Raw genomic sequence first — 53,928 nt, forward strand, 5'->3', positions numbered from 1 at the left:
ACAGCACTCTATCGCGGCGTTTGCGGGCTTGTTCCATGGCCCAGGCCAATACGATTCTGTTTGGTGCGCGGCCAAGTTGGTCTTGCAACGCTTCTTCGATCAATTCGGCAGGCAGCAGACCCTGAGCGTTCAGGCGGCGCTCGGCCGTGCGCTTGGTATCGGCCTCGCCGCACGCTTTGAGGTGTTCATAGGCGAGATGGGTATCCCAGACCTGCTCGGCCTCGAGCCCTATAAAGGCACCTGCAGTGACTGTCGTAGTTTGTTTCATGCTAGGCCCTGGCAATAAAAAATTATGCAAAAAGAGTTAATGATCAAATCTAATAACAGGTATTTGCATTGTGCGACAGCATATATGTGTCGGAAGATGATGAGTGCTCGCTGGTGTATCGCAATGGCTTGGGTGCTTTTGGTTGATCGATCCTCATGATGGCGCCGAGGAATTCATCGCGCGCAATGGCGAGTTCACGGTCGACATCGCGCTCATCGATCAGGGCCGCAGTGTGCTGGGTGTGATGTACGCGCCTGCTATCGACTGCATGTGTTGGGCGGCCCCTGCCTAGTTGCATTCAGAGAGACAGCCAAAGATACGCAGCCGATTAAGGTCAGCGCGGCTGGGTCGGATGATGGTTGCCGCGTTGTCGCCAGCAAGAGCCATCTGAACGAAGAAACGCAGGCATTCATCGAGCGGCTTGGTTCGGTCAGCCTGATACAGGCTGGCAGCTCATTGAAATTTTGCCGGGTGGCGGAGGGAGTAGCTGATATCTATCCGCGCCCGGCACCTACCTGTGATTGGGACACTGCGGCCGCGCAGGCGGTGCTTGAAGGCGCAGGGGGCGTGGTGCTGGACCGGGAGGGAGGGCAATCCCCTGCGTTACGGCAAGCCTGATGTTCTGAACTCCTCTTTTGTGGATGCGCGCAGCGCCGTACTGATCCCTACGTGATTGATCGGACATATTCACTGGCAGGTGCGCTGACCGGTTTTGTCGTTGGCTTGACGGGGTTGGCAGTGGCGCCTTGATGACGCCAATCCTGCTGTTGGTATTTGAGGTGTCGCCAGCCACTGCAATTGCAACCGACTTGTGATTTGCCGCCATTGCCAAGCTGGTGGGCGCGCGTATTCATCATGCCAGCGGCCAGGTGGACTGGCAGGTAGCCAAGCGCTTGTGGTTGCAGCCTGCCCCTGGCCTTGGTCGTCGTAGTGATGGTGAGCCTGGGTGCGCAGGCGGCCAAGGTGGAATGGCTAAGCAAGGCAATTGGCATGGTGATTTTGATCACTGCCGTGGGAATTTTTGCGGCACCAAAGCTGATGGCATATGCCCGAAACCGCCGCGTCGGCCAGACGGAGCGCTTCAAGGCCGTGCAGCCTGTCCTGACCGTGTTTCAGGTGCGGTCCTGGGGCTTTGTGTGGCCTTCACCTCTGTTGGCGCTGGCGCGCTGGGCAGTGTGATGCTGTTATTTCTCTACCCGCTGCGCATGCAGGGCATGGGGTGTCAAATCCCTAGTCCAATCCTACCCTGGGCCGAATTTCTGGCACAAAAAAGGGCTACGCTTTCACGTAACCCTTTGATTTGTGTGGTGCCGGCACCAGGAGTCGAACCCGGGACCTACTGATTACAAGTCAGTTGCTCTACCAGCTGAGCTATACCGGCATGAAGGGGCGCCATTATAGCGGCAGGCGCACCGCTGTAAACCTACTCGGCCTGCCTTTTTTCCGCCAGGATCAACAGGTTGCGCGGAGTCAGCGAAGGCGGGCAGAAACTGCCCAGGCGGGTTCGATAGCCGTTCTCCTCGAGAAACAACGCGCGATCCAGCGCCAGCCAGCACTCCAGCGGGCGGCGGAACAGGGCGCGAAGCAGCTCCAGGTTGCGTACCTGGGCCAGGCATTCCCACGCAGAGCGTTCGAGGCGCTGCCAGTCGGGCTCGTAATCGAGATGCAGGCCCTTGAGCTCGCAGAGTTCGCGGCAGTAGTCGGCGAGCGGCTTGTTCAGCCAGGAAGGCGGCAGCGAGGGCGTCGGCAGGTATTCGTCCTGCTGGCGGATCTCGCGCTGCAGCAGGTCGAAGGCCAGGCGCCTGGCCATGGACTCGTCGCGCTGCCGGCGCACGCGGGCGCCGGCGGTAACGGTTTCCTGCATGGGTATGCGCAGGTCGTCCAGCGACAGGCGCAACGTCGAGCCGGCCGCGGCGGCGCTGAGCGGCTGGTAATGCTCGGCGGCGATCCGGTTGTAGCAGCAGGGCGCGAGGGCGATATGGCCGCACCCGGCGCTGCTGGCCAGATGCAGCAGGCGGATGTGCAGGTCGCCGCAGGCATGCAGGGCGACCGGCGCCTGGTCCGCACGCAGATGCGCGAGCACGTCGGCGGCCATCACGTCCTGACAATGATGGCTGACCGGCAACTGCAGGCGCGCGCTGAGGCGCTCGCCTGCCTCCACCAGTTTTGCGTCCCATTCCAGGCTGCATACCGGCTGGCCCTGGCTGGCCAGCAGGCAGCTGAGGTGACCTTTGCCGGCGCACCAGTCGAGCCAGCTCCGTGGCGCGCTGTCGAAGCCCAGGCGGCTGGCGAAGGCGTGGATCTGCTGCCATTTGCGGCCCGGCACGTCGACGTCGAGCCGGGATCGCGGGGTCAGCTGCGCAGCGGGAAACTCGCTCAGTTCGCTGAGCGCCGTCGAGCGTTCCGCCAGTGCCGGGAAAGGCGCGGGTGCCGGCAAGTGGTGTGGCTGGTTGTGCGCGGCTTCGGCGTCATCGAGGCTGCGCTGGCGCAACCAGGCGGAAAGCGCCGGATGCTGGTCTTCCCAGGGCAGCCGGCGTTCGGTGAAGGGTTTGGGGCGCCAGAGTGCCTGGTGCTCGACGAGGAAGGCATCGAGCGCCTGGAAGCGCTCGAGCAATGCGGCGCCGTCGAGCACGGCTGCGGGCCTGAATGCCATGGGTGCAGGGCTCAGCGGCCCTGGCAGGCGTCCACGCGCAGCCAGCGTTCGAGCAGCTTGAAGGCGTTGATCAGCACGAAGGTGATAACCAGGTAGTAGATCCCGGCGGTGAAGAAGCCTTCCACCGGCAGGTAGGTGCGGGCGTTCATGGTCCGCGCCACGCCGGTCAGTTCCAGCAGTGTGATGGTGCTGGCCAGCGCGCTGGCCTTGAGCATCAGGATCACTTCGTTGCTGTAGGCCGGCAGGCCGATGCGTACCGCGCGCGGCAGGATGATGTGCAGCATCGACTGCGCGCGCGACATGCCGAGTGCGCGGGCGGCTTCGATCTCCCCCGGCGGTACGGACTGAATCGCCCCGCGCAGGATTTCCGCGATGTAGGCGGCGGTGTGCATGGTCATGGTCAGCACCGCGCACCAGTAGGGATCGCGCAGGTACGGCCAGAGCGGGCTCTGGCGAACGGCGTCGAACTGCGCGGCGCCGTAGTAGACGAGGAACAGCTGGACCAGCAGCGGCGTGCCGCGGAAGAAGAAGATGTAGCTGAACGGAATCGCGCGCACGTACCAGTGCCGCGACGCGCGGGCGATGCCGATCGGCAAGGCAAGGATCAACCCGGCGATGACCGAGAAGGCGACTAGTTCGAGTGTCAGGATCGCGCCGTCGGTCAGGCGCGGCAGCCATTTGATGATGACTTCCCAGTTCATGCCGCGCTCCTGATGAAGCCGCGCGAGGCGCGTTTTTCGAGGAAGTACATGCCGATCATGGCGAGGATGGTCAGGCCCAGGTAGATGAAGGCCGCGACCATGTAGAACAGGAAGGGCTCCTTGCTGGACGTCACCGCGATCTGCGAGCGGCGCATGATTTCTTCCAGGCCGATCACCGAGACCAGCGCAGTGTCCTTCATCAGGATCATGAACAGGTTGCCCAGACCGGGCAGCGCGATGCGCCACATCTGCGGCAGGATCAGCCGCCAGAAGATGCGCGCCTTGCTCATGCCCAGGGCCAGGCCGGCTTCGCGGTGGCCCTTGGGAATGGCCAGGATGGCGCCGCGGAATACCTCGGTGGCGTACGAGCCGAAGCAGATGCCCAAGGCGATGGTGCCCGCGGCGAAGGCGCTCAGCTCGAGGTTGGGCCGGCCGAGCATTTCGCCTATGGCGTGCATCAGGCCGACGGTGCCGAAATAGATGAGGAAGACCCAGAGCAGTTCGGGAACGCCGCGAACCAGGGTCGAGTAGCTGCCGCCAAGCCATCGCAACGGCTTGTACGGGGAAGTCTTGGCGAGTGCGCCGAGCAGGCCGAGCACCAGTCCGAGGGACAGGGCGGACAGGGCCAGCTTGATGGTCATCAGCGTTCCAGCAGCCAGTGCCGGGCCGAATCCGTAAAGGTCGAAAGTCATCGCAAGGAACTATGCAAGGGAGCGTGGCAGAGGAGCGGCGCGGTGGAAACCGCGCCGTCCGGACCGATCAGTAGATGCTGAACGGGAAGTACTTGTCGTTGATCTTCTTGTAGGTGCCGTCGGCAACGATTTCCTTGAGCGCGGCGTTCAGCTTCTCGCGCAGCGGGTCGTTCTTGCGTACGGCCATGCCGATCTTGTCGTTGTCGAACACTGGGTCGCCCTTGAACTCGAAGTCCTTGCCAGCGGCGCTCTTCAGCCATTCCCAATTGACGAACTTGTCGGCCAGCACGCCATCGACACGGCCGGAAGCGAGGTCGAGGTAGGCGTTTTCCTGGGTGTCATAGAGTTTGACTTCGACGGTGTCGGCCATGTTGTCTTCGAGCCAGGTGCCGGCGATGGTCGCGCGCTGGGCGCCGATGACCTTGCCTTTCAGGCTGGCCTTGTCGGTTTTCAGGGTGCTGGCTTTCGGCGCGATGAATTGCAGCTTGTTGGTGTAGTAGGCGTCGGTGAAGTCGACGGCCTGCTTGCGTTCGTCGGTTATCGACATCGAAGCGGCGATGAAGTCGAATTTCTTCGAGTTCAGCGCGGGAATGATGCCGTCCCAGTCGGAAGTCACGACTTCGCACTCGGTCTTCATCTTCGCGCAGAGGGCCTGGGCGATGTCGATGTCGAAGCCGACCACCTGGCCGCTGGCGTCGATCAGGTTGAAGGGTGGGTAGGCACCCTCGGTTCCGATTTTCAGCTTGTCGGCAGCGATAGCGCTGGTGCCGAACGCCAGAGTGGCGGCAGCAGCCAGCAGCATCTTCTTGTAAGTCATCATGAGGGACGTAGCTCCGTTAGCGATTGCTGGACATGAATTGTTTACAGCGCGCCGATTGCGGGTTTTCGAAGACCTGCTGCGGCGATCCTTGCTCTTCGACCAGACCGTGGTGGAGGAAAACCACCTCGCTGGATACCTGGCGGGCGAAGCTCATCTCGTGGGTAACCAGCAGCATGGTCCGACCTTCTTCGGCCAGCGCGCGGATCACATTAAGCACTTCTTGTACCATCTCCGGATCGAGCGCCGAGGTCGGTTCATCGAAAAGAATCACCTTCGGCTGCATCGCCAGGGTGCGTGCGATGGCCGCGCGCTGCTGCTGACCGCCGGAAAGCTGATTGGGATAGACGTGGCGTTTGTCGCCGATGCCGACCTTCGCCAGCAGCGCCTCGGCCACCTCGACGGCTTCCGCCTTGCTCTGCCCGAGCACCCGGCGCGGCGCCTCGATGATGTTGTCCAGCACACTCATGTGCGGCCAGAGATTGAAGTTCTGGAAGACGAAGCCGATCTCGCTGCGGATGCGGTTGATCTGCTTGTTGTCGGCGGCCACCAGCTCGCCGCTCTTGCCTTCCTTGAGCTTCAGCTCTTCGCCGGCAACGATGATCTGGCCCTGGTGGGGGTTTTCCAGCAGGTTGATGCAGCGCAGGAAGGTCGATTTTCCGGAGCCGGACGAACCTAGGATCGAGATCACGTCCCCGTCGCGGGCGGTGAGGGAGATGCCCTTGAGCACCTCGAGGTCGCCGTAGCGTTTATGCAGATTGCGTACTTCAAGCGCGGGCGCGGCCTCGGCCATGGGGGGTCCTCTTCGTGGTCGGGTGCAAGCTAGCATGGGGTGAGATGACAGCCAAGCTTGCAACCTTTGATCCAATCTGGACGCTGTCGCGCTTGTCGCATCAATGAAGTTGACTGTCGCGATAAGCAAACATGCTGTCGCATTTTCAACGCCTTTCGCCTGCCGTTGGGCTCAAGTGGGCTGGGGCGGAAAGGCGCCGAACGACGCTGCGCCCTCTGGTGGTGCGCTACTTTTCGCCACGCTGCTGCATTTTGGGCGGGGGACGAGGTGAGTTCTTCCCATGGGTGGAGTCGCTCCGCCGTCGTCCGCCAGCGCGTCTGGTAGCGTTCAGAGATTCTCAGCTGTTTGGGTGTCGGCAGGCGTTTCGGCGCCAACTTCGGTCACGGCAAGGTCCTCGGACCTGAGGCTGGGGTTCTGCAGCACGGTCTCTGTAGCGGCCCAGGCCTCGTCGAGGCGTTTCGACGACTCGCCGATCGAGCGCTCGGCGACTGTCCGCGACGCGTACGGTACTTGCGTCAGGGCCCCGATCCCTGCCCGCCACGCCGAATAGTAGGGCCTCAGGGTCGACTGCAGGCTGCCGGAGACGGTTCGATAGTCCCGCTCGGCCTGGAGGGTCGCGAGCTCCACGCAGTCGCGGGTGCGGATGAGGGCGGCGGCCCCGGCGAACGGCATGCTGGAGGCATCGGCCCGCCACGAGCACTCGACCCAGGACTTGCGGGTCAGTTCGCGAAAGCTCTGCGCGTCACCCGCTTCCGCGAGCGCCGCGCATGAGCTGAAGCCAGCCACCATCAATGCCACACGCATGAAAACCTCCACGTTGCCTGTGATAGAGCCGTTCCCGCCGGTAGGGGTTTCCGTGACGTGAAGGGCGGCGCTCTTGGGGCGCCAATAATGGCACATTGGAAATGGGGAGTTCGCTTCGAAAGCGGGCGCGTTCATCGGATTTGCCCGAGGTCAAAATGCAGGCAATAAAAAACCGGCCCTGGGGCCGGTTCTTTAAGGTTTCAGTTGATTCAAGCACCACCTGAAACTGGAAGGTGGTGCCCAGGGACGGAATCGAACCGCCGACACGGGGATTTTCAATCCCCTGCTCTACCGACTGAGCTACCTGGGCAACGGGGCGCAATTAAACGGATTTGGCTTTGCCCTGTCAAGCGAGGTGAAGAAAAATATTTAATCAGAACGGGCGCTTACGTTTTCGCTCAGGCGCTGGGCGGCACGTAGCCTTCGGCCTGGGCGTAGTCCTCGCCGGAGAGGAACTTGTCCATCTCGGCCTGCAGGAACTTGCGATCCTCGACGTTCATCATGTTCAGCCGACGTTCGTTGATCAGCATGGTCTGGTGTGCCTGCCACTCGTCCCAGGCCTTCTTCGAGACGTTGTTGAACAGCTCTTCGCCCTTGGCTCCGGGGTACGGCGGACGGTCGAGGGCGGGCAGTTCCTGTTTGTATTTGCGGCAGATCACGGTGCGGGTCATGGGCTTTCTCCTGCGTTCAGCTCGTCGGCGGCGCGTTTCAGCAGTTTCTTGACCGGGGCGGCAAGGCCCAGGCGCGGCGGGGTGGCGAGGTTATACCAGAGCCAGTCGGCCTCGGCCACGGCGTGGGGCATGCTGCTGACTTCCACCAGCCAGGGTTCGATGGCCAGGCGGAAATGGCTGAAGGTGTGAGTCAGCCCGGGCAGCTCGCGGCGTTCGCCCAGCTGCAGGAAATGCCGCGCAGCGAGGGTTTCGAGCGCCTGCAGATTGTCCAGTTCGGGCAGGCTCCAGAGGCCACCCCAGAGGCCGCTGGCAGGGCGCCGGTAAAGCAGGATGGCGCCTTCGCGGTTGCTCAGCAGCGGCATCAGCGTGCGCTTCTGCGGCAGCTCCTTGCGCGGCTTCGGCGTCGGGAAGTCGGCCTCGCGGCCGAGCAGGTGCGCGCGGCAGCCGGCGCGCAGCGGGCAGAGCAGGCAACTCGGCTTGCTGCGCGTACAGAGCGTGGCGCCGAGGTCCATCATCGCCTGGGTGAAGTTGCCGACGCGTTGTTGCGGGGTGAAGCGCTCGGCGGCGCTCCACAGCTGGCGGGCGACTCTGGGTTCGCCGGGGTAACCGCTCTGCGCGGTGTAGCGCGCCAGTACCCGTTTGACGTTGCCGTCGAGGATCGGCGCGCGCAGGCCCATGCTCAGGCTGGCGATGGCGCCGGCGGTGGACAGGCCGATGCCGGGCAGTTCGGCCAGCGCGAGCACGTCACGCGGAAATTCGCCGCCATGCTGCTCGACGACGATCTTCGCCGTGCGGTGCAGATTACGCGCGCGGCTGTAGTAGCCCAGGCCGGTCCACAGGTGCAGCACTTCGTCCTCCGGCGCCTCGGCCAGTGCCTGCACGTTGGGCAGCGCCTGCATGAAGCGGCCGAAGTACTCCAGCACGGTGGCGACCTGGGTCTGCTGCAGCATGATCTCGGACACCCACACGCGGTAGGGCGTTATGCCCTGCTGCCAGGGCAGGTCCTTGCGCCCGTGGCGGTCGTACCAGTCGAGCACCGCCGCGGAGAACTGCTCGGGGCTCATCGCTTGAACAGCCCCTTGAGCGCGTCCTTGAGTTCCGGGCTTACCTTGTCGCCGAGCTTCTCCTCGATCTTCTGGTTGAGCTTGTCTCCGGCCAGTTGCGCGGCGACCTTGCCCATCCCGTCCTTGTCCAGACGGCAGGCCTTGGCGCCCAGTTCCAGTGGGCCTCGGCAGCGCAGCGGCCAGGCGATGTCGGCATAGCGCGCATTGACCTGACAGGCCGGGTCGGGCATTTCGCCCTTGTCGCCTTCGATGACGATGCCGACGCGGTAGTCCATGCCCAGCACGCGCAGGTCGAGGTCGCCGTCGCCGTTGACCCGCAGGCCGGGAATGCGCGCCTTGAGGTCCGGGTTGCTGGCCACGCCGTCGCGGAAGGTCAGGCTGCCCTGGAGCTGCTCGAACGGCGTGTTGCGCCCGCGCGGCTCGCTGGAGAGCGATTTGCGGTTGAGCGTGGCGATGGCCATGCACAGTTGCTGTTCAAGGTTGGCATCGACCAGTACGCCGTCGTTGAGGCTGAAGTTGGCAGTGCCGTTCAGTCCTTCGATCCAGGCCTTCTGACTGTTGCCGCGGGTGCGCAGGTCGGCGTTCAGGTCGAGCAGGCCCTGGATCGGCGTCGCCTCGCCCTTGCGCTGGAGAATCTTCTCCACCGGCACGCGGGCGATGTGGCTGGTCAGGGCGAGTTGCACTTCCGGCTGGCGCGCGTCGATCCGGCCCTTGGCGTCGAAACGGCCGTCGTGCAGGTCGCCGCGCAGTTCCTCGACGGCGAGCAGCCCGTCCTTGGCATTGCCCCGGAGCGAGGCATTGGCGATCGGCAGCTTGTCCAGGGTCAGCAGGCCTAGGTCGAGATCGACCTTCGCATCGAGTTTGCGCAACGGGTCGAGCGGCAGCGCCGGTTCGGCGCTCCAGGCCTGCTGCGACGGTTTCTCCGGCAGCTCGCTGGTACCGCGGCCGGCGGCGGCGATGCTGCCGTCGACTTCCGACTGGCGCGCGGCACTGGCGGCCTTGCTGTCCTTCGAAGTGGGCGGCAGGTAGCGGTCGAGGTCCAGGCGGTCGCCCTTGAGCTGCACCTGCAATGCCCGTTTGGCCAGGTCGGTCACGGCGATCGAACCGTTGAAGGTGCCGCCGTCGAGTTTCAGCGTGAGGTTGTCCAGCGTGATGCTGTTCTCGGTGGCAGTCAGGCGGGTGGCCAGCTCGGCTTTGCTCAGCGCGCCGGCATCGGCCATGGGCGGCAGTTGCTGGCCGATGCCTTCGAGGAATTCCCTGAGGTTGAACTCGGCGATGGACAGGCCGCCGCTGAGTTTGGGCTCGGATTCCAGATCGCGCACCTTGAGGTCTCCGATGCCGCGCAGGCCATTGGCGGTCAGCTTGAGGCTGTTCCATTCGGCGATCTGCGCGGCGAGGTCGGCGAGCAGTTCGCCCTGGGCGCTGAAGGCCAGGGTCTTGCCTTGCAGCGGCTCGCCGGACGCCTCGCCGGACAGGCGCGCGTTGCCCAGCTGGTAGCGCTTGAGTGCGCGGTCGAAGCGCAGGTCGGCCTGCAGTTCGGTGCGCGCGCGCATCACCGGCTGGTTGCTGCCGAAGAAGGCGCTGAGCGTTATCGGGATGTCGCTGCCTTCGCGAATCGCGCCGGTGCTCAGCTCGATGCTCTCGGCGTTGAACTCGCGACCGTTGCGCTCGTCGCGATAGGTGACGCGGGCGTCCTTCACGCTGAGGCTGTCGATGTCGAGTTTCAGCGGCTCGGCGGGTGCCTCGGCACGCTGCTCGGCGGCGTCGGAGGAGGGCGCGGAGGCCGTCGCTTCGCCGCTGGCCTGCGGCGCCGGGTGGCCGACCTGTTCCCAGTTGCCGTTGCCCTGGGCATCGCGTTTCAGGGTCAAATTGAGCCCTTCGACGCGGATGTCGCTCATCTGCACCTGTTTGCGCAGCAGTGGCAGCACGCGCACGGACAGCCCGAGCATGCGCAGGTCGGCGAACGGCTCGTTCGGCGTCGCGGCGCTGGCCAGCGTGGCCTCGTGGAGTTCGATGCCGAGCCAGGGGAACAGGCTCCAGCCGATGTCGCCGTTAAGGGTCAGCTCGAGGTTGGCCTTGTCGTGGGCGATCTTGCGGATCTCGTCCTTGTAGTCGTTCGGGTCGAACAGGTGGGTCAACGCGAAACCGAGGGCGACCAAGAGCAGCAGCAGTCCGAGGAAGACCAGACCCAGGATTTTGCCGAGGGCTTTCATGGACGAGTCCTTGTAGTCGGGGTGAAGAGGCGTGCGGCAAAACAGCCGCACGCATGGGGGGCCCGCAGTATAACGCGACCGTTCAGAGCGCTGCGGCGACCCGTTCGGCGATCGCCAGGCTGGCGGTCAGCCCCGGCGACTCGATGCCGAAGAGGTTCACCAGCCCCGGTTGGCCGTGTTGCGCGGGCGTCTGGATGACGAAGTCGGCGGCCGCCTCGCCGGGGCCGGAGAGTTTCGGCCGGATGCCGCTGTAGCCGGGATTCAGGCGGCTGGCGTCGAGACCAGGGAAGTAGCGGCCGATCGCCGTGGCGAAGGGTTCGCGCAGCGCTTCGTCGACCCCATAGTCGAGGGTGTCGAGATAGCGCACGTCCGGGCCGAAACGCAGCTGCCCGCCGAGGTCGAGAGTGGCGTGCACGCCGAGGCCGGCGGTGTTGGCTTCCGGCATCGGGTAGATCAGGTGCTGGAACGGCGAGCGTCCGGCGTAGGTGAAATAGCGCCCCTGGCACAGGTGCAGGGCCGGGATCTGCGCGGCGCCAAGGCCGTCGGTCTGAGCGGCGAGGTCCTGGGCGAACAGGCCGCCGGCGTTGACCACGCGCTGCGCCTTTATCTGGAACGGCTCGCCGCCGCTGACGCCGCTGGCGATCCAGCCGTCGCCGTCGTGGTGCAGGCTGTCGACGCGGGTGTCGAGCACCAGTTGCGCGTCATGCTGCTCCGCGGCGGTCAGCAAGGAGTGCATGTACAGGTGGCTGTCGATGATCCCGGTGCTCGGCGAGAGCAGCGCGGCGACGCCGCGTACCGCCGGCTCCATCTCCGCCAGCCGCGCCTGGCCGATCTCGCGCAGGTCGCCGACGCCACAGGCCTCGGCGTTCGCCGCGAGTTTCTCCAGCTTGGCGCGTTCGGTGTCCTCCACGGCGACCAGCAGCTTGCCGATCCGCCGGTGCGGTACGTCGCGCTCGGCGCACCAGGCGTACAGCCGTTCGCGGCCTTCCAGGCAGAGTTCGGCCTTCAGCGAGCCCGGTTCGTAGTAGATGCCGGCGTGGATCACTTCCGAATTGCGGCTGGAGGTGTGGCTGCCGATGAGCTTTTCGCGCTCGACGATGAGCACGCTTTGTTGCGGGCTGGCGAGACGGGCGGCGCAGGCCAGGCCGAGGGCGCCGGCGCCAATGATCAGGGTATCGATGCTATCCATGGCGTTCGCTGCATGAAGGGCTGTTCGGGTCGGTCGTCCGGTGAGGTCGCCGAGATTCGGTGAGGGCCGAGCGGTCGCAATCACGGATGATGGCGCGTTGCCCACCTGCATGCGTCTGCCTGGCGGGGCGAAAGTTCCAGTCGCGCTGGATTTTCCCAGTCGATGCGGTGAGTTGTCGCATGCGTCGTGGTAAATTCCGCGCGCTTGTTCCTGCCTTGCTTGCACATACAACTATAGGAATTACCCATGAGCAGTTCTCCCTTGCCGGTTGGCAAGGCCGGGCCTGCGTTTCTTTCCAAGGAACGTACCATCGCCCGTCCTGGCTTCAACCGCTGGCTGGTCCCGCCAGCTGCCCTCGCGATCCATCTCTGCATCGGTATGGCCTACGGCTTTTCGGTGTTCTGGTTGCCGCTGTCGAAGGCGGTAGGCATCGGTAGCGCCGTGGCCTGCGCTCCGGAAATGGGCTTCCTCGCCCAGGTCTTCGCCGCCGAATGCGACTGGAAGATTTCCATGCTCGGCTGGATCTACACGCTGTTCTTCATCTTCCTCGGCTGCTCCGCGGCGATCTGGGGCGGCTGGCTGGAACACGCGGGCCCGCGCAAGGCCGGCCTGGTTTCGGCGGTCTGCTGGTGTGGCGGCCTGCTGATTTCCGCCCTTGGCATCTACACGCACCAGATCTGGCTGATGTGGCTGGGCTCCGGGGTGATCGGCGGCATCGGCCTCGGTCTCGGCTACATCTCGCCGGTGTCGACGCTGATCAAGTGGTTCCCGGACAAGCGCGGCATGGCCACCGGCATGGCCATCATGGGCTTCGGCGGCGGCGCCATGGTCGGCGCGCCGCTGGCGGCCAACCTGATGGGCCACTTCGCCACCCCGACCAGCGTCGGCGTGTGGGAAAGCTTCGTCGCCATGGCCGCGATCTACTTCGTGTTCATGGTCGGCGGCGCGCTGTCGTACCGCGTTCCGCCCACCGGCTGGAAGCCCGAAGGCTGGACGCCGCCGGCGAAGAAAAGCGAAAACGCGATGATCACCCACGGCCACGTGCACGTCAGCGTCGCCTGGAAGACCCCGCAGTTCTGGCTGGTCTGGGCCGTCCTCTGCCTCAACGTCTCGGCCGGTATCGGCATCCTCGGCATGGCTTCGCCGCTGCTGCAGGAAGTCTTCGGCGGACGCCTGCTGGGTGTTGACGGCAGCTTCGGCGACCTCGACGCCGGGCAACTGGCGCAGATCGCCGCGATCGCCGCCGGCTTCACCGGCTTGCTCAGCCTGTTCAACATCGGCGGGCGCTTCTTCTGGGCGTCGATTTCCGATCACCTGGGGCGCAAGGCGACCTACGCGATCTTCTTCGCCCTCGGCTTCGTGCTCTACGCCTCGGTGCCCTGGTCCGGCCACGCCGGCAGCGTCGCGCTGTTCGTCGGCGCGTTCTGCATCATCCTGTCGATGTACGGCGGCGGTTTCGCCACGGTGCCGGCCTACCTCGCCGACCTGTTCGGCACGCAGATGGTCGGCGCCATCCACGGTCGTCTGCTGACCGCCTGGGCCGTCGCCGGCGTGCTCGGCCCGGTGCTGGTCAACTACATCCGCGAGTACCAGCTGTCGATCGGCGTCGAGCGTGCCGCTGCCTACGACATCACGCTGTACATCCTCGCCGGCCTGCTGGTGCTTGGGTTCATCTGCAACCTGTTGGTGCGCCCGGTGAATCCGAAGTACTTCATGAGCGCCGAGCAACTGGCCTCCGAGCGCGCCCACGGCGAGAAGTCCGCGCCGGTCAGTGAGCTGGCCTGGTCGGCCAGCCCGTCGAGCGTGCCGCTGGTGATCGTCGCCTGGCTGGTGGTCGGCATCCCGCTGGCCTGGGGTGTCTGGGTAACCCTGCAGAAAACCGCTGCACTCTTCGGCTGAGCGCCACGATCTGCTGCGCATCGGCCCTCCGGCGGGCAGTGAAGGCGCCGTGCCGTAACGCCGCGCCGGAGGTGCGCGCGGAGCCGCTCAGGTCCTGACCGGCTCCGCCCCGCGGGATCGCAAACGGCTTTTTCGCGCTCCGCCGTTCCCACCCAGACGCGCCGCGTCTGCGGCCTGTCGTCCTACCTTGCGTTCGGCCTATAATGTCGCCCCTTTCGCCCTGAGATTTCGCGGAGCTGGTGATGGCCGAACGTACGGCATCTGTCGAACGCAATACCCTGGAGACCCAGATCAAGGTCTCGATCAACCTGGATGGCAGCGGCAAGTCCCGTTTCGACATCGGCGTGCCCTTCCTCGAGCACATGCTCGACCAGATCGCCCGGCACGGCCTGATCGACCTGGACATCCAGTGCAAGGGCGACCTGCACATCGACGACCACCACACCGTGGAAGACGTCGGCATCACCCTCGGCCAGGCCTTCACCCAGGCGGTCGGCGACAAGAAGGGCATGACCCGTTACGGCCACTCCTACGTGCCGCTCGACGAGGCGCTGTCGCGCGTGGTCATCGATTTCTCCGGGCGTCCCGGCCTGCAGATGCACGTGCCGTTCACCCGCGCGGTGGTCGGCGGCTTCGATGTCGACCTGTTCCAGGAATTCTTCCAGGGCTTCGTCAACCACGCCCTGGTCAGCCTGCACATCGACAACCTGCGCGGCACCAATACCCACCACCAGATCGAAACGGTGTTCAAGGCCTTCGGCCGCGCGCTGCGCATGGCCGTGGAGCTGGACCCGCGGATGGCCGGGCAGATGCCTTCGACCAAGGGAATCCTCTGATGCAGACTGTCGCCGTGATCGACTACGGCATGGGCAACCTGCACTCCGTGGCCAAGGCGCTGGAGCACGTCGGTGCCGGCCGCGTCCAGGTGACCAGCGATGCCAACGTGATTCGTGAGGCCGACCGCGTGGTGTTCCCCGGCGTCGGCGCGATCCGCGACTGCATGGCCGAGATTCGCCGCCTGGGCTTCGACGAACTGGTCCGCGAAGTCAGCGCCGACCGCCCGTTCCTCGGCATCTGCGTGGGCATGCAGGCGCTGATGCAGCGCAGCGAGGAGAACGGCGGCGTCGACTGCATCGGCCTGTTTCCCGGCCAGGTGCGTTTCTTCGGCAAGGACATGCAGGAAGACGGCGAGGCACTCAAGGTGCCGCACATGGGCTGGAACCAGGTACGCCAGGAAGTCGATCACCCGCTGTGGCACAACATCCCCGGCGACGGCCGCTTCTACTTCGTGCACAGCTACTACATCGAGGCCGGCAACCCCCGCCAGGTGGTCGGTCGCGGCCATTACGGCAAGGAATTCGCCGCTGCACTGGCCGACGGCTCGCGCTTCGCCGTGCAGTTCCACCCGGAGAAGAGCCACACCCACGGCCTGCAGTTGCTGCAGAACTTCGCCGCCTGGGATGGCCGCTGGTGAGCACCGCGCGCAAGGCGAAAACGCCGATCCTGCAACTCGACGCGGCCCAGGAAAGCGCCGCGGTCGAGGTGCTCAAGCGCTTTCTCGAGGACCGTTTCGAGCTGGAGCTGGGGTCGTTCGAAGCCCGGGAAGTGCTCGATCTGTTCGCCCGCGAGGTGGCGCCGCTTTACTACAACAAGGCGATCTTCGACGTGCAGGCGCACCTCAAGGACCGCTTCGAGAGCATCGAGAGCGACCTCTGGGCGCTCGAGAAACCCTGATTACCCTTGCCGGGCCGCCCGGGTTCGCAGCGCCGAAGCGCTTGCCCGGCGTGCCTTCGAAGAAGGAACAAACATGCTGATCATCCCCGCAATCGACTTGAAGGACGGCGCCTGCGTGCGCTTGCGCCAGGGTCGTATGGACGACTCCACGGTGTTCTCCGACGATCCGGTGAGCATGGCCGCGAAGTGGGTCGAGGCCGGCTGCCGGCGCCTCCACCTGGTCGACCTCAACGGTGCCTTCGAAGGCCAGCCGGTCAACGGCGAAGTGGTCGCGGCGATCGCCCGGCGCTACCCCGACCTGCCGATCCAGATCGGTGGCGGCATCCGTTCGCTGGAGACCATCGAGCACTACATCAAGGCCGGCGTGAGCTACGTGATCATCGGCACCAAGGCGGTCAAGCAGCCGGAATTCGTCGGCGAAGCCTGCCGCGCTTTCCCCGGCCGGATCATCGTCGGCCTGGACGCCAAGGATGGCTTCGTCGCCACCGACGGCTGGGCGGAGGTCAGCGCCTTGCAGGTGGTCGACCTGGCGAAGCGCTTCGAGGCCGACGGCGTCGCCGCGATCGTCTACACCGACATCGCCAAGGACGGCATGATGCAGGGCTGCAACGTCGAGGCTACCGCCGCCCTGGCCGCGGCCAGCCGCATTCCGGTGATCGCCTCAGGCGGCATCCACAACCTGGGCGATATCGAGAAGCTGCTGCTGGCGCGCTCGCCGGGCATCGTTGGCGCCATCACCGGTCGCGCCATCTATGAAGGCACGCTGGACGTGGCCGAGGCGCAGGCCTTCTGCGACGGCTTCAAGGGCTAGATAGTTGAGGTAGGGCGCGCGGGCCGCCTGTGCTGCGCGAACCGCTGACGGTTACCGGTGCGCACGGCGCACCCTACGAGAGAAGTCGCCATGGCACTGGCTAAACGCATCATCCCCTGCCTCGACGTCGACAACGGTCGCGTGGTCAAGGGCGTGCAGTTCGAGAACATCCGCGACGCCGGCGATCCGGTGGAAATCGCCCGCCGCTACGATGAGCAGGGTGCCGACGAGATCACCTTCCTCGACATCACCGCCAGCGTCGACGGCCGCGACACCACGCTGCACACCGTCGAACGCATGGCCAGCCAGGTGTTCATCCCGCTCACCGTCGGGGGCGGCGTCAGAACGGTGCAGGACATTCGCAACCTGCTCAATGCCGGAGCGGACAAGGTCTCCATCAACACCGCCGCGGTCTTCACCCCCGAGTTCGTCGGCGAGGCGTCCTCGCGGTTCGGTTCGCAGTGCATCGTGGTCGCCATCGACGCCAAGCGCGTCTCGGCGCCCGGCGAGACACCGCGCTGGGAAATCTTCACCCATGGCGGGCGCAAGCCGACGGGGCTGGACGCGGTGGCCTGGGCCAGGAAGATGGAAGACCTCGGCGCCGGCGAGATCCTGCTCACCAGCATGGATCAGGACGGCGTGAAGAGCGGCTACGACCTCGGCGTCACCCGCGCCATCAGCGAGGCGGTCGGGATTCCGGTGATTGCCTCGGGCGGCGTCGGCAATCTCGAGCACCTCGCCGCCGGGATTCTCGAAGGCAAGGCCGCTGCGGTGCTCGCCGCGAGCATCTTCCACTTCGGCGAATACACCGTTCCCGAAGCCAAGGCATACCTGGCCAGCCGCGGTATCGTCGTACGCTGACCGTTTCCGTCATCGCCCCTACGCCGGGGGCGATGCTACCGGGCGTTGCCCGAGCCTTTCGCGCGTCAGCGTTTTGCCGTCGATCAGCGTGCGCGCCCTGGCTGCGGATATCCTTCATCCACTCCATCGTTCTGCGAGAGATCATGCTCAAACGCGTATTGCTGCCGCTGCTCGGCACCTTGCTACTGTTCGCCGGCACCGCGCGCGCCGAAATCGACAAGTACTACAGCATCGTTCTGCTCACGGAAAACTTCCCGCCGTACAACATGGCGATCAACGGGAAGAATTTCGCCCATGAGAGCAATATCAACGGCATCGCCGTGGACATCGTTCGCGAAATGTTCAAGCGTGCCGATATCCGCTACAGCATGACGCTGCGCTTCCCCTGGGAGCGCATCTACAGGCTCGCCCAGGAGAAGCCCAACTACGGCGTGTTCGTCACCGCCCGCCTGCCGGAGCGGGAGGACGCGTTCAAGTGGGTCGGCCCCATCGGTCCCGACGACTGGGTCCTGCTGGCGCGCGGCGACAGCCCGATCAGCGTCGACAGCCTGGAAGCGGCCGGGAAGTACCGGATCGGCGCCTACAAGGGCGACGCGATCGCCGAGCGCCTGGCGGAAAAGGGCCTGCAGCCAATCACCGTGCTGCGCGACCAGGAAAACGCCAGGAAGCTGGAGAAAGGCCAGATCGACCTCTGGGCCACTGGCGATCCGGCCGGCCGCTACCTGGCCAGGCAGGAAGGTGTGAGCGGGCTGAAAACGGTGCTGCGTTTCGACACCGCTCAGCTCTATCTGGCACTCAACAAGAAGGTGCCGGACGAGGTGGTGCAGAAACTGCAAGCGACGCTGGAGCGGATGCGGGCCGAGGGTTTCGTCGACGAAATACTGGGTCGCTACCTGTAATCGATGCCTGGCCTTCATGATGAAACGCCACGGCGACAGACACTGGAGTAGTGCTGACATGCTGAAATCGTTGCAAAGGACGTTGACGTTGAGCTTGTTGCTGGTGGCCTCGGCAGCACGCGCCGAGCTGCCGGCCGACTACAAGGTGGTCCTGCTGACCGAGAACTTCCCGCCGTTCAACATGGCGATCGACGACAAGAACTTCGCCCGCGACGACGGCATCGACGGCATCAGTGCCGACATCGTGCGGGAGATGTTCAGGCGCGCCGGGATCGCCTACACCCTGACCCTGCGTTTCCCCTGGGATCGGCTCTACAACCTTGCCCTCGACAAGCCCAACTACGGGCTCTTCTCGACCACCTATACCCCCGAGCGCAAACCGCTGTTCAAGTGGGTCGGCCCGCTGGCCAAGACCGGCTGGGTACTGCTCTCGGCGCCTGGCAGCACGATCAAGGTCGCCAGCCTCAAGGAGGCCGAAAAGTACAAGCTCGGCGCCTACAAGAACGACGCGGTCAGCCAGCACCTGGAAAGCCAGGGGATGAAGCCGATCAACGCCCTGCGCGATCAGGAGAATGTCGGCAAGCTGCTCAAGGGGCAGATCGACCTGTGGGCCACCACCGACCCGGTCGGCCGCTACATCGCCAAGCAGGAGGGCGCCACCGGGCTGCAGACCGTGTTGCGCTTCAACGACGCCGAGCTGTACCTGGCGCTGAACAAGGACACCCCGGACGAGGTGGTCGAGCGCCTGCAGAAAGCCCTGGACGCCATGCGCGCCGATGGCTTCGTCGAGGACGCGACCAACAACTACCTGTAGTGGCCACGGGCGCGCAGGCGATGCGCGCCCGTATCCCACGGCGCCTGTGCGCTCTTCGCGGCGCGCCGCTGCTCAACGATAGATCCCGCCCTTGCCATGCGCCGCCATCGCCCGATTGCCGCGCACGGCGATCATAAGGTCGATGCCGATCCAGTCGATGCCCTGTTCGCGCAGGCGCGGCAGCTCGCGTTCGAGCACCGCGAGGGTATCCGGGTGCGGGTGGCCGATGAGCACCGCCGAGCCCTGCTTGCGGGCCAGCTGAATGCCGGCGGCCAACTGTCGGGCGACTGCCTGCGGGCTCGGATCGTCATCGAGAAAAACGTCGCGCGACAGGCTGGCCAGGCCGATCTTCTGCGCCTGGGCGGCGGCGACGGTGGCGGGGCTGGTGCGGCTGTCGAGGAAGATCAGGTGGCGGCGCTGCAACTCGCCCATCAGCCAGGCCATCGGCTCTGCTTCGGCGGTCATCCGGCTGCCCATGTGGTTGTTCAGGCCGTGCGCGTAGGGCACGGCGTCGAGCGCCGCGTCGAGACGCTCGTGAAGTTCTTGTAAGGGCATCTGCGGATGCCAGGAGAAGGGCCCGCCGGCAGGGTCCATCGGCAGGTGCAGGAGTACGGTCTTGCCGGCCCGGTGCGCGGCCAGTGCCAGTTCGCGTGCGTGCGGGGTGTCGGGGAGGATGGACAGCGCGACCGGACCGGGCAGGGCCAGCACGCGGCGGTCACGTGGCGGATTCTGCCCGAGGTCGTCGATGATCAGCGCCAGGCGCGGACGCTTGCCTGGCGGCGGGTTCGCCTGCTCGGCCTGCGCCAGGCCGAAAACGCCCAGCAGCAGGAGCAGCAGCCAGGCCCGCACCGGCTTACTTGCTGCGGGTGAGGTTCAGGCCCTTGAGCAGGTTCAGCGCCTGATTCAGCTGGTAGTCGTCGTCCTGCAGGCGCGGTTCGGTTTTGCTCGGATGCCCGCTGGGCTTGTCCGCGCCGCCGTTGCCGTTGCCCAGGTGACCGGCAAGATCGGCTTCCTTGAAGGTCTCGCCGTCGCCCTCCGGGGTCACCTTGGCGCGAGCCACTTCGATGTCGGGGACGATGCCCTGGGCCTGGATCGAGCGGCCGTTGGGGGTGAAATACAGCGCGGTGGTGAGCTTCAGCGCGCGGTCGTTGTTCAGCGGTAGCACGGTCTGCACCGAGCCCTTGCCGAAGCTGTCGGTGCCCATCAGCACGCCGCGTTTGTGGTCCTGCAGGGCGCCGGCGACGATTTCTGCCGCCGAGGCGCTACCACCGTTTATCAGTACCACCAGCGGTACGCCTTCGCTGGCATCGGCTGGATCGGCGGAGAAGCGCAGCTCGGAGTTGGCGATGCGGCCCTTGGTGTAGACGATCAGTCCGTCGGTGAGGAAATGATCGGCCACCTCGACAGCCGACTGCAGCACGCCGCCAGGGTTGTTGCGCAGGTCGAGGACCAAGCCCTTGAGCTTGCCGTTGTTGTCCTTGCGCAGCTTGGCCAGCGCCTTGCCGACTTCCTCGCCGGTGTTGATCTGGAACTGGGTGATACGCACGTAGCCGTAGCCCTTCTCGAGGAACTGGCTCTTCACGCTCTGCACCTTGATCACCGCGCGCGCCAGTTCGACGTCGAACGGCTTGCCGCCCTCGCCACGCACCAGGGTCAGGGATATCTTGCTGCCCGGCTTGCCGCGCATCTTGTCCACGGCATCCATCATCGACAGGCCCTTGGTCGGCTGCCCGTCGATCTTCACGATCAGGTCGCCGGCCTCGATGCCGGCCTTGGACGCTGGAGTGTCGTCGATCGGCGAGACCACCTTGATGAAGCCGTCCTCGACACCGACCTCGATGCCCAGACCGCCGAATTCGCCGCTGGTACTTTCCTGCAGTTCCTCGAACTCCTGCGGATCGAGGTAGGCGGAGTGCGGATCGAGGTTGCTGAGCATGCCCTTGATGGCGTTTTCCAGCAGGGTCTTGTCGTCCACCGGCTCGACGTAGGCCGCCTTGATGCGGTCGAGCACCTCGGCGAAGGTTCGCAGCTCGTCCAGCGGCAGCGGCGCCTTGGCCTGCGCGGCCGGCGTGGCAGGCATCGGCGCCGGCGCCATCGAGGCCGGAGGCTGTTGCGCCCAGGCGCCGCCACTGCCCGCGATGAGCGAAAGGGCCAGGGCGAGCGAGGTGGGGCGAAGCAGATGGCGCACGTGCAGCATGTCGAACTCCAAGGTAATGAACGCGCTAACCCTGCGCGCGGCACCATTGCGTGGGGTCGCTGGGGCGGCCCTGCTGGCGGATGGCGAAATACAGCGCGGGGGTTTCTTGGCCCCCGCTGGTGCCGACGGTGGCGATCGGCTCGCCGGCCTTGACGATGTCGCCGGCACTTTTCAGCAAACTCTGGTTGTGGCCGTACAGGCTGAGATAGCCCGAGCCATGGTCGAGAATGACCAGAAGCCCGGCGCCACGCAACCAGTCGGCGTACACCACGCGGCCGCCATGCACCGCGCGGACCTGGCTGCCGGCACTGGCGCCGATCAGTACGCCGTCCCACTTGGTTCGAGCGTCGTCGCCGCGCGGAGTGCCATAGCGTGCCACGATGCGTCCGTCCACCGGCCAGGGCAGCTTGCCACGGGCACTGCCGAACGGGCCGCCGTAGTTGGCCCCGGCGCTGGACACCAGCGGTCCGCTCGGGGCGCTGGGCGTTCTGTTCGGCGCGCCCTTGGGCTGCTCGCGGGCCAGGGCTTCCTGGCGGCGTTGCTCGGCAAGCGCCTGCTGACGCGCCTGCTCGGCCTCACGGGCCTGGCGGGCGAGAGTTTCCTCGATGGTCTTGAGCACCTGGCCGAGTTCGGCCTGCTCCTGCTCGCGGGCCTTGAGGCTGCGGTCCTTGGTCGAATAATCCTGATTCAGCTTGGCCAGGGCTTCCTGGCGCTCCTTGCGGACCTGAACCAGTTGCTCGCGACGACTGTCGAGGCCGTCCTTCTGCTCGTTGAGCTGGGCGTTTTGCGCGGCGATGTCGCTCTCGACGTTGGCCAGTTGGCGCAGCGTCTCGTTGAACGCGGTGAGCTGTTCGAGACGGGCCTGGCTGAGGTAGTCGTAATAGGTCAGGGTACGGGCGAATTTCTCCGGATTCTGCTGGTTGAGCAGCAGCTTGATGTATTCCTGGCGACCGCTCTGATAGGCGGCGCGGGCCTGGATGCCGATCAGGCGTTGCTGCTCAAGGCGTGCGTCCTGGAGTTTTTTTTTCTCTTCGTCGAGGCGCTTGAGCTCGTCCTGGCTCTTGCGCATCTCCTCTTCGAGCTGCCTGACCTGCTTTTCCAGCTCGCCCATCTCCGTTTCGGTGCTGCGCAGTTGCTTCTGCACGCCGCTTTTTTCCTGCTGCACTTTCTCCAAAAGCTTTTTCAGCTCGGCGACGTCCTTGCGCGCCGCCTCCAGCTGTTGCTGGGTTTCGGCGCGCTGGTCGGCGAACGCCGGGCTCAGCAACAGGGTGGCAAGCAGGAGGGTCAGGATGCGGAGCATGGAGTGCAGCGATACCGGGATAGAAGTGGAGGTTAGTATGCCTAAGAACCTGTTCACGATCTGCTGTACGTTGGCGTTACTGCGTCAAAAACAAGTTCGGATGCTCATTTACCACTCGTAACTCCGCTTCCTCATGTGTTTTTGCGGGGCCCCTTGCCCTTATAACGCTCCAGCTCGCGAAATCGTGAACAGGTGCCAGGACGGCGCGGACGCCTTGGTTCAAGCCGCGGGCCGGACACCGCGAAAAGACGCGGTGTCGGCCGCGACGGCATCAGTCCAGGGTGATGATCGAGGTGCCGGTCATCTCCGCCGGAATCGGCAGGCCCATCAGCGTCAGCATGGTCGGCGCGACGTCGGCCAGCACGCCGCCTTCGCGGATGTGCAGCTTGCGCTTGCCGACATAGATGAAGGGCACCGGCTCGCAGGTATGCGCGGTGTGCGCCTGGCCGGTGCCTGCGTCCTTCATTTGCTCGACGTTGCCGTGGTCGGCGGTGATCAGCGCTTCGCCGCCGACCTTGTCCAGCGCGGCGGCGATGCGGCCGACGCAGGTGTCGAGGCATTCCACGGCTTTCACTGCGGCTTCGAACACGCCGGTATGGCCGACCATGTCGCCGTTGGCGTAGTTGACCACGATGACATCGTAGCGCTGGTTCTCGATGGCCTCGACGATGCGGTCGGTGACCTCGGGAGCGCTCATCTCCGGTTGCAGGTCGTAGGTGGCGACTTTCGGCGACGGGATCAGGATGCGCTCTTCGCCTTCATAGGGCTCTTCGCGGCCGCCGGAGAAGAAGAAGGTGACGTGGGCGTACTTCTCGGTCTCGGCGATGCGCAGCTGGGTCTTGCCGTTCTTCGCCAGGTACTCGCCGAGCACGTTGGTGAGCGCTTCCGGCTTGTAGGCGCTGGGTGCGTCGATGCTGGCGGCGTACTGCGTCAGCATCACGTAGCCGGCCAGTTTCGGCTGGCGCGCACGGGGGAAGTCCTTGAAGTCGGGTTCGACGAACACGCGGCTGAGCTCGCGGGCGCGGTCGGCGCGGAAGTTCATGAAGACCACCGCATCGCCGTCTTCCACCGGCGCCGGCGCACCGATGGCGGTGGCCTTGACGAATTCGTCGCTCTCCTCGCGGGCGTAGGCGGCCTCGAGGCCGGCGACCGCGGTGTCGGCGGTGAACTGCGCCTTGCCGTCGACGATCAGGTCGTAGGCCTGCTGCACGCGGTCCCAGCGGTTGTCGCGGTCCATCGCGAAATAGCGCCCGATCAGCGTGGCGATGCGGCCCTTGCCCAGGTGCGCGAAGGTGGCGTCCAGCAGTTCGATGGAGGCCTGGGCGCTGCGCGGCGGGGTGTCCCGGCCGTCGAGGAAGGCGTGCAGGTAGATCTTCTCGGCACCGCGACGCGCGGCCAGTTCGGCCATGGCGACCAGGTGATCCTGGTGGCTGTGTACGCCGCCGTCGGAGAGCAGGCCGAGGATGTGCACGGCCTTGCCCGCGCCGACAGCCTTGTCCACGGCGGTGCAGATCGCCGGGTTCTCGAAGAAGTCGCCGTCGCGGATCGCCTTGGTCACGCGGGTGAAGTCCTGATACACGACGCGGCCGGCGCCCAGGTTCATGTGGCCGACTTCGGAGTTGCCCATCTGTCCGTCGGGCAGGCCGACGTCCATGCCGCTGCCGGAAATCAGGCCGTTCGGCTGGCTTGCCACCAGGCCGTCGAGGACCGGCTTGCGCGCGGCGAGCACGGCGTTGGAGTCAGGGCTGTCGCTGTGACCGAAGCCGTCCAGGATGATCAGAACCAGGGGTTTGGGCGTTGCGCTCATGAAAGGCTTCCTGAAATTTTCCATTCGTTGCGGCGGGGTGGCCGCGCTGGGCAGTTGCCATCGAAAATCGTCGGCCGTGGCAGTGACGGCGGGCCCGGCATTCTGCGGGGCCGCTTGGTTTCGCGTCACGGTTCGGCAGGTTTCGGCCGGCTCGGGGTGCTGTGTATACTGGCCGGCATTTTACCGCCCTGGAACCTATTGATGCTCGCCAAGCTGATTGAATTCGCCACTAACCACTACGTGCTTGCCAGCCTGTTCGTCGTGCTGCTGATCGCCCTGATCCTCAACGAGTCGCGCCGCGGCGGCCGCAGCCTGAGCAATCGCGAGCTGACTTCGCTGGTCAACAGTGGCGAGGGCGTGGTGTTGGACGTTCGCGTCAAGAAGGAGTTCGACACTGGGCACGTGGTCGATGCGCTGAACATTCCTCACGACAAGGTGGTCAACCGCGTGGCCGAGCTGGAAAAGCACAGGTCCAAGACCCTCATCGTGGTCGACGCCATGGGCCAGCATTCCGGAACCGTCTGCAGCGAGCTGAAGAAACTCGGCTTCAACGCCGTCAAGCTGTCCGGCGGTATCTCCAGCTGGCGCGGAGACAACCTGCCCCTGGTCAAGTGATATGTCGAAGATCGTCATTTACACCACACCCTGGTGTCCGTACTGCATCCGCGCCAAGCAGTTGCTCGAGCGCAAGGGTGTCGCCTTCGAGGAAATCGGCGTGGAGCGCGACGCCGCGTTGCGTGCCGAGATGACCCGCAAGGCCGGCCGCACCTCGGTACCGCAGATATGGATCGGCAGCACCCACGTGGGTGGCTGCGACGATCTTTTCGCTCTGGAGCGCGCCGGCAAACTCGACGCCTTGCTCAAGGGCTGATTTCCACTGTCGTAACTCACAAGGCTCTGCCATGACTGAAGAAACCACCAACGGCGCCGCCCAGGACGCTCAGAACCCGCAATTTTCTCTGCAGCGCATCTATGTGCGCGACCTCTCCTTCGAAGCGCCCAAGAGCCCGGAAATCTTCCGTCAGGACTGGACGCCGAGCGTCGCGCTGGACCTCAACACCCGCCAGAAGCCGCTGGAAGGCGACTTCCACGAAGTCGTGCTGACCCTCTCGGTCACCGTGAAGAACGGTGAAGAAACCGCCTTCATCGCCGAAGTGCAGCAGGCCGGTATCTTCCTGATCAAGAACCTGGACGCCGGCTCGATGAGCCACACGCTCGGCGCGTTCTGCCCGAACATCCTCTTCCCGTATGCCCGCGAAACCCTGGACAGCCTGGTCACCCGTGGCTCGTTCCCGGCGCTGATGCTGGCCCCGGTGAACTTCGACGCGCTCTACGCGCAAGAGCTGTCGCGTATGCAGTCGGCCGGTGAAGGCACGCTCAACTGAGTGCCGGACGCCGCGAATGAACGCCCTTCGGGGCGTTTTTTTATGTCCGCGCGAAGCGAAGCGGTGTGCGCAGTGAACCGTCGCAGGCGCCTCGGGTCGATTGTCCGGTAAGCCCAACGCCCATCATGGAGTACCTGCAATGGACCTTATCCGCATCATCATCGCCATCCTGTTGCCACCGCTCGGAGTCTTCCTCCAAGTCGGCTTCGGCGGGGCGTTCTGGCTGAACATCCTGCTCACGCTGCTTGGCTACATCCCCGGCATCATCCACGCCGTCTGGGTCATCGCGCGGCGCTGAGCCGATGCACGGGAGCCGGCGTGCAAGGCGCCGGCTGCGGGTAAAGCGTCGCGCTTTGCCGCGATGTCGCGGAGATCGTCCTAAAATTTCCGGTTACTGAACCTTCCCTGCCTCGCATCGGACTAAAGCAGATTCGATCCGGCATTCGGAATAGTCCGGTTGTGCGCACTGGTTTACCATGCCGGCCTCGCGAATCAGAGGGAGTCGCAGAACTTCCGTGCCATTTCAGTTGCTAGGGAAGCGAACATGAACAGAACATCGCCCATCGACGAGAAGGCCTTCCGCCGTATTCTCGGCCGCAACGTATCCCTGCCGCTCGGCATGGGTATCCTCAGCTCGCTGTTTTTCATCGCGATTATCTTCTATCTCCTCGACGTCAGCCGCTGGGTGGAGCACACCGATCGCGTCATCGCCGAGTCCAACGAAACGCTGAAGCTGGTGATCGACATGGAAACCGGCCTGCGCGGCTACCTGATCACCGATGACGAGATATTCCTTGAGCCCTACCAGCGGGCGCGCAACGAATTCGTCAGCAAGTCCACGCTGCTCAAGGAGCTGGTTGCGGACAACCCGGTTCAGGTCAACCGAATCGTCAAGATCGAGCAACTGCAACAGCAGTGGATGGATTTTTCCGCGCGCATGATCAGCCTGCGCCGGCAAGGCGACGATTCTTACGTTCAGCAGCTCAAGGACCTGTACGGCAAGCGCCTAACCGATTCCATCCGGGTGATCTTCAGCGACATCCTGGCGACCGAGAGTCAACTGCGTCAGGAGCGTACCGAGACGGCGCAGAAGGTCACGATCTTCGGTGTCGGCGGCGTCATCCTGCTCAACCTGCTGATCAGCGGCTTCCTCGCCTTCATGGGTCGCCGCGAGCTGATGCAACTGTCGCGCACCTACGACGAGGCACTGGCGACCCAGTCGGCGCACGCCGAGAAACTGCAGCAGCAGGCCTGGTTCCGCTCCGGGCAGACGCTGCTGGCCGAAGAGTTGATCGGCCAGTTGAGCATGAATCAGCTGGGCGACAGCACGTTGGGCTTCCTCGCCCGCTACTTGGGCATGGTCGTGGGAGCGCTTTACGTGGTCGACGACAAGCGCCTGAGGCGCGTCTCCGCCTATGCGTTCAGCCAGGATCAGCTCAGGCAGAGGACGGAACTGGCGTTCGGCGAGGGCCTGGTCGGGCAGGTGGCGGTGGATCGCCAGCCGATGGCCCTCGAGTCGCTGCCGGAGAATTACCTGCGGGTGAATTCGTCCCTCGGTGACAGCCTCGCACGCTCCGTGCTGATCTTCCCGGTGGAGGACAGCGGCGAGCTCAAGGGCGTGATCGAGCTGGGCTTCCTGCGTCCGTTGGAGGAAAAGGACGGCGAGCTGCTCGCGCTGCTCGCCGGCAACGTCGGCTCGGCGCTAGCCGCCGCCAGCTACCGGCAGCGCCTGCAACGCGCGCTGGCCGAGACCCAGTCGCTCAACGAGGAGTTGCAGGTTCAGCAGGAAGAGCTGCGCAGCGCCAACGAGGAGCTGGAGGAACAGTCCTGCGCACTGCGCGAATCCCAGGCCAGCCTGGAGGCCCAGCAGGCCGAGCTGGAGCAGACTAACGAACAGCTTTCCGACCAGGCCCAGGCACTGGAGCAGCACCGCGACCAGCTCAACGAGCGCAACCGCGACCTGCACCAGGCTCAGTTGCTGCTGGAGGCACGCGCCGAGGAGCTGCAGCGCGCCAGTCGCTACAAGTCCGAATTCCTCGCCAACATGTCTCACGAACTGCGCACGCCGCTGAACAGCTCGCTGATCCTGGCCAAGCTGCTCGCCGACAACACCCACGGCAACCTCAGCGAAGAGCAGGTCAAGTTCGCCAGTTCCATCTATTCGGCCGGCAACGACCTGCTCACCCTGATCAACGACATCCTCGATCTGTCGAAGGTCGAAGCCGGCAAGCTGGATATGCACCTCGAGCCGACCGGGCTGGCCCGCCTCGGCGAGAATCTCAGCAACCTGTTCCAGCCGCTGGCCGAGCAGAAGAAGCTGGATTTCCACATCCAGTTCGAAGAGGGCGTGCCGGCCTCCGTGTTCACCGATTCGCAGCGCCTGGAGCAGATCCTCAAGAACCTGCTGTCGAACGCCTTCAAATTCACCGACAAGGGCGCCGTCACCTTGCGCATTCGCAAGCAGGACGACGAGCACGTGGCGTTCGACGTAATCGACAGCGGCATCGGCATCCGCGCCGAGCAGCAATCGATCATCTTCGAGGCCTTCCGCCAGGCCGACGGCACCACCAACCGCCGCCATGGCGGCACCGGCCTCGGCCTGTCGATCTCCCGCGAGCTGGCGCGCATGCTCGGCGCCACCGTCGGCGTGGTCAGCGAGGAGGGCAAGGGCAGCACCTTCACCCTGCTGCTGCCGATCGAATACCAGGGCGCTACGCAAGAGTCGGCGAACGCGCCACAGCCCAGCGTCGCCAGTATGCCCGTCGCCGAGCGTCTGCCGTTGCAGCCGCTGGCCAAACCCGCCGCGCCGCCTCTGCCAGCGCTCACCTTCCCCGACGATCGCGACGACTTCACCCGCGAAGGGCGCACCGTGCTGATCATCGAGGACGAGCCGCAGTTCGCGAAAATCCTTTTCGACCTGGCCCACGAGCTGAAGTACAACTGCCTGGTGGCGCATGCCGCCGACGCCGGCTACGACCTGGCGCTGCAGTTCCAGCCCGACGCCATCCTGCTCGACATGCGCCTGCCGGATCACTCCGGGCTCACCGTCCTCGAGCGACTCAAGGAAAATCCCAACACCCGGCACATCCCGGTACACATCGTCTCCGTCGAGGATCGCCAGGAAGCGGCGATGCACATGGGCGCGGTGGGCTATGCCACCAAGCCGGTGTCGCGCGAGCAGATGAAGGACGTGTTCCTGCGCCTGGAAGCCAAGCTGGAGCAGAAGGTCAAACGCATCCTGCTGGTGGAGGACGACGACCTCCAGCGCGAAAGCGTGACCCGCCTGATCGAGGACGACGACATCGAGATCACCGCCGTCGCGCGCGGCACCGAGGCCCTCGACGAGCTGCACCGCAACACCTTCGACTGCATGATCATCGACCTCAAGCTGCCGGACATCGACGGCAACGAGCTGCTGGCGCGGATGGCCGAGGAGGATATCCAATCCTTCCCGCCGGTGATCGTCTACACCGGCCGCAGCCTGACCCGCGACGAGGAAACCGAGCTGCTCAAGTACTCGCGCTCGATCATCATCAAGGGTGCGCGCTCGCCGGAGCGGTTGCTCGACGAGGTGACCCTGTTCCTGCACAAGGTCGAAGCGAACATGCCGCTGGAACGGCAGAAGATGCTCAAGACCGTGCGCAACCGCGACCGTGCCTTCGAGGGCCGCAAGATCCTCCTGGTCGACGACGACGTGCGCAACATCTTCGCCCTGAGCAGTGCGCTGGAGCAAAAGGGCGCTGTGGTGGAAATCGCCCGCAACGGCCTGGAGGCGGTGAGCAAGGTGCAGGAAGACGAGGAAATTGACCTCGTGCTGATGGACATCATGATGCCGGAGATGGACGGCTACGAAGCGATGACCGAGATCCGCAAGGACCCGCGTTTCGCCCGCCTGCCGATCATCGCGGTGACCGCCAAGGCGATGAAGGACGACCAGGATCGCTGCCTGCGCGCCGGCGCCAACGACTATCTTGCCAAGCCCATCGAGCTGGACCGGCTGTTCTCGCTGATCCGCGTCTGGCTGCCCAAGCTGGAGGTCTTCTAGTCGATGCCCGAGCGCGCCTTGGAAATCGAGCTTCGCCTGCTGATCGAAGCGGTTTACCTGCGGTACAGCTACGACTTCCGCAACTACGCCATGGCCTCGCTGAAGCGGCGCGTGGTACAGGCGCTGCGGACCATCGGCTGCAGCAGCGTGTCCGAACTTCAGGGCAAGATCCTGCACGACCCGCAGGCGTTCATGGCGCTGCTGCAGTATCTCACCATCCCGGTCAGCGAGATGTTCCGCGATCCGGCGTATTACCTGGCGCTGCGTACCCAGGTGGTGCCGCTATTGCGCACCTACCCGTCGCTGAAGATCTGGATCGCCGGCTGCAGCACGGGCGAGGAGGTCTACTCGATGGCGATCCTGCTCAAGGAAGAGGGGCTCCTGGAACGCAGCCTGATCTACGCCACCGACATCAACCCGCAGTCGCTGGAGCGCGCGCGCCAGGGCGTCTATACCCTGGACAGCATCCGCGCCTACACCGAGAGCTACCAGAAGGCCGGCGGCAAGCGGCTGTTCTCCGATTACTACACCGCCGCCTATGACGCGGTGCTGATGGACAAGTCGCTGCGCGAGCACGTGACCTTCGCCGACCACAGTCTGGCCACCGACAGCGTGTTCGCCGAGACCCAGTTCATTTCCTGCCGCAACGTGCTGATCTACTTCGACCGCGCGCTCCAGGACCGCGCCATCGGCCTGTTCCACGAGTCGCTCGGGCACCGGGGGTTCCTTGGCCTGGGCAGCAAGGAGAGCCTCGACTTCACCAGTTTCGCCGAGCAGTTCGAGCCCGTGTCGAAGCGCGAACGGGTGTTTCGCAAGCTATGAGCCCGACCCTCTCGCAGCGTGCCACGCGCGTTCAGGCGGTTGTCATCGGCATGTCCGCCGGTGGCCTGGACGCCCTCAGCCAAATACTGCGCGACATGCCCGAGGACTTCGGCCTGCCGCTGATCGTGGTCCAGCATGTGCCGGAGAACCATCCCAGCCAGATCGTCGAAATTTTCCAGCGGCTCTGCGCGTTGCAGGTGGACGAGGCCCGCGACAAGGACCGGCCGAAGCCCGGTCATCTGTATTTCGCCCCGCCGGGATATCACCTGCAGGTGGAGATGGATCGCACCTTCAGCCTCAGCGTCGATCCACGGGTGCATTACGCGAGACCGTCGATTGACGTATTGTTCGACAGCGCCGCGGACGTCTGGGGGGATCAGCTGGCCGGAATCCTCCTTACCGGGGCCAATTCGGACGGCGCCGAGGGCCTGCACAGCATCGCCCGCTACGGCGGTCTGACCATCGTGCAGGAACCCACCGAGGCGCTCGCCGATACCATGCCGCGTTCGGCGCTCAAACTGTTCCAACCCGACTACGTGCTGCCGCTCGCCGGCATTCGCCAACTACTGCTTCGAATGGACCGCTGAACATGCTGCCGGAAATGGAGCCAGCCAAACTGCTGATCGTCGACGACCTGCCGGAGAACCTGCTGGCGCTCGACGCATTGATCCGCAGCGAAGACATCGAGGTATTCAAGGCCGATTCGGGCGAGGATGCCCTGGAGCTGCTGCTGCGGCACGAATTCGCGCTGGCGATTCTCGACGTGCAGATGCCTGGAATGGACGGCTTCCAGCTCGCCGAGATGATGCGCGGCGCCGAGCGTACCCGGCACATCCCGATCGTTTTCGTCAGCGCCGCCGGGCGCGAGCTGAACTACGCGTTCAAGGGTTACGAAAGCGGCGCGGTGGATTTCCTCTACAAACCGCTGGACCCGATGGCCGTGCGCAGCAAGGTCAACGTCTTCGTCGAGTTGTACCGCCAGCGCAAGACGCTGCGCGTCCAGCTCAGCGCGCTGGAGCGCAGCCGACACGAGCAGGAGGTCCTGCTCGGCGAGTTGCGGCAGACGCAGGTCGAGCTGCAGCACGCGGTGCGCATGCGCGACGATTTCATGTCGATGGTTTCCCACGAGCTGAAGACGCCGTTGAACACCCTGATCCTTGAGGTGCAACTGCGCCGGCTGTACCTCGATCGGGGCAACCTCGGCGCCTTCGAGCCCGACCGGCTGCGCGGCATGGTGGAGAAGGACGAGCGGCAGGTCCGCGCGCTGATCCGCCTGATCGACGACATGCTCGATGTCAGCCGCATCCGCACCGGCAAGCTGTCGATCCGCCCCGATCTGATCGACCTGGCCGCGCTGGCGAACAAGGTGGTGGACAATTTCGAAGCGCAGATGGCGCAGGCGGGCTACGAGGTTCACCGAGACATCAGCGGGCCGGTGATGGGTTACTGGGACGAGTTCCGCATCGAGCAGGTGGTGGCCAACCTGCTGACCAACGCCATGCGCTATGGCCGGCAGAAGCCGGTGACGATCCGCGTGAAGGCGAGCGACGCATCGGTGCTGCTGCAGGTCGAGGATCAGGGCATCGGCATCTCGGAGTCCGACCAGGCGCGCATCTTCAGCCAGTTCGAGCGGGTCGGCAGCCCCGACAAGGTCGCTGGGCTGGGCCTGGGCCTGTTCATCGCGAAACAGATCGTCAGGGCCCATGGCGGCAACATCACGGTGCGCAGTTGCGTCGGCGAGGGCTCGCTGTTCAGCGTCGAGCTGCCGTTGCAGCAGGCGGTGGCGATGCCCGAAAACGGCCGCGCGCTGCACAGCCGGTTGGCCTGAGCCTCAAAGCTCTGCGCGGTGGCTGACCCAGCGCACCCGGCGCGCGGCTGCATCCATCGGTCCTTCGCGCTGAACCACCCGCGCCGGCTCGGCTCGAACGAAGGTAGCCACCTTCGGAGAGACATCATGCGCATGCACAGAATCGCGGTCCTCACCCTGGCCGGGCTGTTCGCCACCGCCGCCTTCGCCGACAACACCGGTCCGACCCATCCGGACAGCGGCGCCCGCAGCCCGCTGGACAGCAAGGATCGCCAGCAGGGCGTCTACCCGGAGCCCGGGGTCGATACGCAGAGCGGCAGCCCGAGCGCGCCGGGCGTCGACCCGCAGGACGGCGACCGCACCTCCCCGAGCCTGCCGGGCAAGTCCGGCAGCGACGACAACGGGCCGATCCCCAGCGTCGATCAGGACGGCTCACGCGCCACAGGGTCCTGATACGGCCGTCAGCGGCGGGCCTGCCAGGCGCAGTGTCCCGGCCGCGGGCCGACCTGCGGATGATTGCGGCAGGTGTCCGGGCGTCGCTCGTAGATTGTGCAGCGCCGGCTGAGCCGGTCCAGATACAGGCAGTCGCCGCTCGCCAGGCGGGTTAGGGTGAACAGGCCGCTCTTCTGGTTGAAGTGCTCGACGCTGCCTTCCTTCATCAGGCGCCGGGCGATCTGCCGCGGCGGCTCGTCGACCTCGAACTGGTCCACCAGTTGCATGCGCACCAGATCACCGATGCGCGCTTCCACCGGGAGCGTGCAGCAGGTCGCGTGACAGTCGTCGCACAGACCCTTCTGGTACTTGACCCAGGTCTCGAGACGATCGACGTCGGCATTGGCGATGGGGATGCGTTTCATGGCCTTGCTCATGGGTTATACCGGTGGGCGCGCGATCATAGCGATGCCCAGCTTTTTTGCCAGTCCCCCTGCATGGCGTTCGCGCCGCGCCGAGGTCCGAGCTAGAGTGCTCGGACGTGCCGGGAAAGGAATCCACGGAAGCCTGAGGCTCCGTCGCCGCAGGGAATGCATTCCACAACGTTCACAGTGAGGTCCTTAGCCGATGACTCAGGAGAAACAGGTTTCAGCCGACGAGGTGGCCGCCTTCCGCGCCTCCGTCCTGTCCAAGCTGACCTATTCGGTGGGCAAAGACCCCGAACATGCCTTCGACCATGACTGGTTCGAGGCGATTGCCCTGGCCGCGCGCGATCGCCTGGTCGACCACTGGATGGATCACACCCGCAACATCTACCGACAGGGCCAGAAACGGGTCTATTACCTCTCGCTGGAGTTCCTCATCGGACGGCTGCTGATCGACAGCCTGAGCAACCTCGGGCTGCTCGAAGTGGCGCGCACGGCGCTGCATGACCTGGGCGTCGACCTCGACCGCATTCGCAGCCTGGAGCCGGACGCCGCGCTCGGCAACGGCGGCCTCGGCCGGTTAGCGGCGTGCTTCATGGAAAGCATGTCGACCCTCGGCGTGGCCGCGCACGGCTACGGCATTCGCTATGAACACGGGTTGTTCCGCCAGGCCATCGTCGACGGCTGGCAGCAGGAACAGACCGAAACCTGGCTGGATTTCGGCAACCCCTGGGAATTCGAGCGCCCAGAAGTCAGCTATCTGATCGGCTTCGGCGGCAGCATCGCCAATATCGTCGACGACAGTGGCGAGCAGCGGCAGAAGTGGAGTCCGGGCGAGGCGGTACGGGCGATCGCCTACGACACGCCGATCGTCGGCTGGCGCGGCGTCAGCGTGAACACCCTGCGTTTGTGGCGCGCGCGTGCCGAAAGCGAGCTGCACCTGGATCGCTTCAACGCCGGCGATCACATCGGTGCGGTGGTCGAGGAAACCCGCGCGGAAAGCATCTCGCGGGTGCTTTATCCGGCCGACAGCACCGAAGCGGGTCAGGAACTACGCCTGCGCCAGGAGTATTTCTTCGTTTCCGCGTCGCTGCAGGACCTGATTCGCCGTCACCTGAAGCAGCGCGGCACCTTGCTCAACCTGCCCGAGTTCGCCTCGATCCAGCTCAACGACACCCACCCGGCGATCGCCGTGCCGGAGCTGATGCGGGTGCTCGTGGATGTCCACGGCATCGCCTGGGACAAGGCCTGGGAGCTGACCGTCGGCACGCTCTCGTACACCAACCACACGTTGTTGCCCGAGGCGCTGGAGACCTGGTCGGTCGGCCTGATGGATCGCCTGCTGCCGCGCCACATGCAGATCATCTACCTGATCAACGCCTATCACATCGACGCGTTGCGGGCGAAGGACATCCACGACTTCGACCTGCTGCGCTCGATCTCGCTGATCGAGGAGGGCAACGGGCGCCGCGTGCGCATGGGCAACCTGGCGTTCCTCGGCTCGCATTGCGTGAACGGCGTCTCCGCGCTGCACACCGATCTGATGCGCAGCACGGTGTTCGCCGACCTGCACAAGCTCTATCCGGAGCGGATCAGCAACAAGACCAACGGCATCACCTTCCGCCGCTGGCTGTACCAGAGCAACCCGCAGCTCACCGCGCTGCTGGTGGAATCGGTCGGCGAGAGGCTGCTGGATACGCCGGAGACCTCGTTGCGCCTGATCGAACCCTTCGCCGACAAGGCCGCCTTCCGCAAGCGCTTCGCCGAACAGCGGCTGCACAACAAGCAGCTGCTCGCCGGGCTGGTGCAGGAGCGCCTGGGACTCTACATCGACCCGCACGCGCTGTTCGACGTGCAGATCAAGCGCATCCACGAGTACAAGCGGCAACTGCTCAACCTGCTGCACACCGTGGCGCTGTATCAGGCGATCCGCGCCGAGCCGCACACCCAATGGGTGCCACGCGTGAAGATCTTCGCCGGCAAAGCGGCGGCCAGCTATCACCAGGCCAAGCTGATCATCAAGCTGGCCAACGACATCGCCCGCACGGTGAACGACGACCCCACCGTGCGCGGCCTGCTCAAGGTCGTGTTTTTGCCCAACTACAACGTCAGCCTGGCCGAGCGGATCATCCCGGCGGCGGATCTTTCCGAGCAGATTTCCACCGCCGGGCTGGAAGCGTCGGGCACCAGCAACATGAAGTTCGCGCTCAACGGCGCGCTGACCATCGGCACCCTGGATGGCGCCAACGTGGAGATGTCCGAGCAGATTGGCGCGGCCAACATGTTCATCTTCGGCATGACCGCCGACGAAGTGCAGGCGCGCAAGCAAAGCGGGCAGTTCTCGGCGGAGCCTTCGGTGGCGGCGTCGCCGCGTCTGGGCGAGGTGCTCCACGCGATCCGCAGCGGGGTGTTCTCGCCGGACGATCCGGCGCGCTACACCGGCCTGATCGATGGTCTGATGGCGCACGACACCTTCCACGTCTGCGCTGACTTCGACGCCTACTGGAACGCCCAGCGCCGGGTCGAAGAGCTGTGGCACGACCAGAAGGCCTGGTGGCGGGCCGCGGCCCTGAATACCGCGCGCACCGGCTGGTTCTCGTCGGACCGGACGATCCGCCAGTACGCGACGGAAATCTGGAAAGTGATGGCGCCGGAGGAATAGCCGGGAGCGTCGCCCGGAAACGCCGCGGGGCCGAGGGAGCGATTCCCGGCCCCGCGCTCGTTTCTACAAGACGGTTCAGCCCGCGGCGTGGCGGCGTTGTTCGCCTTGCTCCAGCTCGTTGCGGTAGTTCAATGCTTCGCTTTCGGTATGGAAGATACCGACCAGCTCGCCCTGTTGATGCACGTCCCAGGTGCGTTTGCCCAGGGCCAGGCTTTCGCGGGATTTGTGCTGGTCGTCACGCTCGGTCACGGTTACGGTCATAGCGGCGTCTCCTGACTGTCGATGGGTGCGACAGGTTGTCGCAGATCCTTTATAGAACTGCTTAGTCACCTATGTAAATCCGTGGATTCGGCGACAGACTGTTGCGCGGATCGCTATGAACTTTTACAGCGAATCGGGTCGGGTGTTGGCGGGCGCGGGCCTCTCCGGGCGGGTCTACGCGATGCGGAGTGATTCGCAGGCGGTGGGCTGAAGCCCACCCTACGGTGGCGGGTGCATTGGAAGAGCGCCCCAACGGAAAATGCCCGTATCTCGCGATACGGGCATTTTCGTTTTCAGCCGGCGGTGAGGGCCGTAGGCCCTGCCGCGTCATCAGGCTCAGTTGACCTTCGGGTTCAACTCGCCCTTGGCGTAACGCAGGTACATGTCTTCCAGCGAGATCGGCTTGATCTTCGAGGCGTTGCCGGCGGTGCCGAACGCTTCGTAGCGGGCGATGCAGACGTCACGCATGGCGGAGACGGTTTTCGCCAGGTACTTGCGCGGGTCGAACTCGCTCGGGTTTTTCGCCATGAACTCGCGGATCGCGCCGGTGGAAGCCAGGCGCAGGTCGGTATCGATGTTGATCTTGCGCACGCCGTACTTGATGCCTTCGACGATTTCCTCGACCGGCACGCCGTAGGTTTCCTTGATGTCGCCACCGTACTCGTTGATGATTTTCAGCCATTCCTGCGGAACGGACGACGAGCCGTGCATCACCAGGTGGGTGTCGGGGATGCGGGCGTGGATTTCCTTGATACGCTGGATCGACAGGGTGTCCCCGGTCGGCGGCTTGGTGAACTTGTAGGCGCCGTGGCTGGTGCCGATGGCGATGGCCAGGGCATCGACCTTGGTCTTGGCGACGAAGTCGGCGGCTTCTTCCGGGTCGGTCAGCAACTGGCTGTGATCCAGGGTGCCTTCCGCGCCGACGCCGTCTTCCTCGCCGGCCATGCCGGTTTCCAGGCTGCCCAGGCAACCCAGTTCGCCTTCCACCGAGACGCCGCAGGCGTGGGCGAAGGCGACGGTCTGCTGGGTCACGCGGACGTTGTATTCGTAGTCGGACGGGGTCTTGCCGTCTTCCTTCAGCGAGCCGTCCATCATCACCGAGCTGAAACCCAGCTGAATCGAGCGCTGGCAGATGTCCGGGCTGGTGCCGTGGTCCTGGTGCATGACCACCGGGATGTGCGGGAATTCTTCCACCGCCGCGAGGATCAGGTGGCGCAGGAACGGCGCACCGGCGTATTTGCGCGCACCGGCTGAAGCCTGGACGATTACCGGGGAGTCGGTCTGGTCCGCGGCTTCCATGATGGCGCGCATCTGCTCGAGGTTGTTAACGTTGAAAGCTGGAATGCCGTAGCCGAACTCGGCGGCGTGGTCCAGCATCTGGCGCATGCTGATGAGTGCCATGGGGGTTTTCTCTCCCGGTCTGGGGGGTTAAGCGCAAAGCCTGCCTCAGGGGCGGGCCGGGTTCAAGTTTAAGCAGGTTACAGCGTTCAAGGTGCCCGGCAGCCGTGGGCGAGCAATTCGTCGTCGGCTACGCGGTAGACCAGGCCTTCGGAGCCCTTGTCGTTGAGGGTCAGTACGCCATCGCTGTAGGTGCTGCCGAACGTCGACGGCTCCTTTTTCAGGCGTTGCGGTGCAGCGTCGGCGCCTAGGCGTATGTCGACGCTGCCCTGCGAGCCGTCGGCGTAGCGCCAGTCCAGGCGGGTGCCGTTGTCACAGCTCCACCGGGTCCAAGGCGTTTGCGCCGTGGACGGCCAATGCGAACAGCCGGCCAGCAGGCTGGCCAGCGATACCGCGATGAGCGTTCTCAATCCGTTTCCTCTCAGGGGCAATCCTGCTCCGAGGCATCGCTGCTCAGGGTCGGGTCGCCGCTGCTGGCCACCTCGACGCGCTGGTCGTCCCGGCTCGTCGGGCTTTCCGACGGCGGCGGGCTGAACACCTCGCAGGCACTTGGCGAACCGCCGCCGGCGCAACCGGCGACTCCTAGGCAGCACAGCAGCAACAATGAATAGCGCATGGTCGTCGTCCATCGGTCCGTTCCAGACCAAGAGACAGCGGGCGGGCCCGGTTGGTTGCCGGGGCCGCTTCGTTTGGCCTCACCGGTTGCCGCGCTGCTCCAGAATTTCCACGGCCGGCAGCACCTTGCCCTCGACGAATTCGAGGAAGGCGCCGCCGCCGGTGGAGATGTAGGAGATCTTCTCGGCCACGCCGTACTTGTCGATCGCCGCCAGGGTGTCGCCACCGCCGGCGATGGAGAAGGCCGGGCTTTCGGCGATCGCCAGGGCCAGCGCCTTGGTGCCTTCGCCGAACTGGTCGAACTCGAAGACGCCGACCGGACCGTTCCAGAGGATGGTCTTCGACGATTTCAACAGCTCGGCGAACTGCGCCGCGGTCTGCGGGCCGATGTCGAGGATCATGTCGTCATCGGCGACGTCGGCGATCGGCTTGACGGTGGCTTCGGCATCTTCGGCGAAGGCCTTTGCGACCACCACGTCCACCGGCAGCGGCACGCTGACCTTGGCGGCGATGGCCTTGGCGGTATCCACCAGGTCGGCTTCGTAGAGCGACTTGCCGACCTTGTAGCCGGCGGCAGCGAGGAAGGTGTTGGCGATACCGCCGCCAACGATCAACTGGTCGCAGAGCTGGCTCAGCGAATTCAGCACGTCGAGTTTGGTCGAGACCTTGGAGCCGGCGACGATGGCCGCCAGCGGACGCTCGGGGCTCTTCAGCGCCTTGCCCAGGGCTTCGAGTTCGGCGGCCAGCAGCGGGCCGGCTGCGGCGACCTTGGCGAACTTCGCCACGCCGTGGGTCGAGCCCTGGGCGCGGTGCGCGGTGCCGAAGGCGTCCATCACGAACACGTCGCAGAGCGCGGCGTACTTCTGCGCCAGCTCGTCGGTGTTCTTCTTCTCGCCCTTGTTGAAGCGCACGTTCTCCAGCAGCACCAACTGGCCGGGCTGGACGTCGAAGCCGTCGAGATAGTCCTTGATCAGCGGAACCTCGCGGCCCAGCGCCTTGGCCAGGTAGGCGGCGACGGGCGCCAGGCTGTCTTCTTCGCTGTAGATGCCTTCCTCGGGACGGCCCAGGTGCGAGCAGACCAGCACCGCGGCGCCCTTTTCCAGGGCCAGTTTGAGGGTTGGCAGCGCCGCGACGATGCGCGCATCGCTCTTCACCACACCTTCTTTCACCGGCACGTTAAGGTCTTCGCGAATCAGTACGCGCTTACCGTGCAGGTCGAGGTCGGTCATCTTCGCTATGTTCATGAAGGGCGTGGTCATGGAGTCGGTCCTTGAATGAGCGGTTCAGTGAGGGTGGGCAGTACGCAGGAAATGTTCTGCCACATCGAGCATGCGATTGGCGAAGCCCCATTCGTTATCGAACCAGGCCAGCAAGTTCACCAGCCGGGGGCCGGAAACGCGGGTCAGGCTGCCATCGACGATGGCCGAGTGAGGGTCGTGGTTGAAGTCGCAGCTGGCGTGCGGCAGTTCGGTGTAGGCCAGCAGGCCTTGTAGAGGGCCGCTTTCCGAGGCGCCCCGGAGAATCCGGTTGATCTCCTCCGTGGAGGTGTCGCGAGCGGTCTGCAGGGTGATGTCGAGGCACGACACGTTGACCGTCGGCACGCGGATCGCCTTGGCCTGGATGCGCCCGGACAGCTCCGGCAGCAGCCGTTCGATACCGCGGGCGAGGCCGGTGGACACCGGAATCACCGACTGGAAGGCCGAGCGCGTGCGGCGCAGGTCCTCGTGGTGATAGGCGTCGATTACCGGCTGGTCATTCATCGCGGAGTGGATCGTGGTGATGGAAACGTATTCAAGACCCACGGCATCGTTCAAAAGTTTCAGCAACGGCACGCTGCAGTTGGTGGTGCAGGAGGCGTTGGAGACCAGCTTCTCGCCGCCACTCAGGCACGCCTGGTTGATGCCGAAGACCACGGTGGCGTCGATGTCGGCCTCGCTGGCCATCGGTTGCGACAGCAGCACGCGTGGCGCGCCGGCATCGATGAAGCGCTGCGCCTCGCGGCGCGTGTTGTAGGCGCCCGAGCATTCCAGCACCAGGTCCACCTCCAGCGCGCGCCAGTCGATGGCTTCCGGCGTGCGCTCGCGCAGCACCTTCACGCAGTCGCCATTGATGTGCAGGCAGTCACCGTCGACGCTCACCGCGCCGGGGAAGCGGCCGTGGGTGGAGTCGAAGCGGGTCAGGTACTCGATGCTCGCCTGATCGGCGAGGTCGTTCAGCGCGACGATGTCGAAATTCGTCTCGTCGTGGCGCTCGTGCAGCGCCCGCAGCACGCAGCGGCCTATACGGCCGTAGCCGTTGAGGGCGACTTTGTAGGAAGGCTTGGACATGGCGATCTCGGTGGGGAAACGTCCGTGGGACGGGCCAGCCGTGACGCGGCGTATCCCATCGGCACAGGCGATGGGTGTCGCTGCGCTCGACCCATCCTACACAGGCAGGACCCGTAGGGTGGATCGCGTTTCATCGATCCACCGAGCGGTGCAGCGGCGGATGAAAAGAGCGTCGGCTACGCTCAATCCGCCCTGCGGCGTCGTTCCGGCTTTAGTCTTCCAGCAGCTCTTCGGCCGTCGCCAGGACGTTCTCGACGGTGAAACCGAAGTGCTCGAACAGCGCGCCGGCCGGGGCCGATTCGCCGTAGCCGGTCATGCCGATCACGCGGCCCTCGAGGCCGACGTACTTGTACCAGTAATCGGCATGGGCGGCTTCGATGGCGATCCGCGCGCCGACTTCCAGCGGCAGCACCGCCTGCTTGTAGCTGGCGTCCTGTTGGTCGAAGACGTTGGTCGACGGCATCGACACCACGCGCACCCGGCGACCCTGCTCGGTGAGTCTGTCGTAGGCGGCCATGGCCAGGCCGACTTCCGAGCCGGTGGCGATGAGGATCAGTTCCGGCTCGCCGACGCAGCCCTTGAGCACATAGCCGCCACGGCTGATGGCCGCCTCGGTTTCGTGGTCGCGCAGGTTATGCGGCAGATTCTGGCGCGAGAAGATCAGCGCGCTCGGACCGTCCTTGCGCTCGATGGCGTGCTTCCAGGCTACCGCGGCTTCCACCGCATCGGCCGGACGCCAGGTGTCCAGGTTCGGCGTGGTGCGCAGGCTGGTCAGTTGCTCGACCGGCTGGTGGGTCGGGCCGTCTTCGCCCAGGCCGATGGAGTCGTGGGTGAACACGAAGAGCACGCGCTGTTTCATCAGCGCGGCCATGCGCACGGCGTTGCGCGCGTACTCCATGAACATCAAAAAGGTCGCGCCGTAGGGGATCAGGCCACCGTGGAGGGCAATGCCGTTCATGATCGCGCTCATGCCGAATTCGCGGACGCCGTAGTACATGTAGTTGCCCGAGGCGTCTTCCTGAACCACCGGCTTGCAGCCTTTCCACAGGGTCAGGTTGGAACCGGCGAGGTCGGCGGAGCCGCCAAGCAGCTCCGGCAGCAGCGGGCCGAACGCGTTCAGGCAGTTCTGGCTGGCCTTGCGGCTGGCGATGGTCTCGCCCTTTTCGGCGACCGCGCGGATGAACTCGGAGGCTTTTTCCGAGAAGTCCGCCGGCAGCTCGCCGGCCATGCGCCGGACGAATTCGTTGGCGAGTTCCGGGTAGGCGGCGGAGTAGGCGGCGAAACGCTGGTTCCAGTCGGCTTCGGCGGCGACGCCGGCTTCCTTGGCATCCCACTCGGCGTAGATGTCGGCGGGAATTTCGAAGGGGGCGTGGTCCCAGCCCAGCGCGGCGCGGGTCAGGGCGATTTCGTCGACGCCGAGGGCGGCGCCGTGGCTTTCTTCCTTGCCCTGCTTGTTCGGAGAGCCGAAGCCGATGATGGTCTTGCAGCAGATCAGCGTCGGCTGCGCGCTCTTGCGCGCGGTGTCGATGGCCATCTTGATTTCTTCGGCGTCATGCCCGTCGACGTTGCGGATCACTTGCCAGCCGTAGGCCTCGAAGCGCGCCGGGGTGTCGTCGGTGAACCAGCCATGGACTTCGCCGTCGATGGAGATGCCGTTGTCGTCGTAGAAGGCGATCAGCTTGCCCAGGCCGAGGGTGCCGGCCAGCGAGCAGACTTCGTGGCTGATGCCTTCCATCATGCAGCCGTCGCCAAGGAACACGTAGGTGTTGTGGTCGACGATGCTGTGGCCGTCACGGTTGAACTGGGCGGCCATGATCTTCTCCGCCAGGGCGAAGCCGACGGCGTTGGCGATGCCCTGGCCGAGCGGGCCGGTGGTGGTCTCGACGCCCGGCGCGTAGCCGAACTCCGGGTGGCCCGGCGTCTTGCTGTGCAGCTGGCGGAAGTTCTTCAGGTCGTCGATGGACAGGTCGTAGCCGGTCAGGTGCAGCAGCGAGTAGATCAGCATCGAACCGTGGCCGTTGGACAGCACGAAGCGGTCGCGGTCGGCCCAGTGCGGGTTGCTCGGGTTGTGCTTGAGATAGTCGCGCCAGAGCACTTCGGCGATGTCCGCCATGCCCATGGGGGCACCGGGGTGGCCGCTGTTGGCTTTCTGCACGGCATCCATGCTCAGGGCACGAATGGCATTGGCACGCTCACGACGGCTGGGCATCGCTGATCTCCTGCGGGTCTTGTAAAGACGGCTAACGAAAAAGGGCGGCTATTTTCACTTAGCGGGAGGTGATCGGGCAATGACGGAAGCGCGGACGGTCGACCGCCGATTCTCCGCGCCTCCTCATCTGCCGTTCGCGCTCGTCCAGGAGCCACCTGCGAGCCGCCGAGCCAGAGCCGGATGGCCGGGCGTGCGCGGCGCTTTAGGCGGCTCTGCGCAGGCAGGGTGCGCTGAACAGCTCGCCGTGCCAGATGCCGCGAAGCGTGCGCTGCATCACCAGCGTCCAGACGGCGATCAGTTGCAGCGCCGTGGCGGCGCCGATCACCCCGAACAGTGACAGCGCGGTCAGCCGATAAAGCTCGAACGTGGCGAGGCTGAATACTCCGAGCGGGAAGGTGAACCCCCACCAGCCGAGGTTGAAGGCCATGCGGTCGCGCAGGTAATGGCGGGTGAACAGCGTTGCCGCGACCAGCCACCAGAGCGCCGCGCCCCACAGCGCCAGGCCGCCGATAAGGCCGATGTCGCGGGCGAGCTCGGCGGCGCCCTGCAAGGGCGTGCCGGCGAACGCCAGCGGGGCATCGCGGCCCATGCTCAGCAGGCCCAGGCAACCGGTGGACAACGGCCCGAGGGGCAGCCAGCTGGTGGCGGCGAAATCGGTGTCCGGCAGCTTGTGCAGCGCCAGGCGCAGCAGCACCAGGGTGATCAGCGAGAACGCCAGGCTCAGCGACATGCCCCACATCAGGTAGCCGACCGCTAGCATCTGTCGGGCGGCTTCCGGCGACAGGTGCGGCACCAGCACGCCGGCTGCGCTGGCGGCCACCTCGGGTGCGACGATCGGCAGCAGCCAGACACCGGTCAGCTTCTCCAGCGCGTGGTCCTGGCGGGTGAACATCAGGTACGGCACAAGCATCGCGGTGCCCATCGCCAGCAGCGCATCGACCCACCACAGCGCCTGCGCCAGCGGATAGACGCCGTTGCCCAGGTGCCGCGCGCCGAACAGCGTCATCCCGCTGATCAGCGTCGCCAGGCCCATCGGGATCGCGCCGAGGTACATCGACTGCACCGGGTGCGTGAGCATCGGCATGAAGGTGTCGCGGAACAGCAGGCAGCGGGCGACGAACAGCAGGCTGAAGGTCACGAACAGCAGCGCATTGATCAGCAAGATGGCAAAAGCCAGGTCGTCGCGGCCGGCGAAGGCCCATGGCAGGTTGGCGATGACCAATGCCAGCACGCCGGTGCCCATGGTCATGGCGAACCAGTTGGGCGTGAAGTGGCGGACGAAGGCCCAGGGTTCGGGCAGGCGGGTGAAGGGGCGAGGCATTGCAGCGGCTCCAGGTGGAGTGTGTCAGCAGAGATCGCCAGCCTATGAATTGGCGTGCCATATTTAAAATACATATTCAGCATTCATGGCATGCTTAATCCGTATGAATCTTCATCATCTCCGTGTGTTCCTCGCCGTTGCCGAAGCCGGCAGCATCAGCGCCGGTGCGGCCAGGCTGTTCATCAGCCAGCCGGCGGTGACCCGCGAAATCCGCGAGTTGGAAGCCAGCATCGGCTTGAGCCTGTTCGACCGGCAACCGCGCGGCGTGAGCCTGACCGAAGGCGGCGAGCGCCTGCGCCAGTACGCCCAGCGCATCTTCTCCCTGGAACAGGCGGCCGAGCGCGACCTGCGCGATTTCGCCAGCCTGGCGACCGGCGAATTGCGCCTGGGCGCGAGTGCCACCCTGGGCACCTACCTGCTGCCGACGCTGATCAACCGGTTCCGCGCCAGATACCCGGAGGTCTTCGTCGAGCTGCTGGTGAGCAATACCCAGGTGGTCACGGATCAGCTCGACAACGCCGGCATCAGCCTGGGCTTCGTCGAGGGCCCGTTCGCCCAGGCGGACTACGCGCACCGCCTGCTCGCCCGCGACGCGCTGCTGCCGGTGGTCGGGCCGAGCCATCCGCTGGCGCGGCGCAGCGGGCTGCTGGCGGCCGAACTCGACGGCCACGCGCTGTACATGCGTGAGCCCGGTTCCGGTGCCCGGGCAAGCATCGAGCAGGCATACGCCGAGCATGGCCTGGAGTTGCGCGCGCAGATGTCCATCGGCAGCACCGAGGCGCTCAAGCACCTGATTTCCGGCGGCGTGGGCATCGCCTGGCTGTCCGAACGGGTGGTGGACAGCGAACTGGCCAGCGGTCAGCTGGTGCGCCTGGATGTGCGCGATCTGCACATCGTCCGCGACCTCCACGTGCTCTGGCGCAAGGCCGACAGCCTGAGCCCGGCACCGGCGGCGTTCCTCCAACTGGTCGACGCGGGTTGATGTGTGGCAGGCAATATCAAAACTTTTTGATATTGCCGTTGCCCGATGTAAATCCCCCGACTAGACTTCGGTCCCTATGAACAACCTGCGCATGCCGCACCTGCGGTTCGAACCGAGCGACGAGCTGGCTGCCCTGTGCAAGGCCGGCGGCGATCCGCTGCGGCTGAACGTGCTGCGCGCCCTGGCCAACGACTCCTTCGGCGTGCTCGAACTGGCGCAGATCTTCGCCATCGGCCAGTCCGGTATCAGCCACCACCTCAAGGTGCTGGCCCAGGCGCGCCTGGTGGCGACCCGGCGCGAGGGCAATGCGATCTTCTACCGGCGCGCGCTGCCGCAGGCCGACAGTTTCGGCGGGCGCCTGCACGCGGCGCTGCTCGAAGAGGCCGATCAGTTGCAGCTGCCGGAAGACTGCCTGGCGCGGATCGCCGCGGTGCACGCGCAGCGCGCGGCGGCCAGTCGCGATTTCTTCGCCCGCATAGCGGACACCTTCCAGGCCCAGCAGGACCTGATCGCCGGGCTGCCGCAGTACCGCGAAAGCGTGCTGGCGCTGCTCGACGCGCTGAGCTTTCCGGCGCAGGCCACGGCCATCGAGGTCGGCCCGGGTGACGGCGGCTTCCTGCCGGAGCTGGCGCGCCGCTTCAGCCGCGTCACCGCGCTGGACAACAGCCCGGCGATGCTCGAGCTGGCCCGCGGGCGCTGCGCGCGCGAGGGCCTCGACAACGTCGAACTGCTCCTCGCCGACGCGCTGGCCGAGCCCCAGCCGGCGGCCGATTGCGTCGTGCTGAACCTCGTACTGCATCACCTGGCGGCGCCGGCGGATGCGCTGAAACACCTGGCGGGGCTGGTGAAGGCGGGCGGCAGTCTGCTGATCACCGAGCTGTGCAGTCACGACCAGAGCTGGGCCAGGACGGCCTGCGGCGATCTCTGGCTGGGTTTCGAGCAGGACGACCTGGCCCGCTGGGCCGATGCCGCGGGGCTCGCCAGCGGCGAGAGTCTCTACATTGGCCTGAGAAACGGCTTCCAGATCCAGGTTCGGCACTTCGCCAAGCCCGATCACCCCACATCAACCGGTAAAGAATAGGAACCGATCGATGAGCGAATATTCCCTGTTTACCTCCGAGTCGGTGTCCGAAGGACATCCGGACAAGATCGCCGACCAGATTTCCGATGCCGTCCTCGACGCCATCATCACCCAGGACAAGCACGCCCGCGTGGCCGTCGAAACCCTGGTCAAGACCGGCGTGGCCATCGTCGCCGGCGAAGTCACCACCAGCGCCTGGGTCGACCTGGAGCAGATCGTCCGCGACGTCATCTGCGACATCGGCTACACCAGCTCCGACGTCGGTTTCGACGGCGCCACCTGCGGCGTGATGAACATCATCGGCAAGCAGTCCCCGGACATCAACCAGGGTGTCGACCGCGCCAAACCGGAAGACCAGGGTGCCGGCGACCAGGGCCTGATGTTCGGCTACGCCAGCGACGAAACCGACGTGCTGATGCCGGCGCCGATCCGCTTCTCCCACGCGCTGGTCCAGCGCCAGGCCGAGGCGCGCAAGTCGGGCCTGCTGTCGTGGCTGCGCCCGGATGCGAAATCCCAGGTCACCTGCCAGTACGAGAACGGCAAGGTCGTTGGCATCGACGCCGTGGTGCTGTCCACTCAGCACAATCCGGACGTCTCGCTGGCCGACCTCCGCGACGGCGTGATGGAGCTGATCATCAAGCACGTGCTGCCGGCCGAGCTGCTGCACAAGGGCACCCAGTTCCACATCAACCCGACCGGCAACTTCGTCATCGGCGGCCCAGTGGGCGACTGCGGCCTGACCGGACGCAAGATCATCGTCGACTCCTACGGCGGCATGGCCCGTCACGGCGGCGGCGCGTTCTCCGGCAAGGACCCGTCCAAGGTCGACCGCTCGGCCGCCTACGCCGGCCGCTACGTGGCGAAGAACATCGTGGCCGCCGGCCTCGCCGAGCGCTGCGAAATCCAGGTGTCCTATGCCATCGGCGTGGCCCAGCCGACCTCGATCTCGATCAACACCTTCGGCACCGGCAAGATCGGCGACGACAAGATCATCGCCCTGGTCCGCGAGCACTTCGACCTGCGTCCCTACGCGATCACCAAGATGCTCGACCTGCTGCACCCGATGTACCGGGCCACCGCCGCCTACGGCCACTTCGGCCGCACGCCGGAACAGCTCACGGTGGGCGACGACACCTTCACCACCTTCACCTGGGAAAAGACCGACCGGGCGGAAGCGCTGCGCGCCGCCGCCGGCCTGTAAGCACCCGTCCACGGTCCGGTGTTGGAAATGCCGGGCCGGCCCCAGCCCGCGAGAGCCTGAGCGGTCCTGTGTCCGGTCGAGCAGAAGCCCCGCCTCGGCGGGACTTTTTCATGGGCGCGCAAAATGTGCTGGTGGCGCGCTCTGCTGGCGTCGACCGGCTCAGGGTCGGCCCCGCGGGCGAGACGCCCTGCGCCGCTTCGCTGAACTCCGCGCAGGCAGCCCGGTCTGACGCAGCATCGCCTGCCGAGTCGCGCTAAACTGCGCGGGTTTTTCCCCTTCATACCTGGAGTCGTCCATGTCCCGCGTTTCCCTCAGCCGCTACCTGATCGAGCAAACCCGCAGTCACAACACGCCGGCTGACCTGCGCTTCCTCATCGAGGTGGTGGCGCGTGCCTGCAAGGAAATCAGCCATGCGGTCTCCAAAGGCGCGCTGGGCGGCGTGCTGGGCAGCATGGGCACCGAGAACGTGCAGGGCGAAGTACAGAAGAAGCTCGACGTGCTCTCCAACGAGATCCTCCTGGAAGCCAACGAGTGGGGCGGCACCCTGGCCGGCATGGCGTCCGAAGAAATGGACAACGCCTACCAGATTCCCGGCCAGTACCCGAAAGGCGCCTACCTGCTCACGTTCGACCCGCTGGACGGCTCCTCGAACATCGACGTCAACGTCTCGGTCGGCACCATCTTCTCGGTGCTGCGCTGCCCGGGCGAATGCTTCAGCCAGAACGAGCCGCTGGGCGAGGAAGCCTTCCTCCAGCCCGGCACCAAGCAGGTCGCCGCCGGTTACGCCATCTACGGTCCGCAGACCATGCTGATCCTGACCTTGGGCGACGGCGTGAAGGGCTTCACCCTGGACCGCGAGATGGGCAGCTGGGTGCTCACCCACGACGACATCCGCGTGCCGGAAAGCACCGCCGAGTTCGCCATCAACATGTCCAACCAGCGTCATTGGGAAGCCCCGGTGCAGCGCTACGTGAACGAGTTGCTCGAAGGCAAGGCCGGCCCGCTGGGCAAGGACTACAACATGCGCTGGATCGCCTCGATGGTGGCCGACGTGCATCGCATCCTGACCCGTGGCGGCCTGTTCATGTACCCGCGCGATTCGCGCGATCCGTCCAAGCCCGGCAAGCTGCGCCTGATGTACGAGGCCAACCCGATGTCGATGCTGATCGAACAGGCCGGCGGCGCGTCCACCGACGGCCACCAGCGCATCCTCGATATTCAGCCGACCTCGCTGCACCAGCGTGTCGCCGTCTACCTCGGCTCCAAGGAAGAGGTCGAGCGCGTGACCGGGTATCACCATCAGGCCTGACTCCGGAACGCCAGCACCCTGGCAACCGCTGCTGCAGTGGTGGTTCGGCGAGGACGGCACGGCGAGCCAGATCGCCGCGCAGCGGAACCGCCTGTGGTTCGGCTACCGCCAGGCTCAGGATGCCGAAGCCCGAGAGCGCTTCGGCGGGCTCACCGCCCAGGCGTTGCAGGGCGAGCTGGACGACTGGGCGCAGACGCCCGACGGCTGGCTGGCGCTGCTGATCCTGCTCGATCAGCTTCCCCGGATGATCCATCGCGGTAAGCCCGAAGCCTTCGCCGGTGATGCCGCTGCCCGGGCGCTGCTCGATCTTGGCCTGGCGCACGGCTTGGCCAGCGCGTTGGCGCCGATCCGGCAGGTGTTCTGCTATCTGGTGCTGGAGCACGCCGAGGACCTCGACCGCCAGGAACGCGGCGTGGTGGCGTTCGCCGCACTCGCGGACCTGCACCACGACGAGGAGCGCGCGATCTTCGACGATTTCCTTGCCTTCGCCCGCAAGCACCGCGACGTGATCGCCCGTTTCGGCCGCTTTCCCCATCGCAACGAGATCCTCGGTCGGCTGTCCACCGATGAGGAAAAAGACTTTCTGCGTCGGCCCGGTTCGCGCTTCTGAGCCGCGGCCTTTCCAATCAGGAGCATCACACCATGTCCTTGCGCTTCTCCGCCGTACTGGCCTGCCTGCTGATAGCCGGCTGCAGCAAGATCAACCAGGAAAACTACGCCAAGATCGGCCCCGGCATGAGCAAGGCCGAAGTCGAGGCGCTGCTCGGCGAGCCGACCGAATGTTCAGGCGCCATGGGTGTGTCCAGCTGCACCTGGGGCGACCAGAAAACTTTCATCAGCGTGCAGTACGCCGCCGGCAAGGTAGTGATGTTCTCCGGCCAGGGCCTCAAGTAAAGGAGTTCGCCATGCGCCTGCTGTTCGCTGTTTTCTTCGCCCTGTTGCTCAGCGCCTGCGCGTCCGGCGATGCGCCACCGCCGCCGCGTACCGTCGCTGCGGTCGACCTGCAGCGCTACCAGGGCACCTGGTACGAACTGGCGCGCCTGCCGATGTTCTTCCAGCGCAATTGCGTGCAGTCCGAGGCCCGCTACAGCCTGCGGGCCGACGGCGCCGTTAGCGTGCGCAACCGCTGCAAGACCGACAGTGGCGAATGGCAGGAGGCGGTCGGCGAGGCCGTGCCGCAGGTCGAGGGGCGCACGGACAAGCTCTGGGTACGGTTCGACAATTGGTTCAGCAGGCTCTTCCCCGGCCTGACCCGCGGCGAGTACTGGGTGCTCTACCTGGACGACGACTACCGCACCGCGCTCGTCGGCCACCCGAACCGCAAGTACCTGTGGTTGCTCTCGCGCACGCCCGAGGTCGACGCCGCCGCCCGCGAGCGTCTGCTCGGCGTGGCCCGCGAGCAGGGATACGACGTCAGCCAACTGATCTGGCGGCAGCCGTAGTCTACTGGCGGCGACTTTGCAGGCGGATGCTCAGCACGGAGTCCCGCTCGCCGTGGGTGAGCAGGCACTCCTCGGGTCGGGGCTTGCCGCTTAGCAGCGAGGGGTTGCCGGAGAAACCCACCGGCTCCAGCGGCAGGCCGCGTGGGCTGAGGTTCAGTTGGCCGTTGCCGTCGAGGTCCTGGTAGACCTGCACGGCGTAGCGGCCGGCGGGCACTTCGCGCAGCACCAGAACCGCCTCGTTCCCCTGCAGCGTGCGCAGGGGTTGCTCCGCCCATTCCTCGCTGTCGTCAGGCAGCAGCGCGACGTGCACGTCGCCGGCCTTCTGCCGTCCCTCGAGAATCAGGCGGATATCGCCGGCGAACACCGTCCCGCCCAAGGCCATCCATAGCAGCGCGCAATATGTCGTCTGGGTTACGGTTCGAAAAAAGGTCTGTGGCATAATTCGCAACATTTTGCAGGGAATTGGCAGGGTATGCGTCAGGTGCTGGTGGTCCATTACTCGCAAACCGGCCAGCTGAATCGGCTGGTTCAATCGGTTTGCGCGCCGTTGCAGGCGGATGCCGGCATCCAGGTGGATTTCCTGCCGCTCGAGCCCGCCCAACCTTACCCGTTCCCCTGGCCGTTTCTCGGTTTTTTCCGCATCTTTCCCGAAACCGTGCTGATGAAGCCGCAGCCGCTGCGGCCTCTAGCGGTGGATGCCGGGAAAGACTACGACCTGATCATCCTTGCCTACCAGGTCTGGTTCCTTTCGCCGTCGCTGCCGCTGACCAGCTTCCTCGCGTCACCGGAGGCGGCGCGCCTGCTGCGCGGGCGGCCCGTGGTGACGCTGATCGGCTGTCGCAACATGTGGCTGATGGCGCAGGAGAAGGTCAAGGCCAGGCTGGCACAGCTGGGCGCACGCCTGCTCGACAACGTTGCCCTCACCGACGCGTGCGGCACCGCCGCCAGCTTCCTCGCCACGCCGCTGTGGATGTTCACCGGCCGCCGCAAGCCCTATCACTGGGTGCCTGAAGCCGGTATCGCGGACGCGGAGATCAGCGCGGCCAGCCGTTTTGGCGAGGCCATCGCGCGACGCCTGTCGGCCGACGCGCTGCCACTCGAGCAACCCATGTTGCGTGGGCTCGGCGCGGTCAAGGTGGACGAGAAACTGATCGGCAGCGAGACCGTGGGCAACCGCAGCTTTCAGTTGTGGAGCCGCCTGCTCAGCGCGCTGGGCCCGCAGCAGAGCCGTCGGCGCGGCGCCGGGCTGGTGCTCTATATCGTCTTTCTGATCAGCCTGATCATCACCGTGGTGCCCGCCGGCGCACTGCTGAAGAAGGTGCTGGCGCCGCTGTTCAAGGCGCGGACGCAGCGTCAAAAGGACTACTTCGCCGGCCCGTCCGGCGAGTGACTTGACCGAGGAATCCCGTGGTTCAACCTGTATTCATCAATCGCATCAGTGCCTTCCTGCCCCACGATGCCGTCGACAACGAGCAGATGGAGGCGCGCCTGGGCCTGGTCGGCGGCAAGCCGTCGCGGGCGCGCAAGCTGGTCCTGCGCAGCAACGGCATCACCGGGCGCCATTACGTGATCGACCCCGCCACGGGCGAGCCGAGCATGAGCAACGCGCAGCTCAGCGCCGAGGCGATTCGCGGCCTGGCCGGGGAGGGTTTCGCGCTGGATGCGCTCGATTGCCTGGTCGCCAGCAGTTCCTCGCCCGACCAGGTGATGCCCAACCATGCGGTGATGGTTCACGGCGAACTGGGCAATCCCCCCTGCGAGGTGGTGTCCACCGCCGGTATCTGCCTGTGCGGCATGAGCGCGCTGAAGTACGCCTGGATGAGCGTCGCCAGCGGCGAGAGCCGCAACGCCGTGGCCTGCGGGTCGGAGGTGGCCTCGACGCTGATGCAGGCTCGCAACTTCAACGCCGAATACGAAAGCCGCGTCGACGACCTGGAAAGCCACCCGGAGATCGCCTTCGAGAAGGACTTCCTGCGCTGGATGCTCTCCGACGGCGCCGGCGCGGTGCTCCTGCAGGGTAGGCCGAATGCGCGCGGGCTGAGCCTGCGCGTCGACTGGATCGACATCTACTCCTTCGCCGACCAGATGCCGCCGTGCATGTACGCCGGCGCCGACATGCAGGACGACCAGCTGACCGGCTGGAGCCGCTTCGACGCCGAGGAACGCAACCGCCGCTCGGTGATGGCGATCAAGCAGAACGTCAAGCTGCTCAACGAGAACATCGTCAAGTACACCGTCGAGCAGGCGTTGCAGCGGATCATGGCGCGCCGCGAACTGCGCGTCGGCGACATCGAACATTTCCTCCCGCACTACTCCTCGCAGTTCTTCCGCGAGCGCCTCGCCGTCGGCCTGGCCAACGCCGATCTGCCGATCCCCCAGGAACGCTGGTTCACCAACCTGACCCGCAAGGGCAACACCGGCGCGGCCTCGATCTTCATCATGCTCGAGGAGCTGTTCAACGGCGGCGGCCTTCGCAGCGGCGAGCGGCTGCTCTGCTACGTGCCGGAAAGCGGGCGCTTCTCCAGCGCCTTCATGCACCTGACGGTGGTCGGCGATGAAGCTTGACGAGGTTCCGCAGGATCACAGCTCCACCTACGGCGGGCACAGCAAGCTGGTCTACGCGGTGGATGCCAGCGGCCACTACCAGCGCGCTCAGAGCGATGGCTGGAAGCCCGAGGCCTATGCCACGCAACTGGCGGTCGCCGAGATGGAGGCCCACGAGGCCGAAGCGCTGGGCGCCTGGCAGCGTGGCGAGGCATCGCCGCTGAAATGCCTGATGTACCGCTATCGTCTGGACGAACCGGCGCTGGGACAGATCACCGGCCTCTGGCAGTGGCGCATCCGCCGGCACTTCCGTGCGGAGGTGTACCGCCGTCTGCCGGCATCGATACTGGCGCGTTACGCGGAGGCGTTCGGTCTGCCGCTCGAGGAACTGCTGGGCTACCAGAAGGATTTGGCATGACCGTTTTCCAACACCGCCAGAGCGCCCATTGCGAAAGTGGCGTGATGGCCAGCCTGCTGACCCACGCCGGGCTGCCGATGAGCGAGCCGATGGCGTTCGGCCTCGCCTCCGGGCTGGCGTTCGCCTACCTGCCGATCGTCAAGCTCAGCGGCATGCCGCTGATCGCCTACCGCATGCCGCCGCGTCACCTGATCAAAACGCTGAGCAAGCGTCTCGGCGCGCGGTTGCACAGCCGCACCTTCGGTAATCCGGAGCAGGGCCGCCGCGAACTGGACGCGGCGCTCGACGCCGGCCGCCTCGCCGGCCTGCAGAGTTCGGTGTTCTGGCTGCCGTACTTTCCGCCGGAAATGCGCTTTCACTTCAATGCGCACAACCTGCTGGCCTACGGCCGCGAGGGCAACGACTACCTGATCAGCGACCCGGTGTTCGAGCAGCCGATGCGCTGCGCCGCCGAGGACCTGCAGAAGGCGCGCTTCGCCAAGGGCGCGCTGGCCGCCAAGGGGTTGATGTATTGGCTCGACGACGTGCCGCTGGAGCAGGACTGGGATCGCCTGATCCGCAAGGGCGTGCTGGCCACCACGCGCATCCTCGACGGCATGCCGCTGCCGTGGATCGGCATTCGCGGCATCCAGCACCTGGCCGATCGCGTCGCCCGGCTCGATCCGGCGCAGGCCAAGTACAACCGTCTGTACCTGACCCACATCGTGCGCATGCAGGAAGAGATCGGCACCGGCGGTGCGGGTTTTCGCTTCATGTACGCCAGCTTCCTCCAGGAAGCCGGCGAAAAGCTGGGCGACGCGACCCTGGGTGAAGCCTCGGCGCGGCTGACCGCCATTGGTGATGAGTGGCGCCAGTTTGCCTCGGCCTGCGTACGGGCCAGCCGCAGCAAAACCGAAGCGCCGAACTTTGCGCCGATTGCCGATTCGTTGCGGGGGATTGCCTTGCAGGAGCGGGCGTTGATGAAAGAACTGGGGGCGTGGGCGAAGCGCAAGGGCTGATGCTGGCGTATGGGCTAGCGAATCGTGCGTTGGCTGGCCCTCTCCCCCCGCCCTCTC

General features: G+C 65.4%; 57 protein-coding genes and 2 tRNA genes (1 of these 59 only partly in view). 32 read left to right on the forward strand and 27 right to left on the reverse strand.

The window, feature by feature from the left end; translation table 11 throughout:
* Nucleotides 1–268, reverse strand: partial view of a sulfate adenylyltransferase subunit CysD gene (cysD, locus tag B2X67_RS00435; RefSeq protein ID WP_286784275.1) — the 5' portion only. It extends 1,202 nt beyond the left edge of the window; only the first 268 of its 1,470 coding nucleotides appear in the window; the start codon lies at nt 266–268; the stop codon falls past the left edge of the window.
* A gap of 142 nt (nt 269–410) precedes the next feature.
* Here cysD and B2X67_RS00440 point away from each other — a divergent pair, with 142 nt between their 5' ends.
* The 3 genes from B2X67_RS00440 to B2X67_RS00445 all read left to right on the forward strand — a co-directional run bounded on the left by B2X67_RS00440 (nt 411) and on the right by B2X67_RS00445 (nt 1,447).
* Complete coding sequence (locus B2X67_RS00440) at nt 411–560, forward strand: inositol monophosphatase family protein (RefSeq protein ID WP_286784276.1); 150 nt, start codon at nt 411–413, stop codon at nt 558–560.
* Nucleotides 539–886: a 3'(2'),5'-bisphosphate nucleotidase CysQ family protein gene (locus tag B2X67_RS20760; protein ID WP_376747735.1), complete on the forward strand. Its 348-nt coding sequence runs from the start codon at nt 539–541 to the stop codon at nt 884–886. The genes B2X67_RS00440 and B2X67_RS20760 overlap by 22 nt, the downstream gene beginning before the upstream one ends.
* A 312-nt stretch (nt 887–1,198) precedes the next feature.
* Complete coding sequence (locus B2X67_RS00445; RefSeq protein WP_286784277.1) at nt 1,199–1,447, forward strand: hypothetical protein; 249 nt, start codon at nt 1,199–1,201, stop codon at nt 1,445–1,447.
* A gap of 126 nt (nt 1,448–1,573) precedes the next feature.
* On the opposite strand, the gene B2X67_RS00450 is transcribed toward B2X67_RS00445, so the two are convergent.
* From B2X67_RS00450 to B2X67_RS00505, 12 genes are all read right to left on the reverse strand, one after another.
* Nucleotides 1,574–1,649 (reverse strand) — tRNA-Thr (locus tag B2X67_RS00450).
* 42 nt (nt 1,650–1,691) lie between these two features.
* The gene (locus tag B2X67_RS00455) at nt 1,692–2,921 is read right to left on the reverse strand and encodes a methyltransferase (protein ID WP_286784278.1); all 1,230 of its coding nucleotides are present in this window, start codon (nt 2,919–2,921) and stop codon (nt 1,692–1,694) included.
* 11 nt (nt 2,922–2,932) lie between these two features.
* The gene (locus B2X67_RS00460; protein WP_090225534.1) at nt 2,933–3,622 is read right to left on the reverse strand and encodes an ABC transporter permease; all 690 of its coding nucleotides are present in this window, start codon (nt 3,620–3,622) and stop codon (nt 2,933–2,935) included.
* Entirely contained in the window at nt 3,619–4,314 is a 696-nt protein-coding gene (locus B2X67_RS00465; RefSeq protein WP_090225535.1) for an ABC transporter permease, read from the reverse strand. The genes B2X67_RS00460 and B2X67_RS00465 overlap by 4 nt, the downstream gene beginning before the upstream one ends.
* A 67-nt stretch (nt 4,315–4,381) precedes the next feature.
* Complete coding sequence (locus B2X67_RS00470) at nt 4,382–5,134, reverse strand: ABC transporter substrate-binding protein (protein ID WP_090225537.1); 753 nt, start codon at nt 5,132–5,134, stop codon at nt 4,382–4,384.
* Nucleotides 5,135–5,150: 16 nt separating this feature from the next.
* Entirely contained in the window at nt 5,151–5,924 is a 774-nt protein-coding gene (locus B2X67_RS00475; protein ID WP_090225539.1) for an ABC transporter ATP-binding protein, read from the reverse strand.
* A gap of 327 nt (nt 5,925–6,251) precedes the next feature.
* The gene (locus B2X67_RS00480) at nt 6,252–6,728 is read right to left on the reverse strand and encodes a hypothetical protein (RefSeq protein ID WP_282340965.1); all 477 of its coding nucleotides are present in this window, start codon (nt 6,726–6,728) and stop codon (nt 6,252–6,254) included.
* Nucleotides 6,729–6,962: 234 nt separating this feature from the next.
* Nucleotides 6,963–7,038: transfer RNA gene (locus B2X67_RS00485), tRNA-Phe, on the reverse strand.
* Between the two features lie 88 nt (nt 7,039–7,126).
* Nucleotides 7,127–7,399 carry an oxidative damage protection protein gene (locus B2X67_RS00490; protein ID WP_090225542.1) on the reverse strand — a complete coding sequence of 91 codons (273 nt, stop codon included), beginning with the start codon at nt 7,397–7,399 and terminating at the stop codon, nt 7,127–7,129.
* Entirely contained in the window at nt 7,396–8,463 is a 1,068-nt protein-coding gene (gene mutY / locus B2X67_RS00495) for an A/G-specific adenine glycosylase (protein ID WP_286784279.1), read from the reverse strand. The genes B2X67_RS00490 and mutY overlap by 4 nt, the downstream gene beginning before the upstream one ends.
* A complete protein-coding gene (locus tag B2X67_RS00500; protein ID WP_286784280.1) occupies nt 8,460–10,676 on the reverse strand; it encodes an AsmA family protein in 2,217 nt (738 codons plus the stop codon). The genes mutY and B2X67_RS00500 overlap by 4 nt, the downstream gene beginning before the upstream one ends.
* An 82-nt stretch (nt 10,677–10,758) precedes the next feature.
* Complete coding sequence (locus tag B2X67_RS00505) at nt 10,759–11,865, reverse strand: NAD(P)/FAD-dependent oxidoreductase (protein WP_286784281.1); 1,107 nt, start codon at nt 11,863–11,865, stop codon at nt 10,759–10,761.
* A gap of 246 nt (nt 11,866–12,111) precedes the next feature.
* Between B2X67_RS00505 and B2X67_RS00510 the strand changes: the two genes are divergently transcribed.
* The 8 genes from B2X67_RS00510 to B2X67_RS00545 all read left to right on the forward strand — a co-directional run bounded on the left by B2X67_RS00510 (nt 12,112) and on the right by B2X67_RS00545 (nt 18,883).
* Nucleotides 12,112–13,764, forward strand: coding sequence for an OFA family MFS transporter (locus B2X67_RS00510; protein ID WP_286784282.1), 1,653 nt, complete (start codon nt 12,112–12,114; stop codon nt 13,762–13,764).
* A 242-nt stretch (nt 13,765–14,006) separates the two neighbouring features.
* Nucleotides 14,007–14,600 carry an imidazoleglycerol-phosphate dehydratase HisB gene (hisB, locus tag B2X67_RS00515; RefSeq protein WP_090225550.1) on the forward strand — a complete coding sequence of 198 codons (594 nt, stop codon included), beginning with the start codon at nt 14,007–14,009 and terminating at the stop codon, nt 14,598–14,600.
* Nucleotides 14,600–15,238, forward strand: coding sequence for an imidazole glycerol phosphate synthase subunit HisH (gene hisH / locus B2X67_RS00520; RefSeq protein WP_282340980.1), 639 nt, complete (start codon nt 14,600–14,602; stop codon nt 15,236–15,238). Before hisB ends, hisH begins: the two co-directional genes overlap by 1 nt.
* Nucleotides 15,235–15,498 carry a DUF2164 domain-containing protein gene (locus B2X67_RS00525; protein WP_273232616.1) on the forward strand — a complete coding sequence of 88 codons (264 nt, stop codon included), beginning with the start codon at nt 15,235–15,237 and terminating at the stop codon, nt 15,496–15,498. Before hisH ends, B2X67_RS00525 begins: the two co-directional genes overlap by 4 nt.
* 73 nt (nt 15,499–15,571) lie before the next feature.
* Complete coding sequence (gene hisA / locus B2X67_RS00530; RefSeq protein WP_286784283.1) at nt 15,572–16,309, forward strand: 1-(5-phosphoribosyl)-5-[(5-phosphoribosylamino)methylideneamino]imidazole-4-carboxamide isomerase; 738 nt, start codon at nt 15,572–15,574, stop codon at nt 16,307–16,309.
* 90 nt (nt 16,310–16,399) lie between these two features.
* Nucleotides 16,400–17,170: an imidazole glycerol phosphate synthase subunit HisF gene (gene hisF / locus B2X67_RS00535; RefSeq protein WP_090225555.1), complete on the forward strand. Its 771-nt coding sequence runs from the start codon at nt 16,400–16,402 to the stop codon at nt 17,168–17,170.
* Between the two features lie 143 nt (nt 17,171–17,313).
* Nucleotides 17,314–18,069 carry a substrate-binding periplasmic protein gene (locus tag B2X67_RS00540; protein WP_282340986.1) on the forward strand — a complete coding sequence of 252 codons (756 nt, stop codon included), beginning with the start codon at nt 17,314–17,316 and terminating at the stop codon, nt 18,067–18,069.
* Nucleotides 18,070–18,127: 58 nt separating this feature from the next.
* The gene (locus B2X67_RS00545; RefSeq protein WP_282340988.1) at nt 18,128–18,883 is read left to right on the forward strand and encodes a substrate-binding periplasmic protein; all 756 of its coding nucleotides are present in this window, start codon (nt 18,128–18,130) and stop codon (nt 18,881–18,883) included.
* Between the two features lie 72 nt (nt 18,884–18,955).
* Here B2X67_RS00545 and B2X67_RS00550 read toward each other — a convergent pair whose 3' ends face one another.
* The 4 genes from B2X67_RS00550 to gpmI form a co-directional block, all read right to left on the reverse strand.
* Complete coding sequence (locus tag B2X67_RS00550; protein WP_376747736.1) at nt 18,956–19,732, reverse strand: divergent polysaccharide deacetylase family protein; 777 nt, start codon at nt 19,730–19,732, stop codon at nt 18,956–18,958.
* 4 nt (nt 19,733–19,736) lie between these two features.
* Complete coding sequence (locus tag B2X67_RS00555; RefSeq protein WP_286784338.1) at nt 19,737–21,071, reverse strand: S41 family peptidase; 1,335 nt, start codon at nt 21,069–21,071, stop codon at nt 19,737–19,739.
* A 34-nt stretch (nt 21,072–21,105) separates the two neighbouring features.
* Nucleotides 21,106–22,380, reverse strand: a complete 1,275-nt coding sequence (locus B2X67_RS00560; RefSeq protein WP_286784284.1) for a murein hydrolase activator EnvC family protein — start codon at nt 22,378–22,380, stop codon at nt 21,106–21,108.
* A 271-nt stretch (nt 22,381–22,651) separates the two neighbouring features.
* On the reverse strand, nt 22,652–24,187 hold the full coding sequence (gene gpmI, locus B2X67_RS00565; protein WP_286784285.1) for a 2,3-bisphosphoglycerate-independent phosphoglycerate mutase: 1,536 nt from the start codon (nt 24,185–24,187) through the stop codon (nt 22,652–22,654).
* A 201-nt stretch (nt 24,188–24,388) separates the two neighbouring features.
* On the opposite strand from gpmI, the gene B2X67_RS00570 reads away from it, so the two are divergent.
* From B2X67_RS00570 to B2X67_RS00610, 9 genes are all read left to right on the forward strand, one after another.
* Complete coding sequence (locus B2X67_RS00570) at nt 24,389–24,802, forward strand: rhodanese-like domain-containing protein (protein ID WP_273232622.1); 414 nt, start codon at nt 24,389–24,391, stop codon at nt 24,800–24,802.
* 1 nt (nt 24,803) lies between these two features.
* A complete protein-coding gene (gene grxC, locus B2X67_RS00575) occupies nt 24,804–25,058 on the forward strand; it encodes a glutaredoxin 3 (RefSeq protein ID WP_090225568.1) in 255 nt (84 codons plus the stop codon).
* A gap of 31 nt (nt 25,059–25,089) precedes the next feature.
* Entirely contained in the window at nt 25,090–25,572 is a 483-nt protein-coding gene (gene secB / locus B2X67_RS00580; protein WP_090225569.1) for a protein-export chaperone SecB, read from the forward strand.
* A 139-nt stretch (nt 25,573–25,711) separates the two neighbouring features.
* The gene (locus B2X67_RS00585) at nt 25,712–25,870 is read left to right on the forward strand and encodes a YqaE/Pmp3 family membrane protein (protein ID WP_090225571.1); all 159 of its coding nucleotides are present in this window, start codon (nt 25,712–25,714) and stop codon (nt 25,868–25,870) included.
* Nucleotides 25,871–26,116: 246 nt separating this feature from the next.
* Nucleotides 26,117–29,617, forward strand: coding sequence for a response regulator (locus B2X67_RS00590; RefSeq protein WP_286784286.1), 3,501 nt, complete (start codon nt 26,117–26,119; stop codon nt 29,615–29,617).
* Between the two features lie 3 nt (nt 29,618–29,620).
* On the forward strand, nt 29,621–30,439 hold the full coding sequence (locus tag B2X67_RS00595; protein WP_090225574.1) for a CheR family methyltransferase: 819 nt from the start codon (nt 29,621–29,623) through the stop codon (nt 30,437–30,439).
* Entirely contained in the window at nt 30,436–31,026 is a 591-nt protein-coding gene (locus B2X67_RS00600; protein WP_286784287.1) for a chemotaxis protein CheB, read from the forward strand. The genes B2X67_RS00595 and B2X67_RS00600 overlap by 4 nt, the downstream gene beginning before the upstream one ends.
* Before the next feature lie 14 nt (nt 31,027–31,040).
* Entirely contained in the window at nt 31,041–32,267 is a 1,227-nt protein-coding gene (locus B2X67_RS00605; protein ID WP_376747737.1) for a hybrid sensor histidine kinase/response regulator, read from the forward strand.
* Nucleotides 32,268–32,393: 126 nt separating this feature from the next.
* The gene (locus B2X67_RS00610) at nt 32,394–32,699 is read left to right on the forward strand and encodes a hypothetical protein (RefSeq protein WP_282341002.1); all 306 of its coding nucleotides are present in this window, start codon (nt 32,394–32,396) and stop codon (nt 32,697–32,699) included.
* Between the two features lie 8 nt (nt 32,700–32,707).
* Here the strand turns inward: B2X67_RS00610 and B2X67_RS00615 are convergent, their stop codons facing one another.
* A complete protein-coding gene (locus B2X67_RS00615) occupies nt 32,708–33,103 on the reverse strand; it encodes a YkgJ family cysteine cluster protein (protein ID WP_286784289.1) in 396 nt (131 codons plus the stop codon).
* A 202-nt stretch (nt 33,104–33,305) separates the two neighbouring features.
* Here B2X67_RS00615 and B2X67_RS00620 point away from each other — a divergent pair, with 202 nt between their 5' ends.
* The gene (locus B2X67_RS00620) at nt 33,306–35,765 is read left to right on the forward strand and encodes a glycogen/starch/alpha-glucan phosphorylase (RefSeq protein ID WP_286784290.1); all 2,460 of its coding nucleotides are present in this window, start codon (nt 33,306–33,308) and stop codon (nt 35,763–35,765) included.
* Nucleotides 35,766–35,840: 75 nt separating this feature from the next.
* Here the strand turns inward: B2X67_RS00620 and B2X67_RS00625 are convergent, their stop codons facing one another.
* The 8 genes from B2X67_RS00625 to B2X67_RS00660 all read right to left on the reverse strand — a co-directional run bounded on the left by B2X67_RS00625 (nt 35,841) and on the right by B2X67_RS00660 (nt 43,896).
* Nucleotides 35,841–36,026 carry a hypothetical protein gene (locus B2X67_RS00625; RefSeq protein ID WP_273232637.1) on the reverse strand — a complete coding sequence of 62 codons (186 nt, stop codon included), beginning with the start codon at nt 36,024–36,026 and terminating at the stop codon, nt 35,841–35,843.
* 336 nt (nt 36,027–36,362) lie between these two features.
* Nucleotides 36,363–37,427, reverse strand: a complete 1,065-nt coding sequence (fba, locus tag B2X67_RS00630; RefSeq protein ID WP_090225587.1) for a class II fructose-bisphosphate aldolase — start codon at nt 37,425–37,427, stop codon at nt 36,363–36,365.
* An 86-nt stretch (nt 37,428–37,513) separates the two neighbouring features.
* On the reverse strand, nt 37,514–37,834 hold the full coding sequence (locus tag B2X67_RS00635; RefSeq protein ID WP_286784291.1) for an MliC family protein: 321 nt from the start codon (nt 37,832–37,834) through the stop codon (nt 37,514–37,516).
* An 11-nt stretch (nt 37,835–37,845) separates the two neighbouring features.
* Nucleotides 37,846–38,040, reverse strand: a complete 195-nt coding sequence (locus tag B2X67_RS00640) for a hypothetical protein (RefSeq protein ID WP_090225591.1) — start codon at nt 38,038–38,040, stop codon at nt 37,846–37,848.
* Nucleotides 38,041–38,119: 79 nt separating this feature from the next.
* The gene (locus B2X67_RS00645) at nt 38,120–39,283 is read right to left on the reverse strand and encodes a phosphoglycerate kinase (RefSeq protein ID WP_286784339.1); all 1,164 of its coding nucleotides are present in this window, start codon (nt 39,281–39,283) and stop codon (nt 38,120–38,122) included.
* Nucleotides 39,284–39,322: 39 nt separating this feature from the next.
* The gene (gene epd, locus B2X67_RS00650) at nt 39,323–40,366 is read right to left on the reverse strand and encodes an erythrose-4-phosphate dehydrogenase (protein WP_282341019.1); all 1,044 of its coding nucleotides are present in this window, start codon (nt 40,364–40,366) and stop codon (nt 39,323–39,325) included.
* Nucleotides 40,367–40,577: 211 nt separating this feature from the next.
* Nucleotides 40,578–42,575, reverse strand: a complete 1,998-nt coding sequence (tkt, locus tag B2X67_RS00655) for a transketolase (protein ID WP_286784292.1) — start codon at nt 42,573–42,575, stop codon at nt 40,578–40,580.
* 202 nt (nt 42,576–42,777) lie between these two features.
* Nucleotides 42,778–43,896, reverse strand: coding sequence for a TDT family transporter (locus B2X67_RS00660; RefSeq protein ID WP_286784293.1), 1,119 nt, complete (start codon nt 43,894–43,896; stop codon nt 42,778–42,780).
* Nucleotides 43,897–43,999: 103 nt separating this feature from the next.
* Between B2X67_RS00660 and B2X67_RS00665 the strand changes: the two genes are divergently transcribed.
* The 7 genes from B2X67_RS00665 to B2X67_RS00695 all read left to right on the forward strand — a co-directional run bounded on the left by B2X67_RS00665 (nt 44,000) and on the right by B2X67_RS00695 (nt 49,911).
* Nucleotides 44,000–44,878, forward strand: coding sequence for a LysR family transcriptional regulator (locus B2X67_RS00665; RefSeq protein ID WP_286784294.1), 879 nt, complete (start codon nt 44,000–44,002; stop codon nt 44,876–44,878).
* Nucleotides 44,879–44,954: 76 nt separating this feature from the next.
* Nucleotides 44,955–45,959, forward strand: a complete 1,005-nt coding sequence (locus B2X67_RS00670; RefSeq protein ID WP_282341025.1) for an ArsR/SmtB family transcription factor — start codon at nt 44,955–44,957, stop codon at nt 45,957–45,959.
* A gap of 10 nt (nt 45,960–45,969) precedes the next feature.
* On the forward strand, nt 45,970–47,160 hold the full coding sequence (metK, locus tag B2X67_RS00675; protein WP_286784295.1) for a methionine adenosyltransferase: 1,191 nt from the start codon (nt 45,970–45,972) through the stop codon (nt 47,158–47,160).
* Between the two features lie 295 nt (nt 47,161–47,455).
* Entirely contained in the window at nt 47,456–48,469 is a 1,014-nt protein-coding gene (locus B2X67_RS00680) for a class 1 fructose-bisphosphatase (protein ID WP_090225601.1), read from the forward strand.
* Nucleotides 48,459–49,079, forward strand: coding sequence for a DUF924 family protein (locus tag B2X67_RS00685; RefSeq protein WP_286784340.1), 621 nt, complete (start codon nt 48,459–48,461; stop codon nt 49,077–49,079). The genes B2X67_RS00680 and B2X67_RS00685 overlap by 11 nt, the downstream gene beginning before the upstream one ends.
* 32 nt (nt 49,080–49,111) lie before the next feature.
* Nucleotides 49,112–49,363, forward strand: a complete 252-nt coding sequence (gene bamE / locus B2X67_RS00690; protein WP_282341027.1) for an outer membrane protein assembly factor BamE domain-containing protein — start codon at nt 49,112–49,114, stop codon at nt 49,361–49,363.
* Between the two features lie 11 nt (nt 49,364–49,374).
* Nucleotides 49,375–49,911, forward strand: coding sequence for a lipocalin family protein (locus B2X67_RS00695; RefSeq protein WP_286784296.1), 537 nt, complete (start codon nt 49,375–49,377; stop codon nt 49,909–49,911).
* A 1-nt stretch (nt 49,912) separates the two neighbouring features.
* Here B2X67_RS00695 and B2X67_RS00700 read toward each other — a convergent pair whose 3' ends face one another.
* Complete coding sequence (locus tag B2X67_RS00700; protein ID WP_286784297.1) at nt 49,913–50,293, reverse strand: DUF2141 domain-containing protein; 381 nt, start codon at nt 50,291–50,293, stop codon at nt 49,913–49,915.
* A 90-nt stretch (nt 50,294–50,383) separates the two neighbouring features.
* On the opposite strand from B2X67_RS00700, the gene B2X67_RS00705 reads away from it, so the two are divergent.
* The 4 genes from B2X67_RS00705 to B2X67_RS00720 are packed head-to-tail and all read left to right on the forward strand — an operon-like array spanning nt 50,384 to nt 53,871.
* A complete protein-coding gene (locus B2X67_RS00705; protein WP_282341033.1) occupies nt 50,384–51,301 on the forward strand; it encodes a dialkylrecorsinol condensing enzyme in 918 nt (305 codons plus the stop codon).
* Nucleotides 51,302–51,318: 17 nt separating this feature from the next.
* Nucleotides 51,319–52,476 carry a beta-ketoacyl-ACP synthase III gene (locus B2X67_RS00710; protein ID WP_286784298.1) on the forward strand — a complete coding sequence of 386 codons (1,158 nt, stop codon included), beginning with the start codon at nt 51,319–51,321 and terminating at the stop codon, nt 52,474–52,476.
* Nucleotides 52,466–52,873: a hypothetical protein gene (locus tag B2X67_RS00715; protein ID WP_286784299.1), complete on the forward strand. Its 408-nt coding sequence runs from the start codon at nt 52,466–52,468 to the stop codon at nt 52,871–52,873. Before B2X67_RS00710 ends, B2X67_RS00715 begins: the two co-directional genes overlap by 11 nt.
* The gene (locus B2X67_RS00720; protein ID WP_286784300.1) at nt 52,870–53,871 is read left to right on the forward strand and encodes a BtrH N-terminal domain-containing protein; all 1,002 of its coding nucleotides are present in this window, start codon (nt 52,870–52,872) and stop codon (nt 53,869–53,871) included. The genes B2X67_RS00715 and B2X67_RS00720 overlap by 4 nt, the downstream gene beginning before the upstream one ends.
* Nucleotides 53,872–53,928: the final 57 nt, after the last annotated feature.

Source organism: Pseudomonas sp. UBA3153, from assembly GCF_002364635.1.
Classification (GTDB): domain Bacteria; phylum Pseudomonadota; class Gammaproteobacteria; order Pseudomonadales; family Pseudomonadaceae; genus Pseudomonas_O; species Pseudomonas_O kuykendallii.

What these genes read in the sequence shown, in the direction of transcription:
- B2X67_RS00660 (WP_286784293.1), bottom strand. Translation starts at nt 43,896, where the DNA reads ATGCCTCGCCCCTTCACCCGCCTGCCCGAACCCTGGGCCTTCGTCCGC.
- B2X67_RS00500 (WP_286784280.1), bottom strand. Translation starts at nt 10,676, where the DNA reads ATGAAAGCCCTCGGCAAAATCCTGGGTCTGGTCTTCCTCGGACTGCTG.
- B2X67_RS00540 (WP_282340986.1), top strand. Translation starts at nt 17,314, where the DNA reads ATGCTCAAACGCGTATTGCTGCCGCTGCTCGGCACCTTGCTACTGTTC.
- B2X67_RS00700 (WP_286784297.1), bottom strand. Translation starts at nt 50,293, where the DNA reads ATGGCCTTGGGCGGGACGGTGTTCGCCGGCGATATCCGCCTGATTCTC.
- tkt (WP_286784292.1), bottom strand. Translation starts at nt 42,575, where the DNA reads ATGCCCAGCCGTCGTGAGCGTGCCAATGCCATTCGTGCCCTGAGCATG.
- B2X67_RS00510 (WP_286784282.1), top strand. Translation starts at nt 12,112, where the DNA reads ATGAGCAGTTCTCCCTTGCCGGTTGGCAAGGCCGGGCCTGCGTTTCTT.
- B2X67_RS00590 (WP_286784286.1), top strand. Translation starts at nt 26,117, where the DNA reads ATGAACAGAACATCGCCCATCGACGAGAAGGCCTTCCGCCGTATTCTC.
- B2X67_RS00480 (WP_282340965.1), bottom strand. Translation starts at nt 6,728, where the DNA reads ATGCGTGTGGCATTGATGGTGGCTGGCTTCAGCTCATGCGCGGCGCTC.
- B2X67_RS00490 (WP_090225542.1), bottom strand. Translation starts at nt 7,399, where the DNA reads ATGACCCGCACCGTGATCTGCCGCAAATACAAACAGGAACTGCCCGCC.
- B2X67_RS00595 (WP_090225574.1), top strand. Translation starts at nt 29,621, where the DNA reads ATGCCCGAGCGCGCCTTGGAAATCGAGCTTCGCCTGCTGATCGAAGCG.
- B2X67_RS00600 (WP_286784287.1), top strand. Translation starts at nt 30,436, where the DNA reads ATGAGCCCGACCCTCTCGCAGCGTGCCACGCGCGTTCAGGCGGTTGTC.
- hisA (WP_286784283.1), top strand. Translation starts at nt 15,572, where the DNA reads ATGCTGATCATCCCCGCAATCGACTTGAAGGACGGCGCCTGCGTGCGC.
- bamE (WP_282341027.1), top strand. Translation starts at nt 49,112, where the DNA reads ATGTCCTTGCGCTTCTCCGCCGTACTGGCCTGCCTGCTGATAGCCGGC.
- B2X67_RS00465 (WP_090225535.1), bottom strand. Translation starts at nt 4,314, where the DNA reads ATGACTTTCGACCTTTACGGATTCGGCCCGGCACTGGCTGCTGGAACG.
- B2X67_RS00620 (WP_286784290.1), top strand. Translation starts at nt 33,306, where the DNA reads ATGACTCAGGAGAAACAGGTTTCAGCCGACGAGGTGGCCGCCTTCCGC.
- B2X67_RS00680 (WP_090225601.1), top strand. Translation starts at nt 47,456, where the DNA reads ATGTCCCGCGTTTCCCTCAGCCGCTACCTGATCGAGCAAACCCGCAGT.
- B2X67_RS00720 (WP_286784300.1), top strand. Translation starts at nt 52,870, where the DNA reads ATGACCGTTTTCCAACACCGCCAGAGCGCCCATTGCGAAAGTGGCGTG.
- B2X67_RS00570 (WP_273232622.1), top strand. Translation starts at nt 24,389, where the DNA reads ATGCTCGCCAAGCTGATTGAATTCGCCACTAACCACTACGTGCTTGCC.
- mutY (WP_286784279.1), bottom strand. Translation starts at nt 8,463, where the DNA reads ATGAGCCCCGAGCAGTTCTCCGCGGCGGTGCTCGACTGGTACGACCGC.
- B2X67_RS00460 (WP_090225534.1), bottom strand. Translation starts at nt 3,622, where the DNA reads ATGAACTGGGAAGTCATCATCAAATGGCTGCCGCGCCTGACCGACGGC.
- grxC (WP_090225568.1), top strand. Translation starts at nt 24,804, where the DNA reads ATGTCGAAGATCGTCATTTACACCACACCCTGGTGTCCGTACTGCATC.
- B2X67_RS00625 (WP_273232637.1), bottom strand. Translation starts at nt 36,026, where the DNA reads ATGACCGTAACCGTGACCGAGCGTGACGACCAGCACAAATCCCGCGAA.
- B2X67_RS00505 (WP_286784281.1), bottom strand. Translation starts at nt 11,865, where the DNA reads ATGGATAGCATCGATACCCTGATCATTGGCGCCGGCGCCCTCGGCCTG.
- gpmI (WP_286784285.1), bottom strand. Translation starts at nt 24,187, where the DNA reads ATGAGCGCAACGCCCAAACCCCTGGTTCTGATCATCCTGGACGGCTTC.
- hisF (WP_090225555.1), top strand. Translation starts at nt 16,400, where the DNA reads ATGGCACTGGCTAAACGCATCATCCCCTGCCTCGACGTCGACAACGGT.
- B2X67_RS00610 (WP_282341002.1), top strand. Translation starts at nt 32,394, where the DNA reads ATGCGCATGCACAGAATCGCGGTCCTCACCCTGGCCGGGCTGTTCGCC.
- hisH (WP_282340980.1), top strand. Translation starts at nt 14,600, where the DNA reads ATGCAGACTGTCGCCGTGATCGACTACGGCATGGGCAACCTGCACTCC.
- B2X67_RS00645 (WP_286784339.1), bottom strand. Translation starts at nt 39,283, where the DNA reads ATGAACATAGCGAAGATGACCGACCTCGACCTGCACGGTAAGCGCGTA.
- epd (WP_282341019.1), bottom strand. Translation starts at nt 40,366, where the DNA reads ATGTCCAAGCCTTCCTACAAAGTCGCCCTCAACGGCTACGGCCGTATA.
- B2X67_RS00695 (WP_286784296.1), top strand. Translation starts at nt 49,375, where the DNA reads ATGCGCCTGCTGTTCGCTGTTTTCTTCGCCCTGTTGCTCAGCGCCTGC.
- B2X67_RS00455 (WP_286784278.1), bottom strand. Translation starts at nt 2,921, where the DNA reads ATGGCATTCAGGCCCGCAGCCGTGCTCGACGGCGCCGCATTGCTCGAG.
- B2X67_RS00705 (WP_282341033.1), top strand. Translation starts at nt 50,384, where the DNA reads ATGCGTCAGGTGCTGGTGGTCCATTACTCGCAAACCGGCCAGCTGAAT.
- fba (WP_090225587.1), bottom strand. Translation starts at nt 37,427, where the DNA reads ATGGCACTCATCAGCATGCGCCAGATGCTGGACCACGCCGCCGAGTTC.
- B2X67_RS00640 (WP_090225591.1), bottom strand. Translation starts at nt 38,040, where the DNA reads ATGCGCTATTCATTGTTGCTGCTGTGCTGCCTAGGAGTCGCCGGTTGC.
- B2X67_RS00545 (WP_282340988.1), top strand. Translation starts at nt 18,128, where the DNA reads ATGCTGAAATCGTTGCAAAGGACGTTGACGTTGAGCTTGTTGCTGGTG.
- B2X67_RS00670 (WP_282341025.1), top strand. Translation starts at nt 44,955, where the DNA reads ATGAACAACCTGCGCATGCCGCACCTGCGGTTCGAACCGAGCGACGAG.
- hisB (WP_090225550.1), top strand. Translation starts at nt 14,007, where the DNA reads ATGGCCGAACGTACGGCATCTGTCGAACGCAATACCCTGGAGACCCAG.
- B2X67_RS00615 (WP_286784289.1), bottom strand. Translation starts at nt 33,103, where the DNA reads ATGAAACGCATCCCCATCGCCAATGCCGACGTCGATCGTCTCGAGACC.
- B2X67_RS00665 (WP_286784294.1), top strand. Translation starts at nt 44,000, where the DNA reads ATGAATCTTCATCATCTCCGTGTGTTCCTCGCCGTTGCCGAAGCCGGC.
- metK (WP_286784295.1), top strand. Translation starts at nt 45,970, where the DNA reads ATGAGCGAATATTCCCTGTTTACCTCCGAGTCGGTGTCCGAAGGACAT.
- B2X67_RS00585 (WP_090225571.1), top strand. Translation starts at nt 25,712, where the DNA reads ATGGACCTTATCCGCATCATCATCGCCATCCTGTTGCCACCGCTCGGA.
- B2X67_RS00475 (WP_090225539.1), bottom strand. Translation starts at nt 5,924, where the DNA reads ATGGCCGAGGCCGCGCCCGCGCTTGAAGTACGCAATCTGCATAAACGC.
- secB (WP_090225569.1), top strand. Translation starts at nt 25,090, where the DNA reads ATGACTGAAGAAACCACCAACGGCGCCGCCCAGGACGCTCAGAACCCG.
- B2X67_RS00605 (WP_376747737.1), top strand. Translation starts at nt 31,041, where the DNA reads ATGGAGCCAGCCAAACTGCTGATCGTCGACGACCTGCCGGAGAACCTG.
- B2X67_RS00470 (WP_090225537.1), bottom strand. Translation starts at nt 5,134, where the DNA reads ATGATGACTTACAAGAAGATGCTGCTGGCTGCTGCCGCCACTCTGGCG.
- B2X67_RS00560 (WP_286784284.1), bottom strand. Translation starts at nt 22,380, where the DNA reads ATGCTCCGCATCCTGACCCTCCTGCTTGCCACCCTGTTGCTGAGCCCG.
- B2X67_RS00715 (WP_286784299.1), top strand. Translation starts at nt 52,466, where the DNA reads ATGAAGCTTGACGAGGTTCCGCAGGATCACAGCTCCACCTACGGCGGG.